The organism is Micromonospora sp. DT43, assembly GCF_049841645.1.
Classification (GTDB): domain Bacteria; phylum Actinomycetota; class Actinomycetes; order Mycobacteriales; family Micromonosporaceae; genus Micromonospora.
This window is the reverse complement of record NZ_JBNCKR010000005.1, coordinates 118,635-174,988: the sequence shown is the minus strand read 5'-3', so window position 1 is coordinate 174,988 and position 56,354 is coordinate 118,635. Positions and strand designations below refer to the sequence as shown.

Annotated in this window: 53 protein-coding genes and 1 riboswitch (1 of these 54 only partly in view); of the genes, 22 read left to right on the top strand and 31 right to left on the bottom strand. The window is 72.0% G+C overall.

Annotated elements, in window-relative coordinates; translation table 11 throughout:
- The 4 genes from paaD to paaA form a co-directional block, all read right to left on the bottom strand.
- A protein-coding gene (gene paaD / locus ACLQ26_RS14845; protein ID WP_425744952.1) for a 1,2-phenylacetyl-CoA epoxidase subunit PaaD crosses the window boundary here: on the bottom strand, positions 1-274 show its 5' portion. 203 nt of this gene lie to the left of the window's left edge; 274 of the gene's 477 nt are visible here — the first part of the coding sequence; it begins with the start codon at positions 272-274; its stop codon lies off the left edge, out of view.
- Positions 271-996, bottom strand: coding sequence for a 1,2-phenylacetyl-CoA epoxidase subunit PaaC (paaC, locus tag ACLQ26_RS14840; RefSeq protein ID WP_425744951.1), 726 nt, complete (start codon positions 994-996; stop codon positions 271-273). Before paaC ends, paaD begins: the two co-directional genes overlap by 4 nt.
- A gap of 76 nt (positions 997-1,072) precedes the next feature.
- Entirely contained in the window at positions 1,073-1,360 is a 288-nt protein-coding gene (paaB, locus tag ACLQ26_RS14835; protein ID WP_234584771.1) for a 1,2-phenylacetyl-CoA epoxidase subunit PaaB, read from the bottom strand.
- Positions 1,357-2,448: a 1,2-phenylacetyl-CoA epoxidase subunit PaaA gene (gene paaA, locus ACLQ26_RS14830; RefSeq protein ID WP_425744950.1), complete on the bottom strand. Its 1,092-nt coding sequence runs from the start codon at positions 2,446-2,448 to the stop codon at positions 1,357-1,359. Before paaA ends, paaB begins: the two co-directional genes overlap by 4 nt.
- Before the next feature lie 370 nt (positions 2,449-2,818).
- Between paaA and ACLQ26_RS14825 the strand changes: the two genes are divergently transcribed.
- Together ACLQ26_RS14825 and ACLQ26_RS14820 are read left to right on the top strand one after the other, a co-directional pair.
- Positions 2,819-3,814: a hypothetical protein gene (locus ACLQ26_RS14825; RefSeq protein ID WP_425744949.1), complete on the top strand. Its 996-nt coding sequence runs from the start codon at positions 2,819-2,821 to the stop codon at positions 3,812-3,814.
- Positions 3,814-4,776 (top strand): hypothetical protein, encoded by a 963-nt coding sequence (locus ACLQ26_RS14820; RefSeq protein ID WP_425744948.1) that lies wholly within the window; start codon positions 3,814-3,816, stop codon positions 4,774-4,776. Before ACLQ26_RS14825 ends, ACLQ26_RS14820 begins: the two co-directional genes overlap by 1 nt.
- A 180-nt stretch (positions 4,777-4,956) precedes the next feature.
- On the opposite strand, the gene ACLQ26_RS14815 is transcribed toward ACLQ26_RS14820, so the two are convergent.
- Genes ACLQ26_RS14815 through ACLQ26_RS14805 form a run of 3 tightly spaced genes read right to left on the bottom strand, consistent with a single transcriptional unit; the run spans position 4,957 to position 8,004 of the window.
- Entirely contained in the window at positions 4,957-5,808 is an 852-nt protein-coding gene (locus ACLQ26_RS14815; protein WP_425744947.1) for a menaquinone biosynthetic enzyme MqnA/MqnD family protein, read from the bottom strand.
- Positions 5,809-5,849: 41 nt separating this feature from the next.
- Entirely contained in the window at positions 5,850-7,382 is a 1,533-nt protein-coding gene (locus tag ACLQ26_RS14810; RefSeq protein WP_425744946.1) for an MFS transporter, read from the bottom strand.
- Positions 7,383-7,425: 43 nt separating this feature from the next.
- Positions 7,426-8,004 (bottom strand): ArsR/SmtB family transcription factor, encoded by a 579-nt coding sequence (locus tag ACLQ26_RS14805; protein ID WP_425744945.1) that lies wholly within the window; start codon positions 8,002-8,004, stop codon positions 7,426-7,428.
- Positions 8,005-8,206: 202 nt separating this feature from the next.
- Here ACLQ26_RS14805 and ACLQ26_RS14800 point away from each other — a divergent pair, with 202 nt between their 5' ends.
- From ACLQ26_RS14800 to ACLQ26_RS14770, 7 genes are all read left to right on the top strand, one after another.
- A complete protein-coding gene (locus ACLQ26_RS14800) occupies positions 8,207-9,457 on the top strand; it encodes a DUF222 domain-containing protein (RefSeq protein WP_425744944.1) in 1,251 nt (416 codons plus the stop codon).
- 781 nt (positions 9,458-10,238) lie between these two features.
- Positions 10,239-12,617 carry a HelD family protein gene (locus ACLQ26_RS14795; RefSeq protein WP_425744943.1) on the top strand — a complete coding sequence of 793 codons (2,379 nt, stop codon included), beginning with the start codon at positions 10,239-10,241 and terminating at the stop codon, positions 12,615-12,617.
- Between the two features lie 78 nt (positions 12,618-12,695).
- Positions 12,696-13,334, top strand: a complete 639-nt coding sequence (locus ACLQ26_RS14790) for a transporter (RefSeq protein ID WP_425744942.1) — start codon at positions 12,696-12,698, stop codon at positions 13,332-13,334.
- Positions 13,331-13,657 carry a winged helix-turn-helix domain-containing protein gene (locus ACLQ26_RS14785; RefSeq protein ID WP_425744941.1) on the top strand — a complete coding sequence of 109 codons (327 nt, stop codon included), beginning with the start codon at positions 13,331-13,333 and terminating at the stop codon, positions 13,655-13,657. The genes ACLQ26_RS14790 and ACLQ26_RS14785 overlap by 4 nt, the downstream gene beginning before the upstream one ends.
- Complete coding sequence (locus tag ACLQ26_RS14780; RefSeq protein WP_425744940.1) at positions 13,654-14,649, top strand: ABC transporter ATP-binding protein; 996 nt, start codon at positions 13,654-13,656, stop codon at positions 14,647-14,649. The genes ACLQ26_RS14785 and ACLQ26_RS14780 overlap by 4 nt, the downstream gene beginning before the upstream one ends.
- 11 nt (positions 14,650-14,660) lie before the next feature.
- Complete coding sequence (locus ACLQ26_RS14775; RefSeq protein WP_425744939.1) at positions 14,661-15,398, top strand: ABC transporter permease; 738 nt, start codon at positions 14,661-14,663, stop codon at positions 15,396-15,398.
- 93 nt (positions 15,399-15,491) lie between these two features.
- Positions 15,492-16,265 (top strand): VOC family protein, encoded by a 774-nt coding sequence (locus tag ACLQ26_RS14770; protein ID WP_425744938.1) that lies wholly within the window; start codon positions 15,492-15,494, stop codon positions 16,263-16,265.
- Here the strand turns inward: ACLQ26_RS14770 and ACLQ26_RS14765 are convergent.
- The 4 genes from ACLQ26_RS14765 to ACLQ26_RS14750 all read right to left on the bottom strand — a co-directional run bounded on the left by ACLQ26_RS14765 (position 16,237) and on the right by ACLQ26_RS14750 (position 21,479).
- The gene (locus tag ACLQ26_RS14765; RefSeq protein WP_425745182.1) at positions 16,237-17,028 is read right to left on the bottom strand and encodes an ABC transporter ATP-binding protein; all 792 of its coding nucleotides are present in this window, start codon (positions 17,026-17,028) and stop codon (positions 16,237-16,239) included. The two genes, ACLQ26_RS14770 and ACLQ26_RS14765, sit on opposite strands and share 29 nt — an antisense overlap.
- Positions 17,029-17,087: 59 nt before the next feature.
- Positions 17,088-18,179 carry a FecCD family ABC transporter permease gene (locus ACLQ26_RS14760; RefSeq protein WP_425745181.1) on the bottom strand — a complete coding sequence of 364 codons (1,092 nt, stop codon included), beginning with the start codon at positions 18,177-18,179 and terminating at the stop codon, positions 17,088-17,090.
- Between the two features lie 139 nt (positions 18,180-18,318).
- Complete coding sequence (locus tag ACLQ26_RS14755) at positions 18,319-19,248, bottom strand: ABC transporter substrate-binding protein (RefSeq protein ID WP_425744937.1); 930 nt, start codon at positions 19,246-19,248, stop codon at positions 18,319-18,321.
- 111 nt (positions 19,249-19,359) lie between these two features.
- Positions 19,360-19,424: riboswitch (cobalamin riboswitch) on the bottom strand.
- Positions 19,425-19,601: 177 nt separating this feature from the next.
- Positions 19,602-21,479, bottom strand: coding sequence for a M14 family zinc carboxypeptidase (locus ACLQ26_RS14750; protein WP_425744936.1), 1,878 nt, complete (start codon positions 21,477-21,479; stop codon positions 19,602-19,604).
- A gap of 211 nt (positions 21,480-21,690) precedes the next feature.
- Between ACLQ26_RS14750 and ACLQ26_RS14745 the strand changes: the two genes are divergently transcribed.
- Positions 21,691-23,028 (top strand): C39 family peptidase, encoded by a 1,338-nt coding sequence (locus ACLQ26_RS14745; RefSeq protein WP_425744935.1) that lies wholly within the window; start codon positions 21,691-21,693, stop codon positions 23,026-23,028.
- A gap of 86 nt (positions 23,029-23,114) precedes the next feature.
- On the opposite strand, the gene ACLQ26_RS14740 is transcribed toward ACLQ26_RS14745, so the two are convergent.
- The 3 genes from ACLQ26_RS14740 to mqnE form a co-directional block, all read right to left on the bottom strand.
- Positions 23,115-23,417, bottom strand: a complete 303-nt coding sequence (locus ACLQ26_RS14740; protein WP_425745180.1) for a DUF4229 domain-containing protein — start codon at positions 23,415-23,417, stop codon at positions 23,115-23,117.
- A 69-nt stretch (positions 23,418-23,486) separates the two neighbouring features.
- The gene (locus tag ACLQ26_RS14735) at positions 23,487-23,924 is read right to left on the bottom strand and encodes a hypothetical protein (protein ID WP_425744934.1); all 438 of its coding nucleotides are present in this window, start codon (positions 23,922-23,924) and stop codon (positions 23,487-23,489) included.
- A gap of 23 nt (positions 23,925-23,947) precedes the next feature.
- Complete coding sequence (gene mqnE / locus ACLQ26_RS14730; RefSeq protein WP_354853815.1) at positions 23,948-25,117, bottom strand: aminofutalosine synthase MqnE; 1,170 nt, start codon at positions 25,115-25,117, stop codon at positions 23,948-23,950.
- A 237-nt stretch (positions 25,118-25,354) separates the two neighbouring features.
- Between mqnE and ACLQ26_RS14725 the strand changes: the two genes are divergently transcribed.
- The 4 genes from ACLQ26_RS14725 to ACLQ26_RS14710 all read left to right on the top strand — a co-directional run bounded on the left by ACLQ26_RS14725 (position 25,355) and on the right by ACLQ26_RS14710 (position 31,610).
- Positions 25,355-26,902, top strand: coding sequence for a C40 family peptidase (locus ACLQ26_RS14725; RefSeq protein ID WP_425745179.1), 1,548 nt, complete (start codon positions 25,355-25,357; stop codon positions 26,900-26,902).
- Between the two features lie 112 nt (positions 26,903-27,014).
- Positions 27,015-28,739 (top strand): hypothetical protein, encoded by a 1,725-nt coding sequence (locus ACLQ26_RS14720; protein ID WP_425744933.1) that lies wholly within the window; start codon positions 27,015-27,017, stop codon positions 28,737-28,739.
- Positions 28,740-29,040: 301 nt separating this feature from the next.
- A complete protein-coding gene (locus tag ACLQ26_RS14715; protein ID WP_425745178.1) occupies positions 29,041-30,882 on the top strand; it encodes a DEAD/DEAH box helicase in 1,842 nt (613 codons plus the stop codon).
- 107 nt (positions 30,883-30,989) lie between these two features.
- Positions 30,990-31,610 carry a putative glycolipid-binding domain-containing protein gene (locus tag ACLQ26_RS14710; RefSeq protein ID WP_425745177.1) on the top strand — a complete coding sequence of 207 codons (621 nt, stop codon included), beginning with the start codon at positions 30,990-30,992 and terminating at the stop codon, positions 31,608-31,610.
- Positions 31,611-31,710: 100 nt separating this feature from the next.
- On the opposite strand, the gene ACLQ26_RS14705 is transcribed toward ACLQ26_RS14710, so the two are convergent.
- The 3 genes from ACLQ26_RS14705 to ACLQ26_RS14695 are packed head-to-tail and all read right to left on the bottom strand — an operon-like array spanning position 31,711 to position 34,168.
- Positions 31,711-32,802 (bottom strand): PLP-dependent cysteine synthase family protein, encoded by a 1,092-nt coding sequence (locus ACLQ26_RS14705; protein ID WP_425744932.1) that lies wholly within the window; start codon positions 32,800-32,802, stop codon positions 31,711-31,713.
- Positions 32,803-32,834: 32 nt separating this feature from the next.
- The gene (locus tag ACLQ26_RS14700; RefSeq protein WP_425744931.1) at positions 32,835-33,665 is read right to left on the bottom strand and encodes an SDR family NAD(P)-dependent oxidoreductase; all 831 of its coding nucleotides are present in this window, start codon (positions 33,663-33,665) and stop codon (positions 32,835-32,837) included.
- Between the two features lie 44 nt (positions 33,666-33,709).
- The gene (locus ACLQ26_RS14695) at positions 33,710-34,168 is read right to left on the bottom strand and encodes an Lrp/AsnC family transcriptional regulator (protein ID WP_425744930.1); all 459 of its coding nucleotides are present in this window, start codon (positions 34,166-34,168) and stop codon (positions 33,710-33,712) included.
- 269 nt (positions 34,169-34,437) lie between these two features.
- On the opposite strand from ACLQ26_RS14695, the gene ACLQ26_RS14690 reads away from it, so the two are divergent.
- A complete protein-coding gene (locus ACLQ26_RS14690) occupies positions 34,438-34,704 on the top strand; it encodes a BldC family transcriptional regulator (RefSeq protein ID WP_007454516.1) in 267 nt (88 codons plus the stop codon).
- A gap of 88 nt (positions 34,705-34,792) precedes the next feature.
- Here ACLQ26_RS14690 and ACLQ26_RS14685 read toward each other — a convergent pair whose 3' ends face one another.
- Positions 34,793-35,422, bottom strand: a complete 630-nt coding sequence (locus ACLQ26_RS14685) for a UbiX family flavin prenyltransferase (RefSeq protein WP_363681334.1) — start codon at positions 35,420-35,422, stop codon at positions 34,793-34,795.
- Positions 35,423-35,583: 161 nt separating this feature from the next.
- Here ACLQ26_RS14685 and ACLQ26_RS14680 point away from each other — a divergent pair, with 161 nt between their 5' ends.
- Positions 35,584-36,546 (top strand): terpene synthase family protein, encoded by a 963-nt coding sequence (locus tag ACLQ26_RS14680; protein WP_425744929.1) that lies wholly within the window; start codon positions 35,584-35,586, stop codon positions 36,544-36,546.
- 7 nt (positions 36,547-36,553) lie between these two features.
- Here ACLQ26_RS14680 and mqnP read toward each other — a convergent pair whose 3' ends face one another.
- Complete coding sequence (gene mqnP / locus ACLQ26_RS14675) at positions 36,554-37,465, bottom strand: menaquinone biosynthesis prenyltransferase MqnP (RefSeq protein ID WP_425744928.1); 912 nt, start codon at positions 37,463-37,465, stop codon at positions 36,554-36,556.
- Entirely contained in the window at positions 37,465-38,925 is a 1,461-nt protein-coding gene (locus ACLQ26_RS14670) for a menaquinone biosynthesis decarboxylase (RefSeq protein ID WP_425744927.1), read from the bottom strand. The genes mqnP and ACLQ26_RS14670 overlap by 1 nt, the downstream gene beginning before the upstream one ends.
- A 223-nt stretch (positions 38,926-39,148) precedes the next feature.
- On the opposite strand from ACLQ26_RS14670, the gene ACLQ26_RS14665 reads away from it, so the two are divergent.
- Positions 39,149-40,024, top strand: coding sequence for an alpha/beta fold hydrolase (locus ACLQ26_RS14665; RefSeq protein WP_425744926.1), 876 nt, complete (start codon positions 39,149-39,151; stop codon positions 40,022-40,024).
- A gap of 183 nt (positions 40,025-40,207) precedes the next feature.
- Here the strand turns inward: ACLQ26_RS14665 and ACLQ26_RS14660 are convergent, their stop codons facing one another.
- On the bottom strand, positions 40,208-40,762 hold the full coding sequence (locus ACLQ26_RS14660; protein ID WP_425744925.1) for a carboxymuconolactone decarboxylase family protein: 555 nt from the start codon (positions 40,760-40,762) through the stop codon (positions 40,208-40,210).
- Positions 40,763-40,859: 97 nt separating this feature from the next.
- On the opposite strand from ACLQ26_RS14660, the gene ACLQ26_RS14655 reads away from it, so the two are divergent.
- From ACLQ26_RS14655 to ACLQ26_RS14645, 3 genes are all read left to right on the top strand, one after another.
- Positions 40,860-41,336 carry a MarR family winged helix-turn-helix transcriptional regulator gene (locus ACLQ26_RS14655; RefSeq protein WP_425744924.1) on the top strand — a complete coding sequence of 159 codons (477 nt, stop codon included), beginning with the start codon at positions 40,860-40,862 and terminating at the stop codon, positions 41,334-41,336.
- A 524-nt stretch (positions 41,337-41,860) separates the two neighbouring features.
- Positions 41,861-42,109, top strand: coding sequence for a hypothetical protein (locus ACLQ26_RS14650; protein WP_425744923.1), 249 nt, complete (start codon positions 41,861-41,863; stop codon positions 42,107-42,109).
- Between the two features lie 104 nt (positions 42,110-42,213).
- Positions 42,214-43,572 carry a hypothetical protein gene (locus ACLQ26_RS14645; protein ID WP_425744922.1) on the top strand — a complete coding sequence of 453 codons (1,359 nt, stop codon included), beginning with the start codon at positions 42,214-42,216 and terminating at the stop codon, positions 43,570-43,572.
- A 69-nt stretch (positions 43,573-43,641) separates the two neighbouring features.
- Here ACLQ26_RS14645 and ccsB read toward each other — a convergent pair whose 3' ends face one another.
- Genes ccsB through hemL form a run of 6 tightly spaced genes read right to left on the bottom strand, consistent with a single transcriptional unit; the run spans position 43,642 to position 49,646 of the window.
- Complete coding sequence (gene ccsB, locus ACLQ26_RS14640; RefSeq protein ID WP_425744921.1) at positions 43,642-44,619, bottom strand: c-type cytochrome biogenesis protein CcsB; 978 nt, start codon at positions 44,617-44,619, stop codon at positions 43,642-43,644.
- Entirely contained in the window at positions 44,619-46,274 is a 1,656-nt protein-coding gene (gene resB, locus ACLQ26_RS14635) for a cytochrome c biogenesis protein ResB (RefSeq protein WP_425744920.1), read from the bottom strand. The genes ccsB and resB overlap by 1 nt, the downstream gene beginning before the upstream one ends.
- Entirely contained in the window at positions 46,274-47,089 is an 816-nt protein-coding gene (locus ACLQ26_RS14630) for a cytochrome c biogenesis CcdA family protein (RefSeq protein WP_425744919.1), read from the bottom strand. Before ACLQ26_RS14630 ends, resB begins: the two co-directional genes overlap by 1 nt.
- Positions 47,089-47,655, bottom strand: coding sequence for a TlpA family protein disulfide reductase (locus ACLQ26_RS14625; protein WP_425744918.1), 567 nt, complete (start codon positions 47,653-47,655; stop codon positions 47,089-47,091). Before ACLQ26_RS14625 ends, ACLQ26_RS14630 begins: the two co-directional genes overlap by 1 nt.
- Positions 47,655-48,302: a histidine phosphatase family protein gene (locus ACLQ26_RS14620; protein ID WP_363681309.1), complete on the bottom strand. Its 648-nt coding sequence runs from the start codon at positions 48,300-48,302 to the stop codon at positions 47,655-47,657. The genes ACLQ26_RS14625 and ACLQ26_RS14620 overlap by 1 nt, the downstream gene beginning before the upstream one ends.
- 6 nt (positions 48,303-48,308) lie before the next feature.
- Complete coding sequence (gene hemL / locus ACLQ26_RS14615) at positions 48,309-49,646, bottom strand: glutamate-1-semialdehyde 2,1-aminomutase (protein WP_425744917.1); 1,338 nt, start codon at positions 49,644-49,646, stop codon at positions 48,309-48,311.
- A gap of 164 nt (positions 49,647-49,810) precedes the next feature.
- Here hemL and ACLQ26_RS14610 point away from each other — a divergent pair, with 164 nt between their 5' ends.
- Positions 49,811-50,146, top strand: coding sequence for an STAS domain-containing protein (locus ACLQ26_RS14610; RefSeq protein WP_007454492.1), 336 nt, complete (start codon positions 49,811-49,813; stop codon positions 50,144-50,146).
- Positions 50,147-50,271: 125 nt separating this feature from the next.
- Here the strand turns inward: ACLQ26_RS14610 and ACLQ26_RS14605 are convergent, their stop codons facing one another.
- Together ACLQ26_RS14605 and ACLQ26_RS14600 are read right to left on the bottom strand one after the other, a co-directional pair.
- Positions 50,272-51,885 (bottom strand): ABC transporter permease, encoded by a 1,614-nt coding sequence (locus ACLQ26_RS14605; RefSeq protein ID WP_425744916.1) that lies wholly within the window; start codon positions 51,883-51,885, stop codon positions 50,272-50,274.
- Positions 51,882-52,778: an ATP-binding cassette domain-containing protein gene (locus ACLQ26_RS14600; protein ID WP_425744915.1), complete on the bottom strand. Its 897-nt coding sequence runs from the start codon at positions 52,776-52,778 to the stop codon at positions 51,882-51,884. Before ACLQ26_RS14600 ends, ACLQ26_RS14605 begins: the two co-directional genes overlap by 4 nt.
- Positions 52,779-52,870: 92 nt before the next feature.
- On the opposite strand from ACLQ26_RS14600, the gene ACLQ26_RS14595 reads away from it, so the two are divergent.
- Positions 52,871-53,368, top strand: a complete 498-nt coding sequence (locus ACLQ26_RS14595; RefSeq protein WP_425744914.1) for a GbsR/MarR family transcriptional regulator — start codon at positions 52,871-52,873, stop codon at positions 53,366-53,368.
- Positions 53,369-53,377: 9 nt separating this feature from the next.
- On the opposite strand, the gene ACLQ26_RS14590 is transcribed toward ACLQ26_RS14595, so the two are convergent.
- Positions 53,378-53,932: a response regulator gene (locus ACLQ26_RS14590; protein ID WP_354853752.1), complete on the bottom strand. Its 555-nt coding sequence runs from the start codon at positions 53,930-53,932 to the stop codon at positions 53,378-53,380.
- Positions 53,929-56,354: ATP-binding protein (locus ACLQ26_RS14585; RefSeq protein ID WP_425744913.1), on the bottom strand; the 2,426-nt coding region annotated here is incomplete at its 5' end. The genes ACLQ26_RS14585 and ACLQ26_RS14590, both read right to left, overlap by 4 nt.

Below are 56,354 nucleotides of genomic sequence, written 5' to 3'. Positions count from 1 at the left end.
GCCCGGTGTCGGAGATCCAGTCGGTGCTCCACGGTGGGCTGTAGACCGTCCGCACCTCGGCGTCCGGATAACCGGCCACGGCGAGCGCGCGCCGGACGTCGGCCCGGATCACGTCCATGGCGGGGCAGCCCGTGTACGTCGGCGTGATGGTCACGGTGACCCGCCCGCTGGCCCGGTCCTCCTCGACCGCGCGAAGGATCCCCAGCTCGTCGATGGTGATCACCCGGATCTCCGGGTCCACCACGCTCGCCGCCGCCGTTCGCGCGTCGGTCACCACTGGGCCCCGGGGTGGGCGCGGTGCAGCACCTGCATCTCGGCCAGCAGGTAGGACAGGTGCTCGGTGTGCACGCCGGCACGCCCGCCCGTCGGAGCCCAGCCGCGTTCCGGCCGGGTGAGCGTGGCCTCGGCCAGCACCGGGCCGACGGTCTCGTCGAAAGCCTGCCGCAGGCCCGCCGGGTCGAGCGGCGCCGCCGGGTCCGTGGCGAAGAACTCGTGGGTGTACGGCCAGACGTGGTCCACGGCGTCCTGCATCCGGCGGTGCGACTCCTCGGTGCCGTCGCCGAGCCGCTTGACCCACAGCGCGCCGTGGTCCAGGTGGTACGCCGACTCCTTGCGCGCCTTCGCGCCGATGGCGGCCAGCCGCTCGTCGGCGCACGACGCGAGCGCGGTGTAGAGCGGCAACTGGTACGCCGCCAGGAAGAACAACTTCGCCATGGTCACCGCGAAGTCGCCGTTGGGCAGCTCGACCAGCAGCACGTTGCGAAACTCGCGGTCGTCACGCAGGTACGCCAGCGCGTCCTCGTCCCGACCTGCCGCCTCCAGTTCACCCGCGTACGACAGCAGCAGGCGGGCCGCGCCGAGCTGGTCGAGGGCGATGTTGGCGAGCGCGATGTCCTCTTCCATCTCCGGCGCGCGGGTCGTCCACTCGGCCAGCCGCTGCGCCGCGATCAGCGCGTCGTCACCGAGGGCGAGGGCGAAGCCGAACGGCCCGTTCACGCCACCACCTCGCTTAGCTCGGCGGCAACGCGACGCGCCCCGTTGCTGGGCTGGCTGGTTCGCTCGCTCCGCTCGCTCACAGGTGCGCCACCCCGTCCGGCACCTCGTAGAAGGTGGGGTGGCGGTAGACCTTGTCGGCGGCCGGGTCGAAGAAGGAGTCCTTCTCGTCCGGGCTGGACGCGGTGATCGCGCCCGCCGGCACCACCCAGATCGACACGCCCTCCTGCCGGCGGGTGTAGAGGTCGCGGGCGTTGCGCAGGGCCAGTTCGGCGTCCGGGGCGTGCAGGCTGCCGACGTGGGTGTGCGACAACCCGCGCCGCGCCCGCACGAAGACCTCCCACAGAGGCGAGTGTTCGTTGCTCACGCGGCTACCTTCTCCCTCTTGTCCGCCCGCTTGGCGGCGTACGCCGCGGCGGCCTCGCGTACCCAGGCGCCGTCTGCGTGGGCGGCCCGCCGGTGCGCGATCCGCTCCCGGTTGCACGGCCCGTTGCCCTTGATGACCTGCATCAGCTCGTCGTAGTCCGGCTGGGTGTAGTCGTACGCCTGCCGTTCCTCGTTCCAGCGCAGGTCGTCATCGGGGATGCGCAGCCCGAGGACCTCCGCCTGCTGGACGCACATGTCGACGAAGCGTTGACGCAGGTCGTCGTTGGAGAATCGCTTGATCTTCCAGGCCATCGACTGGGCGGAGTGGGTGGAGTCGCCGTCCGGCGGGCCGAACATGGCAAGCGACGGGTACCACCAGCGGTCCACCGCGTCCTGCGCCATGGCCTGCTGCTCCGGGGTGCCGTGCGCCAGGGTGTGCAGGATCTCGTAGCCCTGGCGCTGGTGGAACGACTCCTCCTTGCAGACCCGGATCATCGCCCGCGCGTACGGGCCGTAGGAGCAGCGGCACAGCGGCACCTGGTTGACGATCGCCGCGCCGTCCACCAGCCAGCCGATCGCACCCACGTCGGCCCAGCTCAGGGTGGGGTAGTTGAAGATCGAGCTGTACTTCTGCCTGCCGTCGAGCAGCAGCTGGACCAGTTCGTCGCGGCTGATACCGAGGGTCTCGGCGGCGGCGTAGAGGTAGAGGCCGTGGCCCGCCTCGTCCTGGACCTTGGCGAGCAGGATCGCCTTGCGCTTGAGCGAGGGCGCCCGGCTGATCCAGTTGCCCTCCGGCTGCATGCCGATGATCTCGGAGTGGGCGTGCTGGGCGATCTGCCGGATCAACGTCCGGCGGTACGCCTCGGGCATCCAGTCGCGCGGCTCGATCTTCTGCTCCGCGTCGACCACCTCGGTGAAGTACGCCGCCAGGTCTTCGTCAGGTGCGGGGCCGCCGCGGCGCTCGCGGGCGGCGGCGGCACGCAGCTCCGCCTCGGCCGCCTCGACCTCGCCGAGCAGGCCGGCGCCGGGCGCGTCGTCCGGCGCGTGGTCCGGCGCGTCGCCAGGGGCGGAGAAGTCGTTGCCATACATGAGGACAAGTGTTACAGCTTGCGCCCCGATGCACTAGGGGGTGTAACAGGAAACCCGTGTCACGTTCCATCACCGGTGGGCATTTCCCGACCACGCAGCGCAACTCGATCGGCTATGACTTGGCTCACCGGCAAAAGATGAAACCTCCTAGAAGCCGCATACCGACCGGATTTTGTCCCCATATCGCACGTTGGGTGGTGTCGAACCCTGGCACCCGGCCCGCTCGGACGTAGACTTCTGCCGGTCACACGATCGGCTGCCCACCCGCCGTCTCCACAGAGGCCACCTCCCCCGGCCTCGGCGCACGCACCGGTCGCCCCGGACAACGAAGCCGGCCCCCCGGCCCTGACATCTGGAGCTCACCCAACTCATGCGACCTCGCGTGACCATGGTGCTCGCCGTCGTGGCGGTTCTCCTCGGTGGCGTCCTGCTGGTCCCCACCGCGTACGCCAAGCTCGCCGCCGACGACAGCAGCGGTGGCGGTGGCGGCGGTGCCGCCAGCAGCAGCGTCACCGCGCCCGCGCCCACCCCGCCGCCACCACCCACGCTGGCCGCCGGCCCGGTGTCGGTGGCCTTCAAGGGTCAGTTCTTCTCGTGGGCCCTGATGGACAGGCGGACCGGCAAGATCTCCGGGTCGGCGAACATGGCAGCGACCAGCTCCACCGAGTCGATGATCAAGGCGTGGATCGTCTCCGACTACCTGCGTCAGCTCAGGGACAGGGAGCCGCCCGCCGCGCTGAAGGAGGCTGCCCGGGTGGCCATCATCGACAGCAACGACACGGCGGCGAACAAGGTCTATGCCGCCGCGGGTGGGTCTTACAAGCGGGTGCGGAGCAGCATCCCCGACCCGGTGATCCAGCGGGCGATCAAGATCTGTGGCCTCACTGACACCAGGCGTGGCAACACCGAGCCGTACACAGGCTTCTGGAGCTTCACCCAGATGTCCCCTCGCGACGCCGTCCGACTCGGCGACTGCATCGCCGACGGCAAGGCCGCCGGGCCGAAGTGGACCAAGTGGGTACTGGACCAGATGAGCAGGGTTCGCGGCACCACCGCCAAGAAGGACCAGAAGCCCTCCTACGGCGGTGGGCACTGGGGGATCATCGACGGCCTGCCGAAGTCGATCACCGCTCAGGGGCCGGTCAGCATCAAGAACGGTTGGACGCCGATCGCCGGCGACGGAAACTGGCACGTCAACTGTCTCGCTGTCAACGGCAAGTGGAGTCTCGCGGTGATGCTGCGCTACCCGATCGCGAGCGGTCTGGACTACGGCGCGCAGGTCTGTGCCAGCGTGGCCACCCAACTGGTCACCCCGCAGCCGGGCGCCGCGCTCAAGGTGCCGCAGCAGCCGGTCGGGAAGCTCTGATGGCCGGCAACCGGCGGGCCAGCCGGCGCGGTGCGGGCGAGACCTCACCGCTGCGCCTGATCGCTGTCGCGGTCATCCTCATCGGGCTGGTGCTGGTGTCGCTGCGCCTCCTGCCCGGGTCGCCGTTCGAGTCGTCCGCGGCCGCCCAGTGGGGTGACTCCGAGGCGACGACCAGCGACCGGCAGACCGGCGTGGCCACCGACCGCAGCGCCCGGCAGCCGTCCCCGCCGTCGCCGAGCCCCAGCCCCTCGCTGGCGCCGCTGCCGTTCCAGGCCAAGGACCTCAAGCTCGACATCCAGGGTTGGTACTCCTGGAGCGTGCTCGACAGGCGGACCGGAAAGATCATCGGTTCGAAGAACATGGACGAGACCAGCACCACCGCCTCGATGATCAAGTCCTGGATCGTCGCCGACTACCTGCGCCGCTCCGCCGACGCCGGGCGGACACCGAGCGACGCGAAGCTCGCCGACGCCACCCGGATCATCCGGGACAGCGACAACACCCGGGCCGAACAGTTCTACAACGAGGTCGACCGGGAAGCCTCGATCAAGCGACTGATCTCCATGTGCAAGCTGACCGACAGCAGCGTCGCCCCCGACGGCGGGTGGAGCCGCACGGCGCTGTCCCCCCGCGACACCGCGCGGCTGGGCAACTGCATCGCCACCGGCACCGCCGCCGGCCCGAAGTGGACCAAGTGGCTGCTCAACGAGATGAAGCTGGTTCGCGGCGCCGGTGACTTCGGCATCCGCAAGGCGTTCCCGGCTGCGGAGCAGAAGAAGATCGCCATCAAGAACGGGTGGATCGACCGGACCAGGGAGCAGGAGATGCACATCAACTGCCTGGCCATCGGCGACACCTGGACGATGGGCGTGATGGTCAAGTACCCGATCGGCATGGGCTACGACTACGGCATGAAGAACTGCGAAAAGATCACCGAGGCACTGCTGCGCCCCGGCGCCTGATCGCCCTCGGCCGCTGATGCCGGGCGGGTCGGCTCGGCCGGGTGGGCTCTTCCCGGGCAGCTCTTCTCGGGCGGCCGGGCCCGGGCGGCTCGGCCCAGGCCCGGCGGCCGGGTCAGCCCAGCCGGCGGGTCAGCCCAGCCGGCGGCTCAGCCCAGCCGGCGGCTCAGCCCAGCCGGCGGGTCAGCCGGCGAAGAACTCCGGGCCACCGTCCGGCAGCGCCGGGACCTCGCCGAGCGCGGCGACCCGCCGGGCGAACTCGCGCAGCCCGGCGACCTGCCGCTCGCCGAGCGAGAAGTCCAGGGTCCGGAAGTACGTGGCCAGCGTCGCGGCGTCGAACGTTTCCCAACGCGCGGCCGCCTCGGCGACCTGGTCCAACTCCGAGAGGCAGAGGTCGCGCGAGCGGAGGAACGCCTCGTGCACCTCCTTGACCAGGCCAGGGTGTGCGGCGGCGAAGTCGCGGCGGACCGCCCAGACGGCGAAGACCATCGGCAGGCCGCTCCATTCCCGCCACGCCTGACCGAGGTCGGTAACTGTGAGCCCCCGCAGCGGCGCCTCGTGGTACGCCCGGAGCGCCACGTCCCCGATCAACACCCCCGCGTCGGCTTCGAGCAGCATCTGGGTCAGATCCGGAGGGCAGCGGAAGTAGTCGGGCCGCACGTCGTACCGCTCGGCGAGCAGCAACTGCGCCAGCATCACCCCGGTCCGCGAGGTCGAGCCGAGCGCCACCCGCGCGCCGTCCAGCTCGGCGAGCGGGCGGGTGGAGACCATGTTGACCGAGAGCACCGGCCCGTCGCTGCCCACCGCCAGGTCCGGCAGGAGAAGCAGTTCGTCGGTGTGCTTCAGGTACTCCATCAGCGTGATGGGACCGATGTCGAGGTCGCCGGCGACCAGCGCCGCGCTCAACCGATCCGGCGAGTCCTTGTGCAGGTCCACGTCGAGGAGGGTGCCCGAGCGCATCAGACCCCAGTAGATGGGCAGACAGTTCAGGAACTGGATGTGCCCGACCCGCGGGCGTGCGACGCGCTCAGCCATGACCCGACGGTATCCCCGGCCCCCGGCTCCGGCCCGGCGGGCTAGCCCGGAGTGGCCAACCCCGCATCCGACGCACCCGGTCGCCGGGCCTCGGGTCCCGTCGTTCCCTCGCGCTCGGGGCCGGTCGTCTTCGCGAGTACCGGTCCGGCCGCCGGCGCGCGGTCGCCCTGGTCCGCCTCGGTGGCCGTCGGCATGCGGTCACGCCGGCCCGCGTCGGTGGCCATCGGCGCGCGTACCGTCGCCCGGACGACGACCGGCACGAAGACCAGCACCACCAGGAGCCCGGCGGCCCCGGCGGCCGCGATCAGCGGCCGGGGCGCGACACCGGTGAGCAGTGCGCCGCCGATGAGGTACCCGCCCATCGAGCCGCCCTGCACGGCCGCGCCGTAACTGGCGTACGCGCGGGCGCGCATCGCCTCCGGCACCCGGCGCGCGGTGAGAAGGTTGGCGAAGACGTTGTCCGCGCCGTTGGCCGCGCCGCCGACCAGCCAGAGGGGCACCAGCAGCCCCGCCGCCGGCACCAGCGCGGCCAGCAGCACCATCAGGCTGCACCCGGCGAGTGCGATCAGCACCCCGCGGACCAGCGCGCCGTCGTCGTCGAGCCGGCGCGCCAGCCGCGCCGCCAGCCATCCACCGGGCAACATCCCAGCCATCCAGGCGGCACCGACGAGGCCATAGGTGGTTGCGGACCCGTTCAGCGTCTCCCGAATGAAGAAGACCTCGATCACGTTGATGCCGCCGATCGCCGCGATCACCACGGCGGTGCTGACCACCATGACAAGCATCAGCGGATCCCGGCGAAGCCGCCAGCTCTGGCCCGTACCCCCTGGGTTGACTCCGCTGCCCGAACCCTCCACGCGGCCCTGGCCTCCCGCCGGGCCCTGCTCCGCCTGGTCCGCCCGGTCCACACCGCCGGCCTGGCCCGCCCGGCCCGCACCGCCCGCCTCATCCACACGGCCCGCATGGTCCGCACGGCCGGTCTGGTCGGCGGCGGGCCGTCGGCCGCCGCGCCGGGTCCGCAGCAGCAGACCCGCGACCACGAGCGACAGGTAGGTCGCGGCGTCGACCAGCAGGGGTACGCGGGTGCCGAACTGCCCCACCAGCAGCCCGGCCAGCACCGGGCCGCCGAGCGCGCCGAGGGAGACAGCGGTCTGGCTGATCGCGCTGGCACGGGGCAGGTCGGCCGGGCGGACCATCTCCGGAAGCAGCGCCGCCAGGCAGGGCTGGGTGACCGCGAGGCCGCAGGCGAGCAGCGCGACGAGGACCACGACCAGGACCGGGTCGTCGGCGACGGCGAGCAGCAGGCAGATCACTGTCTGCGCCATCCCGATGGTCACCAGCAGGGTACGACTGTCCACCCGATCGGCGAGCCGTCCAGCGAGCGGGGCCAGCACCACCAGGGGCAGAGTGGCCGCGAGCAGCAGCCCCGAGACCGCCAGTCCTCCGGCACCGGAACCCTGCAGAGCCAGCGCGAGCGCGGTGGCGGCGAGAAAGTCGCCACAGATCGTGGTGCCACGGGCCGCGCTGGCGAGCCACACGTCCGGCCAGCGCGATGCCTCAGTTGTGAAGGACATACTTCGAAAATAATCCTTCACATCTGATCGACACAACCCCCGACTACGCCAGCGGCACCGCCCGGTACTGCACCGCCACGGCACGAGCGCCCGCCGGCGGGTCGGCTCGGCGTCGAGCTTGGTACGGCCTGAGCAGCGCCGTGACGGCCTCGTTGAGCCCCACGAGTTCCTCGGCCGTGAGCACGAGCATCGCCTCGTTGAACATCACCGCGTCGTACCACTCGGCGGGTTCATCCCCGGCGCGGCGTGACCAGTCCCGGGTCCGCTCCATGGCCAGCACGGCATGCGCCTCCACCACCGCCTGCTCCGCGGCCCGCGCATCACGCCCGGCCCCGTGACCCGCGTCGACCATCAGGCTTGAGCTCGTCGTGCGCCACACCCGCTCCCGGGCGTCCCCCCGGCTGGGCGCCTGCTCCACCAGGCCGAACTTCGCCAGCGCCCGCAGGTGGTAACTGGTCGCGCTCGGCGACAGCCCGACGATCTCCGCGCACTCCGTGGCGGTGCCGCCACCCTCGCGGCTATTCAGATACTCCATGATCGCGATCCGGGCCGGATGAGCCAACGCCCGCATGACCTGCGGGTCACTGACCATCCGACGCGGCTCGGGACGGGCCTCGGTCATAACCCCATGATCCCGGCCAGTCACCCGGCTCGCCATCAGCCCTCGAGGTAGGCCGGCCGCAGCACCGCGCGCCGCCCTCGACCCACTGGGAGGCCTGCGCCGCACTACAGCCGCTCGCCACCCCACCGGCTTGCACCGATCGCGGGCCACGCGGACGTGTTCCTCGATCTAAAGTGTCGTACACCTGTTCTATTGTCGTCTCATGTTGAGGGCTTTGGCGCAGGCGGCGAGCGCGGTTGACGACTGCGCCGAGGCCGCGCCGTGGGCCTTCCCGGACGGCGAGCTACTCGCGTCGCTCGACGCGGCGCACGTGGTGGCGCAGCGTCTGGCGGCCGTCCAGCTCGCTCTGGTGCGCGAGCTGGACGCGCGTGGTCTCGCCGTCGCCCAGGGAGCGTCGTCCACCGCCGTCTGGTTGCGGGAGCGGCTGCGGCTCTCCGGCCGGTCGGCGCGGCAGATGGTCCAGCTCGCCGCCACTATCGACGCCGCCCCGCCACCGGTGCGCGACGCCGTGCTCGACGGCAGCCTCACCGTGGAGCAGGGCCGGGTGGTGGCGGAGGCGGTCGCGGCCCTGCCGGTCGAGGCCGGGCCCGAGGTGGCAGAGAAGGCCACCGAGCTGCTGATCTCCTGGGCCGACCGCTTCGACCCGACCATCCTGAGCCGTCTCGGGGAGCGCGTCCTCACGCATGTCGCCCCCGACGTGGCCGACCAGGCAGAGCTGGCCGCCCTCGACCGGGCCACCGAGCGAGCCGAGGCTCGCCGGCACGTCACCCTCTCCGAGCCCAAGGACGGGCAGGTACGCCTCACCGGCAACCTCGACACCGAGACCGCGAGCCTGCTGCGCGAGGCCATCGATCCGCTCTGCGCCCCGGCCGGCGAGCACGACGACCGCAGTCCCGGGCAACGCAGGGTGGACGCACTCGGCGAGGTCTGCAGGCTGGCACTGCGCACCGGCCACCTACCCGACAACGGCGGAGACCGGCCGCAACTGGTGGTCACGATGTCGCTCGACGCGCTGGTCAACGGCTTGGGGATAGGCACCCTGGAGACCGGTGCGCCTCTCACACCCGGCGCGGTCCGGCGCCTGGCCTGCGACTCCGCCGTGCTGCCGGCCGTGTTGGGCGGCAACAGCCAGATCCTGGACGTCGGGCGTCAGCGCCGACTCTTCACCGGCCCCCTGCGGCGCGCGTTGGTGCTGCGCGACGGTGGGTGCGCCTTCCCCGGCTGCGACCGGCCATCGCGTTGGTGCGACGGTCACCACGTCCACCACTGGGCCGACGGCGGTGCCACGACGCTGGGTAATGCGGTCCTGCTCTGCGGCCACCATCACCGCCTCCTCCACCGGGGCGACTGGACGGTCCGCATCGCGCCGGACGGCCAGCCCGAATTCCTCCCGCCGGACTGGATTGACCCGCTCCGCGCCCCACGCCGCAACCTCTACCACAGGCGGTGCTGAGTTCCGCGAGGCTCACCATCGCGAACCGGCCGAGCCCAACGACCGGATCGCCACGCCAGCCCCGACGCACCGGCCGGCCCACCTGGCCTCGCCTTCCCACACCGTCCTGCGCTGCCTGCCCCGGCTGCGCTGCCTGCCTTGGCCGCCCCGGCTGCCCCGGCTGCTCGGCCGGCCCTGGCTGGGCTGCGCTGCCTGCCTACCCTGCCTGCCTGCTGGCTGCGCTGCCTGCCCTGGATGCTCGGCCCGGGCTGCCCCACTGGCCCGACCTTGCCCGACCCCGCCGGCCCGCCTGCCCTGGCTGCGCTGCCTGCCCTGGCTGCCTTGGCTGCTCGGCCCGGGTTGCCCCACCGGCCGGACCCTGCCCGACCCCGCCGGCCCCGGCTGCGCTGCCTGCCCTGGCTGCCCTACCTGCCCTGGCTACCCTGGCTGCCCTGGCTGGCCTAGCTGCCCCGCCTGTCCTGGCTGTCCTGGCTGCTCGGCCGGCCCTGCTGCACGACCCGGCCTTGCCCTACGCCGATCCGCCCCACCCAGCACCGGCTCCGAGCCCCCCGCCCGCGATGGACAGCGGCCCGCCCGGCGGTACGTCGTCCAACGCCACGCCAGCACTCACGGGTGATCTGGTCGGTAATTCGGTGGAAAGGGCCGCCGCGAGGGCGTAGCGTTGCAGCCCGCTTGACGGCCGAGGTGAGCTGCACCGGAACGGACGTCGCCGCGCCGGGCGGGCGGCCATCCGCCACCGGACACGCGAGCGCGCAGCAGATGTGAACGATGGGACGTCAGCATGCCCACACCTGACCTGGACGCTCATCTCGACACGGATCTGGTCGCCGAACGCGCCCACCTGGCCACCTCGCGCGCGGCGCTCCGCCGGATGCGGGAACGGGCCGAAGCCCTCTTCTCAACCGGTGACCAGGTTGCCGGCGACCCCTACGCGGCGGAAATGCTCGGCCGTACGCTTGCCCGCCGCGTGGCCGAACTGGCCGACGACCCCACCACGCCACTGTTCTTCGGCCGCCTCGACTTCGCGGGAACCTCCCACAACGAGGAAGCGGCCAGCGGGCTCACGACCAGCGCGCCCACGACCAGCAACGCCGGCACGGCCACCACCAGCAGCAGCGCCAGCGGCGACACCGAAGGCAGCGGCAGCAGCGCGGACACCCAAGGCAGCAGCGGCAGCAGCGGCAGCGGCAGCGGCAGCGGCAGCGGCAGCGGCAGCGGCAGCGGCAGCGGCAGCGGCAGCGGCAGCGGCGAGCATGACGGTCGGCGGTATCACGTGGGGCGGCGGCATGTCACCGACGAGCACGGCGAGCCGCTGGTGCTGGACTGGCGGGCGCCGGTTTCCCGGTCGTTCTACCGGGCCAGTGCGCGCGATCCGCAGGGCCTGGCGGTCCGGCGACGTTTCGGGTTCAGCAACGGGGTCTTGACCAGCTTCGAGGATGAACGGCTGGACCGGGGCGAGGAGCTGGGCACGACCAGTCGGATTCTCACCGCCGAGATCGAGCGACCGCGCGTCGGGCCGATGCGGGACATCGTCGCCACGATCCAGCCGGAGCAGGACGAGCTGGTACGGGCCGATCTGGCCGACTCGATCTGCGTGCAGGGGGCGCCGGGCACCGGAAAGACGGCGGTCGGCCTGCACCGGGCCGCGTACCTGCTCTATCTGCACCGGGAGCGGCTACGGCGGGCGGGTGTGCTGATCGTGGGCCCGAACCGGGCTTTTCTGTCGTACATCGCGGCGGTGCTGCCGGCGCTCGGCGAGGTCGAGGTCGAGCAGGCCACCGTCGAGGAGTTGATCTCGCGGGTGCCGGTGCGGGCGGTGGAGGCACCGGCCGTCGCCGCGCTCAAACACGACGTACGGATGGCGAGCGTGCTGCGGCGCGCGGTGCAGACACAGATCGGTACGCCTACCGAATCGATCACCGTGTCGGACGGTTCGTTCCGGTGGCGGATCGGGCTGGAGCCGCTGCACCGGATCGTCGAGGAGACCCGCCGGGAGGGGCTGCCGTACGGCACCGGCCGGGAGCGGGTCCGGGCACGCGTGGTGAGTCTGCTGCAACGGCAGGCCGAGGCACGGCGAGCGGAGTCGCCCAGCGACGCGTGGCTGCGCCGGATGAGCCGGTGCCGGCCCGTGGTGGACCTCCTCGACGCGGTCTGGCCGGCGCTCACCCCGGAAGGGCTTGTGCACAGCCTGCTCTCCGACCCGGCCCGACTCGCCGCCGCTGCGGACGGGTTGCTCAGCGACGCCGAGCAGGCGCTGCTGGTCTGGGCGAAACCGGCCCGTACTCCGAAGGCCGCCCGCTGGACCGCCGCCGACGCGGTGCTTGTCGACGAGGCCGCCGGCCTGCTGGAACGTCCCTCCGGCTTCGGGCACGTGGTGGTGGACGAGGCGCAGGACCTATCTCCCATGCAGTGTCGGGCCATCGCCCGCCGCAGTGAGCACGGTTCGGTCACGCTGCTCGGTGACCTCGCGCAGGGCACCGCGCCGTGGGCAGCGACCGACTGGCGGGAATCCCTGACCCATCTGGGCAAGCCGGACGCCGTGGTGGTTCCGCTGACGATCGGTTTCCGGGTACCCGCCGCGGTGGTCGCGTTCGCCAACCTGCTGCTGCCGGCGCTCGCGGTGGACGTACCGCCGGCCGAGTCGCTGCGTCACGACGGCGGCCTGGATGTGCGTACCGCGGCGGATCTGACCGTCGCGACGGTGGCCGAGGTGCGCGCGGCGCTCGCGCACGACGGTTCGGTCGGCGTGATCGCCGCGGACGACGCCGTCGACGGGCTGCGCGCAGCGCTGGCCGCCGCGGGCGTCGCCACCGCGACCGCCGACGACGTCGCCGCCGCGGAGCGGGTCACCGTGGTGCCGGCGACCCTGGTCAAGGGCCTGGAGTACGACCACGTGGTGGTGGTCGAGCCGGCCGCGATCGTCGCCGCCGAGCCGCGTGGGCTACACCGGCTGTACGTGGTGCTCACCCGCGCGGTGTCCCGCCTCTCGGTGCTGCACAGCGAACCGCTGCCCGCGCCGCTACTGACCGCGCCACTGCCTACCGCGCCGCCGCAGACCGCGCCACTGCCTAACGCACTGCCGCAGACCGAGCCTGCGCAGACTGAGCCAGCGCAGACGCCGCTGTCGCAGGCCGCACCCCTGGAGTCAGCGCCTTTCTGAGGCACTCGGCGCCGCTGTCGGGTACCCGCCATCCGAGCGGGACACACGACATCTACTTTGCGCCGTAAAGTTGTTTGCGTGGAACAGGACGATGATCGACCCCCCGCCAACGCCGCGACGGCGCTCCAGCTGATCCGTGACCAGCAGGCAGCCACCGCTTCGCGGTTGGAACCCGACGCGCGGCTGCTCTACTGGCCGTGGGGCGTGGCCTGGCTGGTCGGCTTCGGGCTGTTCTTCCTGCGCTTCTCCCCGGACGGTCGGGTGCTGGTGCGACTGCCCGACTGGCTGCCCCTGACCGTCCTCTTCGTCCTGCTGGCGGCCGCCTCGGTGGTCCAGGCGATCGCCGGTGCGCGGGCGTACGGCCAGGTGACCGGCGACTCGGCCCGGCGCGGCCGCTGGTACGGGTTCGCCTGGGCCCTGGGCTCGGTGAGCGTGTACGTGGGGGTCGGCCGGGTGTCGGATCACCTGCCGCACGATCTGGCGGCGCTGCTCTGGTCCGCCACCGCCGTCGGGTTGACCGGCGCGCTGCAGATGGCCGGCGGCGCGATCTGGCTGGACCGGAACCTGTTCCGGCTGGGCGTCTGGATCAGCGTGATCAACGTGGCGGGCGCGATCGCCGGTCCGGGTTGGCACGCGCTTGTCGTCGCGGTGGCCGGCAGTGGCGGGATCCTGGTCGCCGGAACGGTCTCCCGACTGCGACAGCGACACCGGCCGTGACCGACCTCGACCCGGTCATCCACGCCCAGGCGCGACTGCGGGTGGTCGCCGCGCTCTCCGCGCTCGCCGACGGGGACCGGATCACCTTCCCGCGACTCCAGGAACTGCTCGCGATGACCGCAGGCAACCTCTCGGTCCACCTTCGCAAGCTGGAGGACGCCGGGTACGTCGAGATCAGCAAGACCCATCGTGGACGCACCCCGACCACTCTGATCCGCCTGAGTCGGCGGGGTCGGCTGGCGTTCGAGGAGTACACCGAAGCCATCCGCGCCCTGCTCGATCCCGCCCAGCTCGACTCCACCCCGCCGAAGGAGCAGTCATGACCCTCGCCCGCGCCGACCAGGCCAGCCGCCGGTACGGCGACGTCCTCGCCCTCGACCGCGTCGACCTGGAAGTCCGGGCCGGCGAACTGGTCGGCCTACTCGGCCCCAACGGCGCCGGCAAGAGCACCCTGATAAAACTGCTTGTCGGCCTGCGTCGGCCCAGCTCGGGCCGGCTCGAACTGTTCGGTGGCGACCCCCGCGACCCGGCGTCCCGGCGGCAGATCGGTGTCACCCCCCAGGAGACCAGTCTGCCCCCGACGCTACGGGTCGGTGAGGTCGTCGACTTCGTCTCCGCCCACTATCCCGACCCGGTGCCCCGGGGCGAACTGCTCGACCGCTTCGGCCTGGGTGACCTCACCCGGCGACAGACCGGTGGGCTCTCCGGTGGCCAGCGTCGCCGGCTGGCCGTGGCGCTGGCCTTCGCCGGCCGGCCCCGGCTCGTGCTGCTCGACGAGCCGACGACCGGCCTGGACATCGCCGCTCGGCACACCCTGTGGGACGCCATTCGCTCGTTCCATGATGACGGCGGAACCGTCCTGCTGAGCAGCCACTACCTGGAGGAGGTGGAGGCGCTCGCCCACCGCGTGGTGGTGATCGGGCAGGGCCGCGTGCTCGCCGACGACACCGTCGAGGCCGTCCGCGGCATCGTCGGCGTACGACGGGTCAGCCTGGTCGCCGACGAGCTGCCCGAACTGCCCGGTGTCGTACGCGTCGACCGCGTCGACGGGCGCCTGCACCTGCTCACCACCGACGCCGACGAGCTGGTCCGTGCGCTTGTCAACTCCCGAGCCGCCTTCACCGACCTGGAGGTGCGGCCCACCTCGCTTGAGGAGGCGTTCCTCGCCATCACCAGCGGCGACCGGCCGAGCGCCGGAGAGCGGACCGGCGGCGTGGCCTCGGCAAGCGCACCGAGCCAGACCGGCGGCGGAGACCCGACCGCCGCCGACGACCAGTCCACCGCCGCTGCCGGCGGCCGACCCACCACCCTCTGAGGAGGCGTCCCGTGCAGCTCGCCCTGGTCCACGCCCGCTACCAGCTACTGGAGATCATCCGGATCCCGGTGGCCGTCGTGGGCAGCGCCTTCTTCCCCGCCGCCGCCATGATCTTCTTCGTGGTGCCGTTCATCGGCGACGATGCGGCAGGCGCCACCCTCGCCACCGCGTCGATGATCACCTTCTCGGTGATGAGCGCCAACATCTTCCAGTACGGCGCCGGTATCGCCGAGGACCGCGACCAGCCGTGGAGCCCGTACACCCGGACACTGCCGGCCGGTCCCGCGCCTCGCTTCGCGGGCCGGGTGCTGGCCGGCCTCGCGCTGACGTACCTCTCGCTGATCCCGGTCGTGGTGATCGGCGCGACGCTGACTCCGGCCCGGGTCACCCCGCTGGCGTTCCTGCTGACCGCCGTCACGGTGGCAGTCATCTCGGTGCCGTTCACGCTGATGGGGCTCGCCATCGGCTACTCGCTGCCAAGCAAGGCGGCGATCGTGGTGGCACAGATCGTCTTCCTGCCGCTCGCGTTCGGCGGCGGGCTGCTCGCCGCCCCGGGAGACGCGCCCGGGTTCATCGAGACGATCGCACCGTTCCTGCCCACCCGGGGCGCGGCCGAACTGATGTGGTCGGCGGTCGGCGACTACCGGGTCGACCCGCTGGCGCTGATCATGCTCGGCGTCTGGGTCGTGCTGCTCGCCTCACTCGCGGCCTGGGCGTACCGACGGGACGAGGGTCGCCGGTTCAGCTGACGATTCGTCCGTTTCCGCCCCGTACGACAGCGGGACGGTGCCAGGATTCCGGCAGGGGGGCCGCCCGAGGCCGCCGGCCGAGAGGGGTCTGACGTGAGCACCGTCCCGCCGGGTACGCCGTGCTGGGCCGACCTGGCCACCCCGGACCTGACCGCCGCGCGGCGCTTCTACCCCGAACTGTTCGGCTGGACCGGACGGGTGACACCGGAACCCGAGGCGGGCGGTTACACGGTCTTCCTGCTCGACGGCCGACCGGTGGCCGGTGTCGGCCCGCCGGCCATTCCCGACCAGGTGCCGATCTGGTCGACGTACGTCGCCACCGACGACGCGGAACTCGTCGCCGGCCGGGTCGAACGGGCCGGCGGGCAGGTGGTGGTGCCGCCGTTCGAGGTCTTCGACAGGGGTCGGATGGCGGTGTTCGCCGACCCGGCGGGCGCCACGTTCAGCGTCTGGCAGCCACTGGCGATGCCCGGCGCCGAGGCGTTCAACGTGCCCGGAGCCATGAGCTGGAACGAACTGGTCACCCCCGACCCGGAAGGGGCGAAGGTCTTCTACGAGCTGGTGTTCGGGTGGCAGCCGGACGAGCAGCCGGTCGGCGGCATGACGTACACCGGGTGGCGGCTCGGCGCGCGGATCGTCGCCGGGATGATGCCGCCGCTCGCCGACGACTTCCCCGCCGATCTCCCGGCGTACTGGACTGTGTACTTCGCGGTGACCGACGCCGACGCCGCCGCCGCTCGGGCCGCCGAACTGGGCGGGACCATCCTGGTGCCACCCCGCGACATCCCGACCGGCCGGTTCGCCGCCCTCCGCGACCCCCAGGGCGCCCTCTTCTCGGTCATCGACCTGGGCGACGACCGGAGTTAGGCCGGACGGGGACCACCAGGGGGCCGTTGGTGCCCGGGATCACCCGGACGCTGGCCCGGTAGTGGGTGGCGAGGAGGTGTTCGGTGAGCACCTCGTGCGGGGTTCCGGTCGCCACCACCCGACCGTCGGCCAGCAGCACCATCCGGTCCGCGTACTCGCCGGCCAGGGAGAGGTCGTGCATGGTGGCGAGCACCGTCAGGCCGTGGGCACGGCGCAACTGGTCGACCACCTCCAGGACCTCCTGCTGGTGGCCGATGTCCAACGCGCTTGTCGGCTCGTCGAGCAGCAGCAGCGTCGCGCCCTGGGCGAGCGCGCGGGCGAGGAAGACCCGCTGTCGTTCTCCCCCGGAGAGGGTCGCCAGTTCCCGGCGGTGGAAGCCGGCGAGGTCCAGGCGGTCCAGCACCTCGTGCACGGCTGCCACGTCCGCGGCTGACTCCCGACCCAGCGGCGGGATGTAGGGGGTACGGCCGAGCAGCACGTAGTCCAGCACCGTCATACCCGGTGGCACCACCGGGGACTGCGTCACGGTCGCCACCACCCGGGCGCGGTCGCGGCGGCGTAGCGCGGTGCTCGGCGTACCGAACAGGGTGATGGCCTGCGGCGCGGGCAGCAGGCCGCCGACGGCGCGCAACAGGGTGGATTTGCCGGCGCCGTTCGGGCCGATCACGGTGACCCACTCGCCGGCCACGACTGTGAGGTCGACGCCGGCGAGGACCGGCGTGCCGTCCAGGCTGACGTGCAACCCCCGCACCTCGACGGCCAGCGGGCCAGCGCCCACGGGAGGGGCGGCGTTGTCGGCCGGGCTGGTGGCGGACTCGGGGTTCACAGGAGCGCCCGTCGGGCGGTGCGCAGCACGAGGACGAAGAACGGGCCGCCGAGCAGGGCGGTGACCACGCCGATGGGCACCTCGGCCGGGGCGGCGGCGGTCCGGGCCACCACGTCGGTCAGGGCCAGGAACGCGGCCCCGAACAGCAGGGAGAGCGGCAGGATCACCCGGTAGCTGGACCCGGCGAGCAGCCGGACGGTGTGCGGCACGATGATGCCGACGAAGCCGATCAATCCCGTCGCGGAGACCGCCGCGGCGGTGCCCAGCGACGCGGCGGCGATCAGCAGGTAGCGGGAGCGCTGCGGGTGCAGGCCGAGACTCCTCGCCTCGTCGTCGCCGACCGTGAGGACGTCCAGCTCGCGGCGGTGCAGCAGCACCACCACAGTGGTCAGGGCGGCGTACGGCAGCACCAGCAGCACGTCGTGCCAGCCGGCGGTGGCCAGCCGGCCGAGCAGCCAGGAGTAGACCGGCTGGATGCTGTCGGAGTGCCGCTGGAGCAGGTACGTCTGCCCGGCGGAGAGGAACGCGGAGACCGCGACCCCGGCCAGGATCAGCATCGCCGGGGACCTGCTCCGCCCGCCGGCCGCGCCGAGCAGGTAGGTCATCGTCACGGCGAGCAGCGAGCCGGCGAACGCGGCCAGCGGAATGGTCAACGGAAGCCCGGAGATCGCGCCCTGCCGACCGACGCCGCCGAGAGCGATCACCGCGGTGACCGCGAGGCCCGCGCCGGCGGCCACGCCGAGCAGGTACGGGTCGGCCAGCGGATTGCGGAACACGCCCTGGTAGCAGCCGCCGGCCAGGGCGAGCAGACCGCCGACGAGCAGGCCCAGCACGACCCGGGGCAGCCGCAGTTCGGTGACGATGGCGATCTCGCGCTCGGTCAGCCCGCTGTCGAGGTGCACCCCGGGAATCAGGTTGAGCAGCTCGGCGGCGACGCTTCCCGGCGGCAGGCTGACCGGCCCGAGCGACACCCCGGCGAGGAGCGCGACGAGCACCGCGAGGACGCCAGCGACCAACCAGCGCTTGCGCACCCCGGCGGGCCGCGACCCGGCAGCGGGCAGACCCGCGTCCCGGGGGTCGGACGGCAGCCCGCCGGGCCGGTCAGGAGACGGCAATCCAGCGACGGACGGCAGCCCGCCGGACCGGGACGAGGATGGCGTCCCGGCCGGCGGGTTGGCGGGTGGCGGGGCTGCCATCGGCGGTGTCCCGGTCACCGACGGACGTCGGTCACGCGGGCACCTTGGCGACCGCGTCGATGATCACCCGGAGCAGGTCCACGACGCGGGGGCCCCAGCGGGAGGCGATGTCGTCGTCAAGCGTGACCACCTGGTTGTTCTTCACGGCGGTGAGGCCGGACCAGCCGCTGCGGGCCTTGACCGAGTCGGCGTTCTGCTGGCAGCACTTGGAGTCGGCCAGGAAGACGAAGTCCGGGTCGGCCTTGACGATGACCTCCTGGGACAGCTGCGGGTAGCCGCCGTTCTTGCCGTCGGCGTCGGCCGGGTCGGCGATGTTGGTCAGGCCGACCAGGCTGTAGATCGAGCCGATGAACGTCTTGCTTGTCGCGCTGTACAGCTCCGGGCCCAGCTCGTGGTAGTAGGTGAGCTTCTCGGTGCGCTGCGGCAGGTCCTTGACCAGCTTGGCGATGTCGTCCTTCATCCGGCTGGCGACGTCGGCGGCCTGGTCGGCGTGCCCGGTCAGGGTGCCCAGGTCGGTGATCTGCGCGTACGAGTCGTCAAGCGTGGTGGCCGCCGGGGTCAGGTACACCGGGATCTTCAGCTTGCCGAGCTGGTCGACGATCTTGTTGGTGTCGTTGGAGAGCACCACCAGGTCGGGGTTCTTGCCGGCGATCGCCTCGGCGTTGGGCTGGAAGCCCGACAGGTCGCTCTTGGGCGCGTCGGCCGGGTAGTTGGACTGGTCGTCCACCGCGCTCACCTGCGGGCCCGCACCGATAGCGAAGAGCATCTCGGTGGCGCTGGGCGAGAGCGACACGATCTTCTCGGGACGCTTGTCGAGGGTGAGCGCGCCGACCGTGACCGGGTAGCTGGCGGCCGCGGTGCCGGCGGCCGGCTTGTCGTCGGTCTTCTCGGCGCAGGCGCCGAGGGCGAGCGCGGCGACCGCGAGGGTCGCGGCGAGGAGCCGAGGGGTACGTCTGGACATGGGGGCCTCCTGTCGGTCGAGGAGTGTGGTGCTTCGCCGACAGGGCTTCCGTACGCCCGCCCACGAGGCGCCCTTCCTCGAGAGCGCGTGTCGCGACCCGTCCGCAGGCGACCTGGCTCGTCCCCGCCGTCGGGCGGGGCATCACAGTTGCGGGACAGCACCGGTTTCGCACCGGCTTCGCTGCGGAGTGGTCGATAAGACGGTAGCGCACCGCCGGGACGTGCCGGATCGATCAAGTGCTGATCGGAACCCGTCGATCGGTGCGGCGGTCGCAGGGGCGGCATATGTCCCGGATCCGGAGTATCGCGAACGGGTGGTGGGGCCCCGCAGGGGCGGAACGGGGCCCCACCCGATCAGGAGGCCGTGATGGTGACGTTGTCCACAGCCGCCTCCACCAGGCTGGCCCCGGACGCGTCCGCCGCCTCGACGAGGATCCGCACCGACTGGCCGGCGTACGGAGTGAGGTTGAGGTTCGCCACGGCCCAGCCGCCGTTACGGTTGGCGGCCGCGCCGGCCTGGGTGAGCAGGGCGGTGGTGCCTCCGTTGTGCACCACGCTCACCCGCAGGTAGTCGGCCGACGAGGCGTTCGAGCCGTGCGCCAGGTACCACGCCAGCGAGAGGGTGAGCGTGCCGGACGACGGCAGGGTCACCGCCGGGGACCGGGCGCTTGTCACGCCGCCGTCGACGTCGTAGTCACCCGCCGCCGAGCCGGCGAGCCGACCGGTGACCAGGTCGTTGGATCCGGCGTACGGGGTGAGCTGCTTGGCGCCGGAGGACGTGGTGGCCTGGGCGGCACCCCGTTCCCACGCCCCGAGGGTGGCGGTGTCGGTGCCGGCCGGGTTGGTGGTCCAGCCGGTGGCGGTCTCGAAGGTGTCCGACCAGACCGTGGTGCCGCCGCCACCGCCGCAGTACTGCGACTGCTTGCCGATGGCCCGGTACGGGCAGTCGGCGTACTCGCTGAGCAGCAGCACCGCCTCCCGGTTGCGGGTGGTCTGCGCGGTGATCACCTCGTCGGGTGGGTAGAAGCCGCCGCCACCGGACGAGCCGGGATACATCTCGAAGGTGTACGCCCAGATGTTGTGGGTCGCCCACATCCAGTCGAGGCTGTCCCCGTCGGTGATGTAGAGGTCGCTGGACTGCTCCGGGGTGTAGTTGTTGGTGGCCGCCATCTGCTGGCCGATGGTGGCGAAGGTGTTGTACTGGTCGGCGCTCATCCCGGTGGCGGTGTTCGCGGTGGTGTAGCCGTACGGCCAGAGCACCAGCTGCGAGTACGTGTGGAAGTCGATGTTCGCCTTGATCTGCTGGACGCCTCCGACCACTCGGCCGTTGACGAAGTTGCGCAGCGCCTGGGTCTCCGGAGCGGAGAACGCGGACGGGCCACGGTAGGTCTCCGACGAGGTCGACCCGGAGGAGCCGCCGCAGCAGCCCCAGTTGTAGCCCCAGTTGCGGTTGAGGTCGGTGCCGACGTTTGACGATCCGCTGTTGGGCTGGCGGTTCTTGCGCCAGGACCGGTACGAGCCGGTGGCGATGTCGTACTCGCTGCCGTCCGGGTTGACAGTCGGCACGATCCAGATCTCCCGGCCGTTGACGAGGTTGGTGATCCGGGAGTCGCTGCCGTAGCTGTCGGTGAAGAGGTTGAGCAGGTAGATCGCCATCTCGACGGTCAGGTGCTCGCGGGCGTGCTGTTGGGCGTTGAACAGGATCTCCGGTTCGCTCTCGTCGGTGCCGACGTTGTCGGAGATCTTCACGGCCATCAGGTCGCGGCCCTCGTACGACGTACCGATGCTGATCTTGCGGGCGATGGCCGGATGGTCGGCGACGACCTGGTTCACGACGGCGGTCAGTTCCGCGTAGTCGTGGTAATTGGAGTCGGCGGGCGGGAACGCGAGGGTGCCCACCTCGCCGGCGCCGCGTTCGGCGTTCGGCGGCGGGGCGAGCGGTTCCAGCCGGAAGCCGAGTTTGCCGATGGCGGCGGCCTCGGCGGCGGTGGCCGAGATGTGCAGCACGCCGTGCTCGGAGTAGTCGATGGCGGCCCCGGTGCGGGCCACCGCGTTGCGGTCGGCGAGGGTCCGCGGCCCGAGCACCCGGTAGCCGGCGGCGGCCGGCTCGGCGGTCCGGTCGGGTGCCGGTTGGGCGGCGACAGGTCCGGCGGCGACGGTGACGATTCCCAGCCCGGTGACGACGGCGAGCACCAGGACGCGACGGAGAGGGTGGGGTCTGCCCAGGGTCATGGACTACCTCCTCGGAGGGCGGGATGTCCCGCTCGGTGAAGCACACTTCACCATCAGTCACATGGTCATATCAATATTGATCGCTGCCTTCTGCATCCCAGGTTGACCATCGCTGCGGCAAAGATTTTCTGCTGCCGAACATCTGGCGAAACTTCCCTCCAAGCGGAAAACTGACCAGCGACGATCCCCCACTCGACACCGCGGAGCACCCATGGCCAGACCCCGCCTGCACGCGGCCGCCCTCGCCGGCGTCAGCGCGCTCACCCTGCTCGCCACCGCAGTTCCCGCGACGGCAGCCCGGCCGCCCTCCCCCGCCCACGACGAGCAGATCACCTTCCAGGACTGGTCCGGCCCCGCCGACTGGCACCGGGGCAGCCAGGACGGCACCCGCGTCGTGCCCGGCGCGCGAGCGGGCGTCACCCTGGCCCGCCCGGCCGGCACCATCGAGTACGCCGACCCGCACACCGGCACCACCCGCACCTGGGAGTACGGCACCTGGACCTCGCCGGTGACCCGGATCGGCTTCGACGCGACCGAACTCATCGCCTCCTGGAACGCCGAGACCCCCGCCGGCACCTGGATCCAGGTGGAGATGCAGGGCAGCTACACCAGCGGCGACCAGACCCCGTGGTACGTCATGGGCCGCTGGGCCTCCGGCGACACCGACATCAAGCGGACCAGCGTCGACAAGCAGGGCGACCCCTGGTCGACGATCTGGACCGACACGTTCAGCATCGACGACGCCGACGCCGGAGTGCTGCTGCGGTCGTACCAGCTGCGGCTGACCCTCTACCGGGCGCCGGGGCAGACCGCCGCGCCGGTCGTACGGATGCTCGGCGCGATGAGCTCCACCGTGCCGGACCGGTTCACCGTCCCGCCGAGCGCCGGGCACATCGCCTGGGGCGTCGAGCTGCCGGTGCCGCGCTACTCGCAGAACGTGCACGCCGGGCACTACCCCGAGTACGACGGCGGCGGCGAGGCGTGGTGTTCGCCCACCTCCACCGAGATGGTCGTCGAGTACTGGGGGCGCAAGCCGTCGGCGGCCGACACCTCCTGGGTCGACCCGACCTACCCCGATCCGACGGTGAACCACGCAGCCCGGATGGCCTACGACTACGCGTACGACGGCGCCGGCAACTGGCCGTTCAACACCGCGTACGCGGCCAGCTTCCCCGGGCTGGAGGGGCGGGTGACCCGACTGCACTCGCTGGACGAGCTCGAGCGCTTCATCGCCGCCGGCATCCCCGTGGTCACCAGCCAGTCCTTCCTCGCCAGCGAGCTGGACGGGGCGAACTACGGCACCTCCGGGCATCTGTTCGTGGTGGTCGGCTTCACCGCCGACGGCGACGTCATCGTCAACGACCCCGCGTCGTCGAGCAACGACGTCGTGCGCAACGTCTACAAGCGCGCGCAGTTCGAGCAGATCTGGCTGCGGACCAAGCGCACCAACGCCAGCGGCGGCGTCTCCGGCGGCTCGGGCGGCGTCGCGTACCTGATCAAGCCAACCTCAAGGCCCTGGCCCAAGGCCCCCAACTCCACCAACTGGTAACCCCCACCCCCACCCCCGCACCCCTGGCGCGGTGATCATGAAGTTATTGCCCGACTACCCGGCGTGTCGCGGCAATAACTTCATGATCACCGCTGTTGGTCGGGGTCCTGGGGGGTGGTGCGAGGGGTGGGGTCGGTGGGGGGTTGGTCTTCGCCGGCCAGGGCTGCGCGGAGGCGTTCCTTCTCCGTGCGGCGGCGGTCGGCCGCGTCGGCCATCTCAGCGGCCATCTCGTCGCGCAAGCCGCGCAACAGGAAGAAGGAGAGCGCGGCGGAGAAGACCAGCGCCAGCATCAACTTCAGAAACACGTTCATGTCGACCAGCCAGAGGCCCGCCAGCACGGCGACGAACAGCCCGACCCGGCCCAGCGTGTACTTGACCGCCGCGCTCACCTGCACCACTCCGCTCTCTGCTCGCCCACCGATGTCGGCGGGGTCCACCCGCCCGGCGGGCGGTCGGGGTCAGCCGGTCCGGCGGGCCAGCCAACGCACGCCGGGGAACCAGACCAGCGCGTACGCCACTGTGAACGCCGCCGCACCCAACGCGCCGGACAGCAGCGCCGGGAACCCGGCACCCAGCCCTGCGACCACCAGCCCCACGAGAACCGCGACGGCAAGCGCGACGAGCGCCGCCACCACCCGGGCCGCGCCGAAATCCCATGCCCGGAAGTCGTCCCAGAACAGCCAGGCCGGCAGGATCACCGCCAGCCAACCGTTGGTATGGCCGAAGTCACCGGCGCCGAACGAGGCGAACGCCCACTCGAACAACACGAGCGCCAGCGCCCCGATCACCAGGCCGGCCAGGCACACCCCGAGCAGGTCACCCAGGGTACGCACGCGCCCCTCGGCGTCCCGCCGGGGAAACCCGCCCTGCTGCTCGGCTCCGCGCTGCTCGGTCATCGACTGCGAGGGTACGTGGTGCCTCAGGCCCAGACCTGCTGCGGCTCGGCGCGGCGCTCGGCGAGCGACGGCGCCTTGTCGTACTCCCGGACCACGTTGTAGCGGGTGTCCCGCTCGACCGGCTGGAACCCGGCATCCCAGATCAGGTGCAGCAGGTCGTCGCGGTGCATGGTGTTCGGGGTGCCGTACGAGTCGGCGTCGTGGGTGATCTTGTATTCGACCACCGAGCCGTCCAGGTCGTCCACGCCGAAGTTCAGCGAGAGCTGGGCCACCGAGAGACCGTGCATCACCCAGAAGTTCTTCAGGTGCGGCACGTTGTCGAAGAGCAGCCGGGACACGGCGAACGTCTTCAGCGACTCGGCCGGCGAGGCCATCGTGGTGCGCGCCTGGATCCGGTTACGGATCTTGCCGTCCGCCGAGTCCACGAAGTCGTGCTGGTAGCGCAGCGGGATGAAGACCGCGAAGCCACCGGTCTCGTCCTGCAACTCACGCAACCGCAGCACGTGGTCGACGCGGTGCCGGGGCTCCTCGATGTGGCCGTACAGCATGGTCGCCGGGGTCTTCATGCCCTTTCGGTGCGCCAGGGCGTGGATGCGCGACCAGTCCTCCCAGTGGCAGGCGTGGTCGACGATGTGCTGCCGGACCTCCCAGTCGAAGATCTCCGCGCCACCGCCGGTAAGCGACTCCAGGCCGGCGTCCATCAGCTCGTCGAGGATCTCGTCGGCGCTCAGGCCGCTGATCTTCTCGAACCACTGGACCTCGGTCGCCGTGAAGCACTTGAGCTTGACGTTCGGCAGCGCCGCCTTCAGCTCGCGCAGCACCTTCGGGTAGTAGCGCCACGGCAGCGTCGGGTGCAGGCCGTTGACGATGTGCAGCTCGGTGAGCTGCTCGTCCTCCATCTCCTTGGCCTTGCGGACCGCCTCGTCGATCCGCATCGTGTACGCGTCCTTCTCGCCCGGCTTGCGCTGGAACGAGCAGTACGCACACGACGCCGAGCACACGTTCGTGAGGTTGAGGTGGCGGTTGACGTTGAACATCACGCGTTCACCGTTGAGCTCGGTGCGCTTGTGGTGCGCCAGCCGCCCCAACCAGGTCAGGTCGTCGCTGTCGTAGAGGGCGATGCCGTCCTCGCGGCTCAGCCGCTCACCGGCGTACACCTTCGCTTCGAGCTCACGCTTGAGTCCGGCGTCCATCGCACGTCCCTTCCACCTGCGGTCCCTCCCGAGGGTACGTCGACACCCGGGTGGCCCCGGCGGCACGGTCGGCGGCAGCGATCCAGTTCACCGGACTCTCAGCCTCCCGTAACCCGCGGATGCATCGACATCACTGCCGTCGTGCGGTAAGACAGGGTGGGGCGGAACTCACACACTGGTACCGTCCCGACGGCCGTGCCCACCGAGCGCGGCGCCGAGCACCGGACGGGGAGTGGAATGGTCGACAGCGGGCGCGGGCGACGGCAGCGACGACGGAGCCCGGTGATCTCGCCGGTGCTGCGACCGAAGCTCTGGGCCGCCCTGCTCGGCGCGATCGCCGCCGCCGTGCTGGCCACCCCCGCGTACGCCGAGCCCACCGTGCCCACGACGGTGCCGGACACCGGCACCCGCCCGCCGGCGATCGGCGCGCCGCAGGTGCCCGGCAGCCCGCCCGTCGTCGGCGTCCCCGCCCCGCCGGTGGCCAACATCGGCACCGGCCCGCTGGCCGCCCAGATCGCCGCCGCCGAGAGCCAGGTCGGCCTGCTCGGCGACCAACTGCTGCTCACTCGACAGAAACGCACCGACGCGCAGGCGCAGCTCGCCGCCGCCGGCAAGGTGCTGGCGACCACGCAGGACGCCCTGCTCCGCGCCCAGCAGGCAGCCGACGCGGCCGCCGCGGACGCGGTCAAGGCAGCCGCCGCCCTGCCGCCCGGCGACTTCGCCAACGACATCCAGGGCCTGAGCCGGCTCCAGCGGATCAACCGCGGCGAGAAGGTCGATGGCGCCACCACCGCCGTGGCCGGCGAGCTGTCCCGGGCCCGCGCCAACGAGCAGGCCGCCTACCAGGCGCACACCACGGCCAAGGCCGCCGTCGACGCCGCCGAGGCCGAGTTCGCCACCGGCGAGAAGGCGCTGCGCACCGCCGAGGCCAGCCTGCTCAAGCTGCGCAAGGACAACGCCGCTCAGCTGATCCAGATCGAACGCCAGCAGGAGGCCAGCGAGCAGCAGCTGGGCGCGGGCTACGTCGCCGGCCAGAGCAGCAACGGGATGTCCGCGCACCCGCGGGCGCTGGCCGCTGTCCGGTATGCGCTCGCCCAGCTCGGCGACCCCTACAGGTGGTCCGAGGAGGGGCCGGACGAGTTCGACTGCTCCGGTCTGATGTGGGCCGCGTACCGGTCTCCGGGCGCCGACTACTTCGACCTGCCCCGGGTCTCGCGCGACCAGTACGCCGCCACCCGGTCCCGCACCGTGCCGCAGAGCGCACTGCTCCCCGGCGACCTGCTCTTCTTCGCCTCCGGCAGCAGCTGGACCACTATCCACCACGTCGCCATGTACATCGGCAACGGCAAGATGGTGCAGGCGCCCACGACGGGCGACGTGGTCAAGATCTCGGTGGTCGGCTGGTCCCGGCTCTACGCCGCGACCCGGGTGATCGGAGCGGTGCCGACTCCGAACGTGCCCCTCCCGCCCGCGCCGCCCACCACCAAGCCGACGAAGCCGACGCCGCCCACCAAGCCGACGCCCAAGCCGACCGGATCGGCCACCCCCAAGCCCACCGGCACCCCGACCCCGAAGCCGACGGGCGGCAGCACGCCGACCCCGACGGGCAGCCCGACCAACACGCCGCCGACCCTGCCGACGCCGCCCACCACGCCACCGGCCAGCGCCTCGGCCTCGGCCTCGGCCTCCACGTCCACGTCCACGTCCGCGTCCACGTCCGCGTCCGCCAGCCGGAGTGGGGCCTCCAGCGACAGCCCGGCGACCAGCACGAGCACCGTCCGCTGAGCCGCCACCCGGGCTCCGGCTGTCCGCTCGGGGCGATCTGTGGCACGGTGACAACCAGGCACACCCGGTCCGATGTCACGGGCCGGGTGCGAGCGTGGCGCGGAGGGCGGAGATGGCCGAGCAGAGAGATCCGGCGGAGAGTGTCGACCCCGTCGTCGACCGGGCCGACCCGCCGAGGCTGACCACCGCCGAACCGGCGGCCGACGCCGATACCGGCGCTGCTGGCGCCGTGCGGCACAGCACCGCCACCGACGCCGGGGCCACCGACGCCGCGCCTCCCGAAGCCGCCGACGACTCGGCGCCGACGGAGGCCGGCCCGCGCGACGGGGAAGCCGCCGGTGCGCGCGACGGGCAGACCGCGACGGGGGCCACCGCTCTCGACGCGAAGGTCGCCGATGCGGACGACGCCGCCGACTCAGCCGCTGCGGATGACAATGACGTCGCGGACGGCGTTCGCGCCGACGCCGGCGAAAACGTCGTCGCGCTCGCCTCCGGGGCGGCCGTCGAGCAGCCGTCGGATGACGCCGCCCCCGGCTCGCCCGCCCCCGGCTCGCCCGCCCTCGGCTCGGCTGCCCCCCGCTCGGCTGCCCCCGGCTCGCCCGCCCCCGGCTCGGCTGGCGCGGCTCCGGTGCGGGCCCGCGCGAGCGTCGCGACCGCCGGAGCACTGCCCGGTGATCTCCCGGCGAGCGCTCCGGCCAGCGCGACCACCTATCGGGCGGCCGGCTCGGCCAGCCCAGCCGGCCTCCCGTTGCCCGGGCAGCGGGCCACCTCGACCGCCCCGGCGCGGGCCAGCGCCACCGTGCCGGGCAGCAGCCGGGTCACGGCAGGCAGCGAGGGTACGCCGGACTCCCGGGCGAGCACGTCCGCCGTCTACCGGTCGGGGCCGGTGAGTTCCGAGCCGCCGGAGCCGGCGCAACCCCCGGGACCGGCGCAGCCTCCCGCGCCGCCGACTCCGGAACCGACGCCTCCCGGGCCGGGTGAGCCGGAGCCGGCGCCGAGTCCGGGTCCGTACCCGCCCGGCCCGTCGCCCACGCCGGGCCCCTTCCCCACGCCGCAGCCCGACCCGGTACCGCCCGTGCCCGGGCCACCCGTGCCGCCGCCCTCGCCGCTGCCACCCGTGCCGGGCCCGCCGACACCGCCCGTCCCCGGGCCTCCGATGCCGCCGCCCGGCCCGCCGGTGCCCGCGCCACCGCCGCCGCCCGGTCCAATGCCGGCACCACCGTTTCCGCCGCCCCCGGCGACGATAGGCACGCAGGGCGTACGGGCCACCGCGTCCGTCTCCGCACCGCCGGCCGGCCCAGCCGGATGGTCGGCTGGCGGGTCGTCGGCCCCGAGCAGCACCCGGATCGAAGCGCCCGTCGCGGCCCCACCGGTGGTGCCCGCGCCCGCGCTACCGAGCTGGCCACCGTCCACCGCCGGCACGCCGTCCACCGCCGCTACGCCGACCAGCGCAGGCGCCCCGACGACAGGTGGTACGGGCTACCGGACGACCACGCCGCCGGGCGGCCCTGCTCGGCGGGACGCGCCGACCGCCCCCCACGCCGGGAGGCGCGACGGCGGCACCGAACTCGCGGGCACCGTCTACGGCAGTGGGGAGGGGCCGGGGTTCGCCACGATCGCCCTGCCGGCCAACGCGGCGGTGGAGAATTCCGGCTCGCTGACCGGGCACATCCTCGCCCAGGGCTGGTCGGACACGCCGGCCGAGCGGCCGCGAAACACCCGGGTGGTAATCGTTCTGATCGCCGCGTTGGGGCTGCTGGTGGCGATCAGCGTACTGGTCGTCCTGCTCGCGAACGATGCCATGGACGGCCTGGTGGGCGGCATGCTCAACGGCTGATCCGACGGCCGGGTGCCATCGCGGGTCCGTGAGTCCGCCCACTACCGTCGGTCAACCGGCTGGCGGCTTCGCCGAACCGCCGTACACTGGTCGAGATCACTGACCCGGTGCGCGTGGTGCGCGCCCATGGGCGATCTTGCGGGCGATCCGGCGGCACAGCCGCGGCAGGCCATCGCGAAGATGCGCCCCGCTCGAAAGGCATTTGTTGACCACCTCTGCTGACCCCAGCACCGTTCCGACCGTTTTCAACTCCGCTCCGGGGGCGAACGACGCCTCCCCGGAGACCCCCGCCGCCGCACCGGTGGTGACCGCCGCCAACCCGACGCTGGCCGAGACCGCTGATTCGGTCGACTTCGCGAGCCTCGGCCTGCCCGAGCCGCTGGTTCGGGCACTGGCGCAACAGGGCATCACCAGCCCGTTCGAGATCCAGCGGGCCACCGTTCCGGACGCGCTCGCCGGCCGGGACGTGCTGGGCCGCGGGCAGACCGGTTCGGGCAAGACGCTCGCCTTCGGTCTGCCGATGATCGCCCGGCTGGCCAACCGCAACCGGGCCCGGCCGATGCGTCCGCGCGCCCTGGTCCTGGTCCCCACCCGGGAGTTGGCCATGCAGGTCAACGACGCCCTGGTGCCGCTGGGCAAGTCCGTCGGTATCTTCCTGAAGACCGCCGTCGGCGGTGTTCCGTACGACCGCCAGATCGACGCGCTCCGGCGCGGCGTGGAGATCATCGTGGCGACCCCGGGCCGGCTCGGCGACCTGATCGAGCGGGGCATCTGCCAGCTCGACGACGTCGAGGTGACGGTGCTCGACGAGGCCGACCAGATGGCCGACATGGGCTTCCTGCCCGAGGTGACCGAGCTGCTGGCGAAGACGCCGGCCAACAGTCAGCGGCTGCTCTTCTCGGCCACCCTCGACGGTGACGTCGACGCGCTGGTCAAGCGTTTCATGAACGACCCGGTGACCCATTCCACCGCGCCGTCCACCGCGTCGGTGTCCACCATGGATCACCACATGCTCCTGATCCCGCCGCACGAGAAGTTCCCGGTGGCCGCCTCGATCGCGGCTCGTGACGGGCGGACGATGGTCTTCGCGCGTACCCAACTGGGCGTCGACCGGTTGGTCGAGCAGCTCGCGGCGGTCGGTGTGCGGGCCGGCGGCCTGCACGGCGGCAAGACCCAGCGGATGCGGACCAAGACCCTGGCCGAGTTCCGTGAGGGCCGGATGAACGTCCTGGTCGCCACGGACGTGGCGGCCCGGGGCATCCACGTCGACGGTGTCACCCTGGTGCTGCACGTCGACCCCCCGAAGGACCCGAAGGACTACCTGCACCGCGCAGGCCGCACCGCCCGGGCCGGCGAGTCCGGCGCGGTCGCCACGCTGGTGCTGCCCAAGCAGCGCCGTACGACCCTCGCGATGCTGGAGAAGGCGGGCGTGGCACCGGCTGAGACCCGGGTTCGGCTCGGCGACCCGGTGCTGGGCGAGCTGATCGGCGCCCGGGAGCCCAGCGGCGTCCCGGTGCGCGTCGAGGCGGAGCCGCGTGGCTACGGCGACCGCTCCGGCGGCTCGCGTCGCTTCGACGACCGTTCCGGCGGTCCGCGGCGCTTCGGTGACCGGCCGACCGGCGAGCGCCGCTACGGCGACCGACCGCAGGGCGAGCGGCGCTTCGGCGACCGTCCGACCGGCGACCGGCAGTACGGCGACCGGCCGACCGGCGAGCGCCGCTATGCCGATCGGGACAGCCGGGGTTACGGCGACCGCCCCAGTGGCGAGCGCCGCTTCGGCGACCGCCCGCAGTTCGGTGACCGGGCTGGCCGAGGCGATCGGCCGGCCGGCGAGCGGCGCTACGGCGACCGGCCCACCGGCGACCGGCAGTACGGCGACCGTGCGCAGGGCGAGCGGCGCTTCGGCGACCGGCCCACCGGCGACCGCCAGTACGGCGACCGGCCGCAGGGCGAGCGGCGCTTCGGTGACCGCCCGCAGGCTGACCGGGGTGACCGACCGGGCGGCGAGCGGCGTTTCGCCGATCGGGACTCCCGGGGTGGTTACCGCTCCGAGGGCCGCGGTCGGGACGAGCGGCCGCGTGACGACAGGCCGCGTGACGACAGGCGCGGTTTCGGCGGCCGGCCGCCGGCGCGTACCCACTGACGCACTGATCCACCCGAACGCCGTCGCGGAGCGCATGCTTCGCGGCGGCGTTCGCGCATGCCCTGCCGATGTCGGTCCGGTCGCGTAACGTCCGGCCCATGGCGACCATGCCGAAGTCGATCTTCTGGTCCCGGACGGACACCGCCGGCAGTGAGCAGGCCCTGCTCACCGACGGCGACGGGCTCGCCGCGCGCGGCACCCTGCTCGCCGTGGACCCGATTCCGTTCACCGCCCGCTACCAGCTGACCACCGCGCCCGACTGGAGCGCCGCCCGGGTCGAGGTCGAGGCCGAGGGGTCCGGCTGGATGCGCCGGGTGACCCTGGAGCGGGCCGCGTCCCGGTGGCGGGTGACGACCGCCGAGCAGGGCAACCTGGACGCGGCGCTGACCGGGGCCGGGCATCCCCGGGCCGGCCTGCCGGGCACCGACGACCCGGATCGGCTGGCCGAGGCGCTCGACGTCGACCTGAGTGGTTCGCCGCTGTTCAACTCCGGCCCGGTGCGCCGGCTCGGGCTCACCAGCGGGCCGGCCGACATGCCACGCCGGATCACCGTCGCGTGGGTGCTGCTGCCCGGCCTGGAGGTGGTGCCGGCCGAGCAGATCTACAGCGGGCTCGGGCCGGGTCGGGTGCGGTTCGCCAGCGGCACCTTCACCGCCGACATCGACCTGGACGCCGACGGCTATGTGGTGCGCTACCCCGGCCTGGCGGAGCGCATCGACCCACGCTGACCGAGCCGATCCGACACGCTGCCGGGCCGGCAGCCGAAGCCAGGCCCGCATCGCCGGCCAGAGCCCGCGCCCGGAGACAGGCCGGCGGGGAACGCGCTGCTCAGGCGGGCCAGGCGCCGGTGGCGAGGAAGCGCTCGATCGTGGCGGCATGGGGTGTCAGGTCGAGACCCTGTGCGGCCACCCAGTCGTCGGAGTAGTACGTGTCGGCGTACCGGTCACCGGCGTCGCAGATCAGACTGACCACCGAGCCGGTCCGGCCCTCGGCGAGCATGCCGGCGATCAGGCCGAACGCGCCCCACAGGTTGGTGCCGGTGGAGCCGCCCACGCGGCGGCCGAGCACCGCCGAGCCGGCGCGCATCGCGGCCAGCGAGGCGGCGTCCGGCACCTGGACCATTCGGTCCACGACCGAGGGCAGGAAGGACGCCTCCACGGCGGGCCGGCCGATCCCCTCGATGCGGGAGCCCTTGCCGGTGCGTACCGACCAGTCGGCGGCCAGCCAGGCCGGATAGAACGCGGAGTTGTCCGGGTCGACGACGCAGAGCTTGGTGGACAGGCGGCGGTAGCGGGCGTACCGGCCGATGGTGGCGCTGGTGCCCCCGGTGCCGGCGCCCACGACGACCCACGCCGGGATGGGGTGCCGTTCCAACTCCAACTGCGCGTAGATCGACTCGGCGATGTTGTTGTTGCCCCGCCAGTCGGTGGCCCGCTCGGCGTACGTGAACTGGTCCATGAAGTGACCGCCCGAGTCCTCGGCCAGCCAGCGGGCCTCGACCACGACGCTCGCCGGGTCGTCCACCAGGTGGCACCGGCCGCCCTGGAACTCGATCTGCGTGATCTTCTCGGGTGAGGTGGAGGCGGGCATCACGGCGATGAACGGCAGCCCGAGCATCCGGGCGAAGTACGCCTCGGAGACCGCCGTGGAGCCCGAGGACGCCTCGACGATCGTGGTCTGCGGCCCGATCCAGCCGTTGCAGAGGCCGTAGAGGAACAGCGAACGAGCCAGCCGGTGCTTCAGCGAGCCGGTCGGGTGTGACGACTCGTCCTTGAGGTACAGGTCGATTCCCCAGGCCCGGGGCAGGGGGAACGGCAGCAGGTGGGTGTCGGCCGAGCGGTTCGCGTCCGCCTCGACGGCGGCGATCGCCTCGGTCACCCAGCTGCGGCTGGTCTCGTCGCACCGGTCGAGATGAGTCACGCTCGGAAACCTAGCAAGCAGGTCAGCGGTGGTCAGCGCCGGTCCGGTGGGCTGCCCCGACGGCGTTGTCGGCGTTGCCCGGCCCGGCCGGCGGCCTGGACGAGAGGGATCAGTCCGACGGCGAGTCGGGGCAGGGCGTCCAGCAGTCGGACCTGGGCGCCCCGCCAGCGGGGCAGGCTGACCACCGGGCGTGGTCGGCGGGCCAACCGGGCCGCGCGGGCGGCCACCCGCTGCGGCGTCAGCATCGACCCGGTGAACGAGGCCAGCGCGCCCGGGTCGTCGAGCCGGTCGTGCAGCATCGGGGTCCAGATGCCGTCCGGGCAGAGGCAGGAGACGTGCACCCGCCGGTACCCGGCCATGCGCAGGTCGGAGAGGGTGCCGAGGCTGAACGCGAGCAGCGCGTGCTTGCTGGCGGCGTACACCGTCTCGCCGGGTGCGGCGACGAGCCCGGCCAGCGAGACGATGTTCAGGACGTGGCCGTGGCCCTGGCCGCGCATCACCGCCAGCGCCGCCAGCGTGCCGTTCATGGCGCCGAGCGCATTGACGTCGAGCACGCGGCGGCGGGTCGGCCCGTCGTGCTCCCAGGAGGGGCCGGTGATCAGGATGCCGGCGTTGTTGACCCAGAGGCCGAGGTCGCCGCGGCTCGCGGCGGTCGCCGCGATCTCGGCGCACGCGATCTCGTCGCGGACGTCCAGGGCGGCCGACCAGCCGCCGAACGGCACGGCGGCTGCCGCTGCCGCGTCCGGGTCGAGGTCGGTGAGCAGCACCGACCAGCCGTCGGCGTGCAGCGCGGCGGCGATGGCGCGGCCCAGGCCGCCGGCGGCCCCGGTCACCACGGCCGCGCCGCGTCCCGGCGAGGTCATCGGCGCACGCTACCGCCGCGCGGCAGACGACACCAGGGCCAGGGTCAGACGGGCTGCGGGCCGACCGGCTGGGGACGGTTCTCCCACTTGGTGGAGAGGGCGATGGCGGTACGCGTGGAGGCGACCCCGGGGGTCCGGTTCAGCCGCACGATGAGCTGCTCCAGCTCGGCGATCGTGCCGACCCTGGCCTTGAGGAGGAACGACTCGACGCCGGCCATGAAGTAGCAGGACTCGATCTCGGGCAGCACCCGCAGCGACTCCAGCATGTCGTCGGAGTCCGCGCCGGAGTCCTCGACGATGCCGATGAGCGCGGTGACGCCCAGACCGATCGCCTCGGGTTCCACGTCCGCGCGGTAGCCCCGGACCACGCCGCTGCTCTCCAGCTTGCCGACGCGTTCGTGCACGGCCGGGGCGGAGAGGCCCACCTGTCGGGCCAGCTCGGCGTACGAGAGGCGGGCGTTGCCCCGCAGCAGGTCGACGAGGCTCAGGTCGATGGCGTCCACGGAGAGTGACCTTAACGGGTTGGGCGTAACGCGATGCCTTCGGCATCCGTTGGTCAGAACAGTGAGTAACTGTTCATAAACTGACGGTCTAGGTAGGGGTTGCACCAGTACCATTTACTAACTTCCCAGTCAGTGCATTTTTCGCGTTTGGCGGACAGGCCAGGTCCCTGGTGCTGTAATTGCCATACGTCCCTCATGACGGCTCTGGGCTCGCACCAGCCGGGGGCAGTGTGTTCAGCCAGGGGCTTCGTCGACGCGAGGAGGGGGCTGTGGACACTGGAGATCGCCTGCTGACACCGGGTGAGGTCGCCGCGCTGTTTCGGGTGGACCCGAAAACTGTGACGAGATGGGCGGCGGCCGGCCGGATAGGAAGCATCCGGACTCCAGGCGGGCATCGCCGGTTTCGGGAATCCGAGGTGCGGGCCCTGCTTGAGGGGGAGGGCATGCTGGACGAGGTGGACGAGGTCGGGAAGCCACGCAATGTGGGACCGGCCGCCTCCACCGGGCCGGGTCCGGCCAACGCCGGCATGTACTGAACTGGTGCGGACAACGTCAGGCGGACCGGACACCAGTCCGGTCCGCGTCCCGCTGCGACGATCCACCGGACGGCACTGAGCCGAGAGCTCAGCTCCTGGCCGCGCCGAGCTGGCCGGACCACCGGCGGAACAGGGTGTGTGGCACGCCGAGCGCGTCCAGCACCTTGCCGGCAACGAAGTCGACAAGTTGCTGCGCGCTTGCCGCCGCGCCCGCGCCGTAGAAGCCGGGGCTGGCCGGCAGCACCACCGCCCCGGCATCGTGCAACGCGATGAGATGCTCCAGGTGGCTGCGGGTCACCGGGGTCTCGCGGGGCACCACCACCACCGGTCGGCGCTCCTTGAGGTTGACCTCGGCGGCGCGTTGCAGCAGGTCCTTGGAGAGCCCGATCGCGATGCCCGCGCAGGCCGCCGTGCTCGCGGGCACCACTGCCATTCCGCGTACCCGGTAGGAGCCGCTGCTGGGGCCGGCCGCCAGGTCGCCCGCCGGCCAGTGCCGTACGTCCGCGTCGGTCAGGTCCCGGTCGAGCCAGGCCGCGAGGTCCTCGGCCCAGTGCGCGTCGCGGAACGACAGTCCGGTCTCGTCGAGCACTGTGAGCCGTGCCGCCCGGGACACGATGAGGTCCACCGGCTCGCCCGCGTCGAGCAGCCCGCCGACCACTGCCGCCGCGTACGGCGTGCCGGAGGCTCCGGAGACTCCGATCACCCATGGTTCCCGCATCCCTCCAGCCTGCCTGGTCCGCGTCGTGCGCCGGTGGGCACCCCCGCGATCCGGTCGACGCCTGTAGTCCGAGATGTCCGGGCGGGTCCCTCCCTGTCCCGGCGACCTGACATGCTGCCGGTGGCGATTCGCACCGGGAGCAGATCGCACGGGAGGCAGCGGTGACGACCGGCGAGGTCCTCTGGGCACTGCGCGCCGAGTGCCCGATTCCTGCCCGACTCTCGCCGCACGCGGACGGGGTCCAGCAGTGGCTGCTCGGCCTGCTGCCCGAGCTGGGTCTGCCGCTCGACGACGCTGCGCTGCACCGGTTGGCCCGCGGGGGCTTCGCGCGGTACGCGGGGCGGCTCTACCCCGATGCCAGCGAAGCCGACCTGCGCGTGCTGACCGCCCTCTTCACCTGGTTCTTCCTGGTCGACGACGCCTGCGACGGCCCGCACCGGCTCGCCCCGGCGCAGATCCGGGCGCTGCGCGACGGGACGCTGGCTCTGCTGCACGACGGCCCCCGGCTGCGGCACGGCGGCCTGACCGGTCCGCTGCGGCGGCTGCTGGTGCTGGCCTGGCGGGAGCCGCGTCGCCGGATGCCGGCCCGATGGCGGCTGCGCTTCGCCGACGCGGTGGCCCGGCACCTCGACGGCACCTGGCGGGAGGCGGTCAACAAGGAGACCGTCCGCCCACCAAGCGTCGACGAGTACGTCGAGTTGCGGCGGGAAACGTCGGCGGCCGAGGTGTCGTACCCGCTTGTGGAGTTCGTCACCGGCCGGCAGCTACCCGACCCGGTCTACCACCATCCGCTGCTGCGGCAGATCGCGCGCACCGGCAACGACCTGCTCTCGTGGTACAACGACCTGGCCTCGCTGGACCGGGATCGGGCCACCTCGGGCGGGCACAACCTGGTCCTGGCCACGCAGGCCGAGTGGGGCGTGTCGGCGGCGGAGGCGGTCGACCGGGTGGCCAAGCGCTGGCGGGAGTCGATGCGACAGTTCGAGGCGCTCCGCGCCGCCGTGCCGTCGTTCGGGCCGGCGTTGGACGAGGCGGTCACCGACCATCTCGACGGGGTCGCGTACGCGGTACGCGGCACCATCGACTGGACGCTGGAGAGCGCCCGCTACCCGACGAACGCCTAGACGGGCCCTACGGGCGCAGGTCGAGGCGGATCACCAGGTCGAGCAGTGCGAACACGAACAGCGCGATGCCGACGAAACCGTTGGCGGTGAAGAACGCCCGGTTGACCTTGCTGAGGTCGGTCGGGCTGACCACCAGGTGCTGGTAGGCGAACGCGACAGCTGTCAACGCCAGCCCGATCCACCAGAGCCAGCCGAACCCGATCAGCGCGCCGAACCAGATGAACAGCCCGAACGTCACCACGTGCGCGACTGTGGAGGCGTGCAGGGCGAAGCGCCTGCCGTACCGGGCGGGGACGCTGTGCACGCCGATCTCCTGGTCGATCTCGGAGTCCTGGCAGGCGTAGATGAGGTCGAAGCCACCGATCCACAGGCCGACGGCCGCGCCGAGCAGCCAGGCCGGCCAGGAGCCGTCCAGGGTGCCGGTGACCGCCAGCCAGGCGCCGACCGGGCCGACCGCCTGGGCGATCGCGAGGATGGCGTGCGGCCAGTTGGTGAACCGCTTGCCGTACGGGTAGACGACGAGCGGCACCACGGCGAGCGGCGCCAGCACCAGGCAGAGCGGGTTGAGCAGGGCGGCGGCGACGAGGAAGACGACCAGGGCGACGGCCGCGCCGGTCCAGGCCGTCCGCACGCTCACCGCCCCGGTGACCAGTTCCCGGCCGGCGGTACGCGGGTTCCGGGCGTCGATGCGCCGGTCGAGGATCCGGTTGGCGGCCATCGCGAACGTCCGCGCCCCGACCATCGCCACGGTGATCAGCAGCAGGTCGAGCCACCGTACGTGCCCGCCGTTTACCTGCATGGCGGTCAGGGCCGACAGGTACGCGAACGGCAACGCGAACACGGAGTGCTCGATCGCGACGAGCTTGAGGAAGGACTTGACCCGGCCCGGCTTCTCCACCGGTGCGTCGATAACGGCCATCAGATCCCGTACTCCTTCCAGCGCTTGTCGACCAGGGCCGCGACCTCCGGTGCCATGGTCATCTCCTCCGGCCAACCGCGGGTGTAGCCCTCGGTGGGCAGCTTGCGGGTCGCGTCGACGCCGGCCTTGCCGCCCCAGAACTGCTGGTACGACGAGTGGTCCAGGTGGTCCACCGGACCCTCGGTGAGCAGCAGGTCGCGGGCGTAGTCGACGTTGCCGAAGGCACGGAAGGCGACCTCGTTGTAGTCGTGCACGTCGCAGTCCTCGTCGACGATCACGATCAACTTGGTGAGCGACATGAGGTGCGCGCCCCAGATCGCGTTCATGACCTTCTGCGCGTGCTTCGGGTAGCGCTTGCGGATCGACACGATCGCGCAGTTGTGGAACACCCCGGCGGCCGGCAGGTCGTAGTCGACGATGTCCGGGATCATCAGCTTGAGCAGCGGCTGGAAGATCCGCTCGGTGGCCTTGCCGAGGCCGTGGTCCTCCTGCGGCGGCTTCGAGGTGACGATCGAGTGGTAGACCGGCTTGCGCTGCATCGTCATCGCCTCGATGTGCAGCACCGGGAACGGCTCGACAGGGGTGTAGTAGCCGGTGTGGTCGCCGAACGGCCCCTCGGGCAGCCGCTCGCCGGGTTCCAGGTAACCCTCCAGCACGATCTGCGCGTGCGCAGGCACCTGCAACGGGACGGTGAGGCAGTCGACCATCTCCACCCGCTCGCCGCGCAGGAACCCGGCGAACAGGTACTCGTCGATGTCGCCGGGCAGTGGCGCGCTGGCCGCGTACGAGACGACCGGGTCGCAACCGATCGCGACCGCGACCGGGAGGCGTTGCCCGAGCCGCTCGGCGACCGCGTGGTGGGCTGTCGAGTCCTTGTGGATCTGCCAGTGCATGCCCAGGGTGTTGCGGCCGTGCTGCTGGAGCCGGTAGAGGCCCAGGTTGCGCTTGCCGGTCTCCGGGTGCTTGGTGTGGGTAAGCCCGTAGTTGTGGAAGATGCCCCCGTCGTCGGGCCAGACCTGCAACCCGGGCAGCCGGTTCAGGTCGACGTCGTCGCCGCGGTAGACGATCTCCTGGCAGGGCGCGGTCTTCACCTTGCGCGGCGGCACCGACTTGAGCTGCATGACCTTGCCGAGGCCCTCGCGAATGCCGGACCAGCCGACGGGCAGCTCCGGCTTGACCAGCGCGCCGATGCGGGCGCCGATCTCGTCCAGCGAGTCGACGCCGAGGGCCATCGCCATCCGCTTCTCGGTGCCGAACAGGTTGATCGCGACCGGCATCTCACCCCGGGTGGGGTGCTCGAAGAGCAGCGCCGGCCCGCCGGCGCGCACCGTACGGGTGACCACCTCGCTGATCTCCAGGGTGGGGTCGACGGGGACGTCGACCCGCCGCAGCTCCCCCGCGCGCTCAAGCGCCGCGAGAAAGTCCTTGAGATCGGTGTACGGGAAGCCACGAGCCGCCATGCCGCCCAGTCTCCCGCACCGGCTCCCGCACGGCCCAGGCCGGGTGCTGTGACACGCGCGATGACCGGGCCGGCGTCCTTGATCGACTCGGCTTCCCGGAAACCGCGGTGTCCCCGGCCGCAGGACACCGCGACTTCGAGGAAGGCGAGTGGATCAACCCACGTCTCCCGGGCGTGGCGAGCGGTTGAGCGGGTAGGCGGGCAGCCGGCGGACGGAGGCGGCAATGGGCGGGGAGCGGGTTCCGGCGGGGTTCACCGAACAACGGGCGCGGGTCGGCCAGATCACCCTGAACTACGTCCGGGGCGGCAGTGGCCCGCCACTGGTGCTGCTGCACGGCTACCCGCAGTGCTGGTACATGTGGCGGCACCTGCTGCCCGAACTGGGACGCTTCTTCGACGTGGTCGCACCGGACCTGCGCGGCTTCGGGAACAGCGACGCACCGGCCGGCGGGTACGACAAGAAGACTGTCGCCGCCGACCTGCACGGCCTGCTCGACCAACTCGGCCTGGTCGGTGACCTCCGGCTGGTCGGGCACGACCTGGGGACCATGGTGGCGTACGCGTACGCCGCCGCTCATCCGCAGCGGGTGAGTCGGCTGGTGCTCAGCGAGGCGCCGATCCCCGACGAGAGCATCTACACCTTCCCCGCGCTCACCCAGGCCGGGCCGGGGGTGTGGAACTTCGGCTTCTTCTCCCTCGGCAACGGGCTTCCGGAGGACCTGGTCAGTGGGCGGGAGTCGCTGTGGGTGGACCGGTTCACCGACGCGCTGATGGTGCGCAAGGGCAGCATCGCGGCGCCCGACATCGAGGAGTTCGCCAGCCACCTGCGCGACCCGGCGCACCTGCGGGCCAGCTTCGCCCACTTCCGGGCATTCGAGCAGGACGTCGCCGACAACGCCGAGCACCTGTCGACGAAGCTGACGATGCCGGTGCTGGCCGTCGGCGCGGCGGCCAGCCTCGGCGGGCAGGTCGCCGAACAGGTCCGCCGGTACGCCGACAGCGTCCGCGGTGAGGTGATCGAGGACTGCGGGCACTGGCTGTACGAGGAGCGCCCGGACGAAATGCTCGCCCTGCTGCGCGACTTCCTGCGGGCGACCTGACCCCGGCCGTTCGGGTCCTGTCGCGCCGTCCAGGCGCGGGCGGCGCTACCTGGTCCCGGGGCATCCCCGGTCGGGCGGCAGGCGTCCAGGCGTGGGCGGTGCCGCCTGATCGTGGACCACTCGGGCCAGGCGGCAGGCCGTCCCGGCGCCGGCCGGTGCCGCCTGCCCCTGGGCCATCCCCGATCAGGCGGCGGGCGTCCAGGCGTGGGCGGCCAGCGGCGGGTCGAGCGGGGCGCGGGTGAGCCGGTTGGTGAAGGTCGAGATGGTGTACGCCCCGACGCCGAGCACCACGTCCAGCGCGTGCCGGGGCTGGTAACCGGCGGCCAGGAAGTCGTCCAACTGGTCATCGGGCACCGCGCCCCGGTGCTCCATGACGGCCAGCGTGAACCGGCGCAGCGCCTCCAGCCGCAGCTCGGGCAGCTCGGTGGCGGAACGCAGCGCGGCGATCAACTCGGTGGACGCGCCGAGCTGGTGGAGCTTGCCGGTGTGCAGGGCCACGCAGAAGTGGCATTCGTGGGTGGTGGAGACGGCCAGGATGACCACCTCCCGCTCCAGGGGTGCGAGGTCGGTCTGCTCGAAGCCCGCGCTTGCGGTGAGGAAGCCGGTGAGCAGCTGCGGCGACTCGGCCATCAGCGCCACCCCGGTCGGCAGCCAGCCGAACCGTCCCTGCACCCCCTCCATGGTCCGACGGACGGCGGCGGGTGCGGTTTCGGCGGTGTGCTCGGTGAAGACGGACATGGTTACCTGCTTTCGGCAGCGTCGGTCGGGAGGGCCGGTGCCGCATCCCGTACGATAGTCAACGTGGTTGACGAAATAGTAAACGTGGTTGACGAACGTGGCAACCCCTGAGCCCGCCCGGCCCGGCTTCGTGCTGCCCCTGCTGCTGTTGGCCGGCTTCCGCACCCTGATCGACGACCTGCACGCCGAGTTGGCCCGCCAGGGGCATCCGGAGCTGCGGCCACTGCACGGCTTCGTGCTCCAGGCCGTCGGCGCCGACGGCACCACCGCGACCGAGCTGGGTCAACGGCTGGGCATCTCCAAGCAGGCCGCCGGCAAGACGGTGGACCGGCTGGTCGCCGTCGGCTACCTGGAACGGGTCGACGATCCCTCCGACGCCCGTCGCCGGCTGGTCCGGGTGACCCCGCGCGGTGCCGACGGGCTACGTCGCTCGGCCGAGGTCTTCGACCGGCTGCGCGCCCAGTGGGCCGACACCCTCGGCCCGGAACGGGTCGACGCCCTGGAGGACGACCTGCGCACCATGGCCGCCGCCAACTGGTTCCGCCTCGACGTACCGGGCTGGTTCGGCGGCTGACCGCGACTGCCGCACCGACCGCCGCGCCGGCACCTGCCCGGACCGACCGCCGCGCCAGCGCCTGCCCGGCCCGACCGCCGCGCCAGCGCCTGCCCAGCCCGACCGCCGCACCGCGACCACCCAGCCCGACCGCACCGCGACCACCCGCCGCCGCACCGCGACCACCCAGCCCGACCGCACCGCGACCACCCGGCCCGACCGCCGCGCCGGCCTCACCCGGTCCGACCCCTCAATTCGGAGGCCGCCAAGACAAGATCCACTCGGGTTCGGTGAAGTCGGTGCCTCCGGTCAGCAGGACACCGCGACTTCACGGAAACCGAGTGGATCAAACGCTGACCGGGCGCGGACACCACGACTTCCTGGAAGTCGAGTGGATCAACGGGTGCCGGGCGCGAGACACCGTGCCATTGCCGCGCGCGTCGCAGCCGACGCCGACGTGCCGGCCGACCATGTCCGGGTCAAGCCCCGTGGACACATCTCACCCATCCTGGCGGATCGGCGGGATGCGGGGGCAGGGTGGATCCATGTCGGACGCGTACGTCGTCGGCGACCCGGACGGGTTGTCGCCCCTGCTGGTCGCGCTGCGCGACGCCATCGCCCGGGAGCTGCACGCGCAGGTGGCGCTGCGCGGGGAACGGATCGAGCTGGCCGACCTGCCGGAGGTGTCGTACCAGGTCACCATCCAGGTCGAGCGGGCGCTGCGCGCGCGGCGACCCCGGCGTCAGTCCCCAGTAGAGCGGCTCTTCGACGAAGATCGCGGCCCCATCGACTGATCGAAAACTGTCACAGGTGATCTCTAGGATCAGGGGTGCCGGTCGGGTCGTGGGCGAGCAGCCCCGGCTTCTTCCGACCGGTTCACCCCTCACCAAGGAGATCGATGAGATCTGTGCACGTTAGGCGTGGCCGGTTCCTGCGCGGCCTGGCCGCGCTGGTCGTGGCCGCTGCGGGGGTCGGCGTGGCGGCATCGCCCGCCGCGGCGGAAGCCGACCCCGGCTGGGTCAGCGGCTGGCTCGGCGACGTCACGGTCGGCGGCCCCGGCGCTCCCGGTCGGACGGTGCCGCTCGACCTCCGCAGCACCGGGGCCACCCAGCCCCGGGTGACGATCGACCTGGCCGGACTGGCCGGCGTCGCGACGGCAAGCTTCCCCGCGTGGTGTGTCACCGAGGGCACCTCGGTCACCTGCCCGATGCCACCGACCGCCGTCGACGAGGACGCCACGCTCGCGGGCGCCGTGCCTGTGGTGTTCCGGGCCGCTCCCGGTGCCGCAGACGGCGCCAGCGGCACCCTCGACTACACCGCGCTCGGCGAGCAGACCGAGGCGTACGCCCAGCAGGCGACGATCACCGTCCGGTCCGGTCCCGACCTGCTCGACATGGTCGACGAGTACGTCAGCGGTGTCGAGGTGGGCGACACGCGCCCCGTTCCGGTGGCCGTGGTCAACGCCGGTGACCAGCCGGCCGTCGACCTGCGGCTCACCATGCGCTTCGCGGTGGGCCTGATTCCCGGGAGCTACCGCAACTGCCGGTACGGCACCGACCAGGTGCTCGCCACAGTGGTCGTCTGCACCGTGCGGGGCACGTTCGCACCGGGTCAGCGGCACGAGCTGCGTGGCGGGTTCGACACCACTGTCGGCCCGGCCACGCTCGGCGACAAGCGGATCACCCAGCTCGTGGAGCCGTTGGCGACCGCCGGGCCCCTCCCGAGCGGTGTGCGGCTCAAGCACCGCGAGGCCGACCAGGCGCTGCGGCTGCGGCCGGTCGGAAAGCCGCTCGGCGTGATCCCGGTCGAGGTGGCCGGCGCTGGCGGGCAGACCTACCTGCGCGAGGTCCGGGGCGCCTTCGACGTCGTCGCCCAGGGGGCCGCGGTCACCGGTGCCGTCGGCGACACCGTCCGGGTCACCGTGGGTATCCGTAACGAGGGGCCGGGTGTGCCGGACGGCACGAACTCCGGCGACACGGTCGGCGCGTTCTACTTCACCCCGCCCACCGGGGTCACCGTGCTGGCCAAGCCGCTGGGCTGCGCGCCGACGGGCGGTGAGGAGGGGGAGCCCACCACGCGCACCTGGTACTGCCACGGCCCGAGGGCCGTGTTCCCCGCCGGGACCAGCAACGCGGTCACCTTCGATCTGCGGATCGACAGCCTCGCCGGAGCAGCCGGAGAGGTCCAGCCGAGCGGCCGCTACCCCCGGGTGGACGACAACCCGGGCAACGACATCGCCCCGGTCACGGTGAGCTGACCGAGCCGCCACAACGAACCGGGCCGGCCACGGAAAAACTCCGTGGCCGGCCCGTTTTCGTTGGTCGGGTCAGCTCAGCCCGCCGTACGAGTGCAGGCCGGTGAAGAAGATGTTCACGCCGAACAGGTTCATCAGCATGGTGAGGAAGCCGAGCACCGCGATCCAGGTGGCCACGTTGCGCTTGACGCTGGGCGTGGCACGGGCGTGCAGGTAACCGGCGTAGACCACCCAGGAGATGAACGCCCAGGTCTCCTTCGGGTCCCAGCCCCACGGCCGACCCCAGGCCGCCTCGGCCCAGATCGCGCCGGCGATGACCGCGAACGTGAAGACCGGGAAGGCGAACGCGTGCAGCGCGAAGGTCAACCGCTCGAGGCCGACCGCGCCGGGCAGCCGCTTCGCCAGGGTGTACGGGAAGCTCCGCTTGCCCTGCTCGTACCCGTTGCGCATCAGAAAGCCGACCGCCGGCACCGCGCCGAGCAGGAAGATGCCGGACGCGAAGACGATCGTCGAGACGTGGATGACGAACCAGTACGAGTTCAGGGCCGGCACCAGCGGCACGATCGGCACGTACAGGACCAGCTCGGCGGTGGCCACCAGCAGCACCATCACCAGGGTCAGGAACAGCCCGAGCTTGCGCAGCGTAGGCCGCTTCCAGAGCACCACGAGCCAGGCCGCGACCCCGATGAACGTCACCGTGAGCACGAACTCGTACATGTTGCCCCAGGGCATCCGGTCGGCGGCCAGACCGCGCGTGACAAGCGCCGCGAGGTGCAGCACGGCGGCCAACGCGGTGGCTCCCACCGCGGCCAGGCCGGCGATCCGGGCCCGACGCGCGGAAGCGTCGGCCGACGGTGGGACCGGCGCGGGCGGCTCCGCGATGACGCCGCCGCCACCCCCGACCCCCGCCCCCACCAGCTCGCGGGCGGGAGACGCCACGGCGACCCGGGTACGCGCGTTGCCCAGCGCGTACTCGACGGCGTGGCTGATCATCGCGATCAGGTACGTCAGGATCGCGAAGGTCACCAGATTGTCGGAGAGCGCGGACATCACTCGGTCCCTTCTCGCACACCGGCCCGGTCGCTGGAGTCAGCGTCGGTGCCGGCCCGCTCGGCAGCCCGGTCGGCACCGCCCACGGCGGTGACGAGCTGGGCGAACTCGTCGGCGAACCCTGGATAGTCGGTGCGCGGCAACCCACCGGCCTCCATCAAGCTACTACCGCCCGTCGGAGATCCGTTCCCGGGGTCGGTCGACGCCACCCGGAAGAACACCCGGCGACGCCTACCGAACAGCGAGCCCATCAGCCCGACCAGCAGGGTGCCGCAGCTCAGCAACAGCGGCAGCGAGCCGGGGTCGTGCCGGATGGAGAGCGTGACGTACCGCTCGGTGCCCAGGAACTGGACACTGCTGCCGTCGTCAAGCGTCCAGGTCTCGCCCTTGCGGAGCAGCTTGCTGCCGATCTCCTTGACCTTGCCGTTGCGTACCTGCCGCTGGTCGAGCTGGTAGACCGAGCCGGGGATGCCGGCGTCCAGGCCGAGGTTGCCCCGGTAGGCGACCAGGTTCAGCACCGGGTTGCGCTCGGTCGGGTACTCCGAGCGGACGAACGGACCCTGCTGCGGGGCCGTGGGCAGGTAAATGCCGCTGAACGCCACCTGCTGGTCCGGTGCCCGCCTGCCGGTGGCCGGGTCGACGTTGGCGTCCGGGAACTGGGCGACTCCCTCGCCGGTCAGACCCCTGTCACCGGTGGCCAGGAACGGCTCGTCACTGACCTGGCTGTTGCCGAACCGGTCGGTGTAGCGGATCACCGGGGCGTACCCGTGGCCGAGCAGGTGGACACTCGCGTCGGCGAGGCGCAGCGGCGAGTTCACCGAGAAGTCCGCGCTGCGGGTCGGCTCGTCCGGGCCGTCGACTGTCACCCGGGCCTTGAAGGACTCCGGCTGGCCGGAGGGCAGGAACCGGGCCTGGAAGTCGTCCAGCCGCAGGCAGAAGCGGGGCAGGTCGGCGCTGTCGACGCGGGGGCCGAGCTTGGCCTCGGCGTACTGCTGGCGGGTGTTGCAGAACGCGTTGTCCGCGCCGGCCACGAGCAGCCGGTTGCCGCTCCAGCCGTACCACGAGCCGAGCGCGACACCGATCAGCACCGCGATCAGCGAGGTGTGGAACAGCAGGTTGCCGGTCTCCTTGAGGTAGCCCTTCTCGGCGGAGACCTCGTCGCCGCGGACCTCGACCCGCCAGCGGCGCTTGCGCAGCACCTCGGCGACGGCGGCCGCGCCACCGGCCGGGGCGGGCAGTACGGCGTGCTGCGGCAGTCGCGCCAGCTGCTTCGGCGCGACTGGTGGCCGGGAGCGCAGCGCCCGGAAGTGGTCGCGCAGCCGGGGGGTGATGCAGCCGATCAGCGACGTGAACAGCAGCAGGTAGATCGCGGAGAACCAGACCGAGCCGAAGACCTCGAACGCGCCGATCCGGTCCAGTCGGGGTGCCCAGTCGGGGTGGTCGGTGAAGTACTGGTTGACCTTCTCCGGGCTGATCCCGCGCTGCGGCAGCACCGAACCGGGGATCGCGGCGATGGCCAGCAGGAAGAGCAGGATCAGCGCCGTACGCATGCTGGTGAGCTGCCGCCACGAGTTGCGCAGCAGGGCCAGCAGCCGGTTGGGCCGGCGCCGGGGCGCCGGGGCCACGGTCTCCGGTCGGTCGTCGACGACAGTCATCAGATGCTCACCTCGCCCACCCCGACGGTGGTCTGCAACCAGATCACGAAGCTCTGCCATCCGCCGGTGACGAGCGCCAGGCCGATCAGGATGAGCAGGGCGCCGCCGACCCGGGTGACCCAGCGGCTGTTGCGCCGGATGGCGCGGAAGACCCCGAGCAGGCGCTCGAAGCCCAGCCCGAAGACGACGAACGGTATCCCCAGACCGAGGCAGTACGCCACGGCCAGCACCACGGCGCGGTCGCTCTGGCCGCTGGTGGCGGCCATGCCCATCACCGCGCCGAGCGTCGGACCGGTGCACGGCACCCAACTGAGCGCGAAGACCGCGCCGAACACGGGTGCGCCGAGCAGGCCGGCCGACGGGAGCCGGGAGATGCGGAACTCGCGTTGCAGCGCCGGGATCAGCCCGAGGTAGCCCAGGCCGAGCACGATGATCAGCGCGCCGATGCCGATCTGCAGTTCGCGTTTGTAGTCGAAGAAGATCCGACCGATCCCGGCGAACAGGATCGCGGTGGCGACGAAGACAACTGTGAAGCCGGCGATGAAGAGCAGGGTCCCGGCGAGCACGCGGCCCTTGACCGCTACCGACGCCGTCCGCTCCTTGACCGCGACGCCGCCGGTGGCCGGTGCGGGATCGACAGCCGGCCGGCGGCCCTCCAGGTCGGCGCCGGCCAGACCTGTGACGTACGAGAGGTAGCCGGGAACGAGGGGTAGCACGCACGGGGAGAGGAAGCTGACCAGCCCGGCGAGCGCCGCCGCGCCGATGGCGAGCACCAGCGGCCCACTCAGGGCCAGCTCCTGGAATGTCTCACCCATCAGTTCGACGCCGGCTTCTCGGCCGCGATCCGTTCGACGATCGGCTTGAGCTCGTCCTGCGTCACGGCGCGGCGGATCACCACGGCGATCCGGCCGTCACGGTCGAGGACCACTGTCGCCGGTGTGGTGTTGGGCGGGATGTCGAAGTTCAGCGCCTGGCGGCTGGACGGGTCGAAGATGCTCGGGTAGGTGGCCCGCCCCTGCTCGAAGGCGATCGCCTTGTCCCTGCTGTCCTGCACGTTGACCCCCAGGAAGGCCACCCCGGACGCCTTGGTGGCCTGGTAGGTGGCCTCCAGGTCGTCGGCCTCCGCACGGCAGGGCGCGCACCAGGAACCCCAGAAGTTGACGACGACTACCTGGCCGCGTGCCTCGGAGACGTCGTACCGGCCGCCGGTGAGCAGGTCGCCGCTCATCTTCGGGGTCTTCGACCGCTGGTCCGGCGCGCAGGTGACCGTGAGGCCGTCGCTTGTGCAGCTCTTCTCCTCGCCGCCCCCGGAGGAGCAACCGGCCAGCGCCACCGCGGCGACGGTGGCGAGCAGACCCGCGGTCCACCTCCGGGAGGTCATCAGGCCCCCTTGGCCGTCCGGGCTGTCGCGGAGAGGGCGATGAGGTGCGCGGCCGGCTCGCTGTAGCCGATGCCCGCCACCTTCGCGCCGTCGAAGTGGAACGAGGTGAGGCTCGCCAGCCCGCACTGCCGCTTGCGCGGGTCGTGCCAGAGCCGCTTGCGCTCCACGTAGCGACGCAGCGTCCAGATCGGGAGCTGGTGCGACACCAGCACCGCCTCGCGCCCCTCGGCGGCGACCCGGGCGGCGTGCACGGCGGCGAACATCCGTTCGGCGATCACCCGGTACGCCTCACCCCAGGACGGCGTCACCGGGTCGCGCAGCACCCACCAGTTGCGCGGGTCGCGGAACGACCCGTCACCCGGGGACACCTTCTTGCCCTCGAACCAGTTGGCGCTCTCGATCAGCCGCTCGTCCACCCCGACCGGCAGCCCGAACTGGGCGGCGATCGGCTCGGCGGTCTGCTGGGCGCGCTCCAGCGGGCTGGCCACGACGTGCACGATCTCCCGCTCGGCGAGACCCTCCGCGGCGGCCTTGGCCATCTGCACACCCAGCTCGGACAGGCGGAAACCGGGCAGCCGCCCGTACAGGATCTGGTCGGGGTTGTGCACCTCGCCGTGCCGGAGCACGTGGACCACCGTCTTGCTCACAGTTTGTTACCCCCCGTGACCCGCCGCTGCCGCCGCGTTCGCCGCCGTGGGCAGCGCCGCGGCGATGTGCTCCAGAGCGGCGTCGTCGAGCGCCGCCGACACGAACCACGACTCGAACGCGCTCGGCGGCAGGTAGACGCCGGCGGCGAGCATCGCGTGGAAGAACGCCTTGAACGCCGGCACCTGCTGGGTGCGCGCGCTGTCGTAGTCCACGACGTCGGCGTCGGTGAAGAAGATCGAGAACATGCTGCCCGCGTACGACAGTCGGTGCGGGACACCGGCGGTGGCCAGCGCGTCGGACGCGAGCTTGCCCACGACGGCGGCCGTGTCGTCGAGCTTGCGGTACAGCGCGTCGTCGGCGAGCCGCAGGGTCGCCAGACCGGCGGCGCACGCGAGGGGGTTACCGGAGAGCGTGCCGGCCTGGTAGACCGGGCCGGCCGGGGCCAGTCGGGCCATGATGTCCGCGCGCCCGCCGAAGGCCGCGGCGGGCAGGCCACCACCCATGACCTTGCCGTACGTCCACAGGTCGGCGTCGGAGGCGTCGAGGCCGTGCCACCCGGCGCGGGAGACCCGGAACCCGGTCATCACCTCGTCCACCACGAGCAGGGCGCCGTGCGCGTGCGCGATCCGGGCGAGTTGCTGGTTGAAACCGTCGCGGGGCGCCACCACGCCCATGTTGCCGGCGGCGGCCTCGGTGATCACCGCGGCGATGTGCGGGCCCTCGGCGGCGAACGCCTCCTCGACGGCCCGGATGTCGTTGTACGGAAGGACTATCGTCTCGCTGGCCGCCGCGCCAGTCACGCCGGGCGAGTCGGGCAGGCCCAGGGTGGCGACGCCGGACCCGGCGGAGGCGAGCAGCGCGTCGACGTGGCCGTGGTAGCAGCCGGCGAACTTGACGATCTTGGAGCGGCCGGTGAAGCCGCGGGCCAGCCGGATCGCCGACATGGTGGCCTCGGTGCCGGAGTTGACCAGGCGTACCTGCTCCATCGGGGTCCGGTCGACCAGCTCGGCGGCCAGCTCCACCTCGCCCGGGGTGGGCGTGCCGAAGCTGGTGCCCAGGGCCGCGGCGGCCTGGACGGCCTCCACCACCTCGGGGTGGGCGTGCCCGAGGATCAGCGGCCCCCACGAGCAGACCAGGTCGACGTAGCGGCGACCGTCGGCGTCGTACAGCCACGGACCCTCGCCACGGACCATGAATCGCGGGGTGCCGCCGACCGCCTGGAAGGCGCGCACGGGGGAGTTCACCCCGCCCGGCACGATGGCGCGGGCGCGGTCGAACAGGGCCTCGGAAGCCGGCGCGTCGGCCGGGTAGCGGCCTCTTCCGGCGGAAACGATGTCGGTCACGATGCGGCCATTGTGTCAGCGCCGGACGGTCAACCGGCAGCCACCCCGGGCCGGGGTTACCAGGCTCACCCACTGCCGGTGCCCGTCACCAGCCCGAACACCGGTCGGGCGGCGGCTCGCGGCCTCAACAGGCCGGGTCGGCGGGATCGCGCTAGGCTGACCGGGTGGATCGTGCCGAACTGTCCATCACGCTACACCGGACGGGCGACGAAGCAGTGCTGCGCCTGGCTGGTGAGATCGACATGCTCACGGCCGCCCAGCTCAGCACCGTGGTCAACGAGGTGCTGGCCGATCCGCCTCCGCGGATCGTGCTCGACCTCGGCGGCGTGACCTTCTGCGACTCGCAGGGCCTGGGGACGCTCGTGGTGCTCAGTCGCAAGGCCAGTCATGCGCAGAGCCTGCTGATGCTCACCCACGTGGGCGACTTCCTGATCCGCGTCCTGGACATCACCGGCCTCCGCAGCGCCCTGATGATCCGCAACGACCAACCAACGGGCTAACCCCCTCCCCTCCCCCCTTCTCTGGGGGTTGATCATGAGGTTGACGGGTCCATTGGGCACCAGATCGCCCGTCAACCTCATGATCACCAGCGAGAGCGGGGGGCCGGAGCGGGGGTCGGGGGCTCTTACTGGGTGGGGATGTCGCGGGTTTGGAAGGTTTTTAGGGCTAGCGCTAGCAGGGCCGCTGCGATCACCGTCAGGGCTGCCAGCGGGGTTGCTGTCCAGTTGTTGCCGAGGACCTGTGGGGTGTGCGTGAACGGGGACAGGTCCAGCGCCCACTGGCTCAGCTTCAGCACCGCGCCGAGCTGACCGAGCAGCAGGCAGCCCGCGAGCACCGCCCAGGCCGCCGAGGAGAACCGGGGCAGCCAGCCCACCAGCAGCGCCGCGAGCCCGGCGAGCACCCACGCCGCCGGCACCTGGGCCAGCCCGGCGCCGAGCAGTCGGGGCAGCTTCCCGCCGACGTCGCCAACGCTGAGGCCGTACGCCAGCCCGGTCGTCAGGCCGGCCACGGCCAGCACCACCACCGGGCCGAGCAGCGCGAAGAGCAGGTGCGCCGCCAGCCATCGGGTCCTGCTCACCGCCGTGGCGAGCAGGGGTTCGGCCCGACCGGCGGTCTCCTCCGCCCGCGCCCGCAGCGCGGCCTGGATGCCGTACCCGGCGGCGGCCAACGCGGTCAGGCTCAACGTGCCACCGAGGTACGCCTCGGCGAGCGCCGACGTGCCACCCAGCCGGGCCATGATCTCGGCGATCTGCTCGTTGCCCTGCACCGCTTCGCCGGCCGCGTCCGCCGCGCCGCCCAGCACCAGACCGAGCAGCCCGAAGCCGACGGTCCAGCCGAGCAGTTGGCCCCGGTGCAGCCGCCAGGCCAGGCCGAACGGACCGGCCAGCCCCGGACCTGCGGTGGCCGGGCCGAGCCGCGGCGGCAGCACCCCCGCGCCGAGGTCCCGGCGCACCGAGACGGGGTACGCGACGAGCACGACCACCACGCTGAACAGCACCGGCAGCAGCAGCACCCACCAGCGCTCACCGGCGAAGGACCGCCCTCGGGGCGCCCAGCCCAGCGGCGAGAGCCAGCTCAGCCACTCGGCGCTCCCACCGGTGCCGCCGGACCCCCCGGCGTCGCCCGCCAGCCGCAGCACGAAGGCCAGCCCGAGCACGCCCAGGCCGATCCCGCGCGCCCCGCCGGCGCTCTCGGTGAGCTGCGCGGCGAGCCCGCCGACCGTGGCGAACGCGATGCCTGTGAGCGCCAACCCCGCCCCGAAGAGCAGCGAGCCCGCGCCGGGCAGACCTGCGGCGACCAGGCCGCCGGCGGTGAGCAGACCGAGGAGCACATTCGCGGCGTACGTCACAAATAGCGCCGCGGTCAGACCGGCGTACCGGCCGAGGACCGTCGCGCCGAGCAGCTCCCGCCGGCCGGCCTCCTCCTCGGTGCGGGTGTGCCGCACCACGGTCAGCACGCTGACCAGCGCGGCGATCAACACCAGCAGACCAGCTCGCTGGACGGTGAGCGCGCCGACACTGTCGCCGAACACCGGCCCGAGCAGCGCGACGATCGACGGGTTGCTCGCCGTGCTGGCCAGGTACGCGGCTCGCTCCGCGACAGTCGGGTACAGCCCGGCGTACGTGCCGGCGTAGCTGGCCGGCAGCACGGCCAGCAGGAGGACCCAGATCGGCAGCACGACCCGGTCCCGCCGCAGGATCAGCCGCACCAGGTGCCGGGTGCCGGTGAACGCGGTCATGACCCCACCTGCTCGGCCTGGTAGTGCCGCAGGAACAGTTCCTCCAGCGTCGGCGGTTGGCTGACCAGGCTCCGTACGCCGATCTCGGTGAGCCGACGCAGCGCGACGTCCAGCGCGACGTCCTCCACGTCGAAGCGCACGCGCTGCCCGTCCACCCGCAGGTCGTGTACGCCGGTGAGCTGACCGAGCCCGTCCACCGGGCCGGTCAGCTCGGCGTCGATCGAGGTGCGGCGCAGGTGCCGCAGTTCGCTCAGGGTGCCGGTCTCCACGTCCCGCCCGTTGCGGATGATCGTCACCCGGTCGCAGAGCGCCTCCACCTCGGCCAGGATGTGGCTGGAGAGCAGCACGGTGCGGCCGTCGGCCTTGGCCCGGCGCACCCAGTGCTGGAAGACCTCCTCCATCAGCGGGTCCAGGCCGGAGGTCGGCTCGTCCAGGATGAGCAGCTCGACGTCCGACGCGAGGGCGGCCACGAGGCCGACCTTCTGGCGGTTGCCCTTGGAGTACGCCCGGCCCTTCTTGCGGGGGTCCAGCTCGAAGGAGTCGAGCAGTTCGGCTCGGCGGGCCGGGTCGAGGCCGCCGCGCATCCGGCCGAGCAGGTCGATGACCTCTCCGCCGGAGAGGTTGGGCCAGAGCGTCACGTCGCCCGGCACGTACGCCAGCCGGCGGTGCAGGGCCACCGCGTCGCGCCACGGGTCGCCGCCGAGCAGGCGGACGTCCCCCGCGTCCGTCCGCAGCAAGCCCAGCAGCGCCCGGATCGTCGTCGACTTGCCGGCGCCGTTCGGGCCGAGGAAGCCGTGCACCTCGCCGGCGCGGACGGTCAGGCCCAGACCGTCCAGCGCCCGGGTCCGGCCGAAGGTCTTGACCAGGCCGGACACCGCAATCGGAGTTTCCATATATCGGAAGCTACACTCGTTTCACAAAGTTGTGAAGACAGTGAGATCTGGGCAGCATCGAGGCTCACACCAACACGCAGGAGGGGACCACCATGGCAACCGGCGACGGCCACGACCCGGTGCACCTCTTCGTCGAGCGGATGGCCCTGACCTTTGCCGAGGTCGGTTTCCCGCGAATGGCAGCCCGGGTGCTCTTCACAGTGATGAGCGCGGACGACCCCCTCACCGCCGCCGAGATCGGCGAGCAGCTCGGGGTCAGCGCGGCGGCGGTAAGCGGCGCGGTCCGCTACCTCACTCAGTTCGGCATGCTGATCCGCGAGCCCGTCCCCCGGTCCCGCCGCGATCGCTACCGGATGCCGGACGACCCCTGGTACGAGGCGACCATCACCAAGACCGCGATCTACAAGACGTTCATCGACGCGGCCGAGGGCGGTGTGGTCGCCCTCAAGGGCCCGGAGACGCCGGCCGGCGAGCGGGTGGCCGAGATGCGCGACTTCTTCATCTTCGTCCAGGAGGAGATCGACTCACTGGGTGAGCGCTGGCGGATCCGCCGGGCCCAGACCGGCCACCTGCGCCCCGGCGAGGCCTGACCGGCCCGGTCAGGCGGAGCTGCCCCAGCGCGCCTGCTCGAGCAGCTCCACCGCACGGCCCCGCGACTCCTGGTCGTCGGAGCGGAGCAGGGTGGTCGCCTCGTCGACCGCGTCGGTGAGCCGCCGCCACTGCGTGTCGCGCTCGCGAACCAGGTCCGACTGGGCGGCCAACTGCCGGGTCTTCACCCACAGCTCGACGAAGACCGACACCTTGGCCCGCAGCACCCACGGATCGAACGGCTTGGTCAGGTAGTCCACAGCGCCCACCTGGTAGCCCCGGAGAGCGAGCTGGGCGTCCCGGTCGGCGGCGGTGAGGAAGATGATCGGCACGTGCCGGGTCCGCTCCCGGCGCTTGATGTGGCTGGCCGTCTCGAAGCCGTCCATGTCCGGCATCTGCGCGTCCAGCAGGATCACCGCGAAGTCGTCCACCAGCAGCTGCTTGAGCGCCGCCTCGCCGCTCTCCACAGCCACCGACTGAACCGGCAGGCCCTGGAGGATCGCCTCCAGGGCCATCAGATTCTCCCGGCGGTCGTCCACGAGCAGCGCCTTGGCCATCTGGGTCACGAAGTCTCCTCGGTCCGGCTGCCGCTGATCCAGGACGACATCAGCTCGATCAGGTCGTCCAGGTCGACCGGCTTGGTGATGTAGTCGCTTCCCCCGGCCGCGAGCGCGGACTCGCGGTCACCAGGCATCGCCTTCGCGGTAAGGAAGACGACCGGAAGGTCGGCGAACCGGTGGTTACGGCGGATCTGGCGGGTCGTCTCGTAGCCGTCCTGGTCCGGCATCATGGCGTCCATCAGCACGATGTCCACCTCCGGGTGCTCGGCCAACAGGCGGACGCCGTCCGCCCCGTTGTCCGAGTACAGCACGGTCATGCCGTGCAGCTCCAACGCGCTGGTCAGAGCGAAGACGTTACGGACGTCGTCGTCCACGATCAGCACTGTGGCGCCGTCCAACTGGCGGGTGGCCGGCGCCTCCGGCCGCGCCGGCAGCAGCTCCAGCGGCGGCATCAGCAGCGACGACGGCAGGCCGGCACGCTGCGGTGACGGCGACTGGGGCGCGACGACCGCGTCCGGCGCCAGCACCTGCGGTACGAACAACGTGAACGTCGAACCCTGCCCCGGCGCCGACGACACAGTGATGGTGCCCCCGATCAGGCGGGCCAGGTCACGGCTGATCGACAGCCCCAGGCCGGTGCCGCCGTAGCGGCGGCTTGTCGTGCCGTCCGCCTGCTGGAACGCCTCGAAGATGATCGACAGCTTGTCGTCGGAGATGCCGATTCCGGTGTCGATCACCGTGAAGGCGATCACCTGCTGGGCGTTGGTGAGCGCCGGCACGTCGAACACCGCGTTCTCCGCCGCCGGGGCGATCCGCAACGTCACCGCGCCGTTGTCGGTGAACTTCACCGCGTTGGACAGCAGGTTGCGCAGGATCTGCTGCAACCGCTGCGCGTCGGTGACCAACGCCGGTGGCAGATCCTTGCTCACGCGTACCTGGAAGTCGAGGTTCTTCTCCTCGGCCTGCGGGGCGAAAGCCTGCTCGACGTAGCCACGGATCTCGGTGAAGCGGATCTCGGTGGGCTCGACGTCCATCCGGCCGGCCTCGATCTTGGACAGGTCCAGGATGTCGTCGATGAGCGAGAGCAGGTCCGAGCCGGCGCTGTGGATGGTCCGCGCGAACTCGATCTGCTTCGGGTTGAGGTTCTGCTCCGAGTTCTCCGCCAGCAGCCGGGCCAGCAACAGCAGCGAGTTCAACGGCGTACGCAGCTCGTGGCTCATGTTGGCCAGGAACTCCGACTTGTACGCCGAGGCCCGCGTGAGCTGCTGCGCCTTCTCCTCCAGGCCGAGCCGGGCCAGCTCGATCTCCCGGTTCTTGGTCTCGATGTTGCCCTTCTGCTCGGAGAGCAGGGTGGCCTTCTCCTCCAGCTCGGCGTTGGTGCGCTGCAACTCCGCCGACTGCTCCTGCAACTCGTGCGCGAGTCGCTGCGACTGGGCCAGCAGCTCCTCCGTACGCCTGTTGGCCTGGATGGTGTTGACAGCGATGCCGATGGTGAGCACCAGCCGCTCCAGGAACGACAGGTGCAGCTCGGAGAAGGCGGCCACGCTTGCGAACTCGATCACGCCGAGCAGCTCCCCCTCGAACAGCACGGGGAGCACCACCAGGTCGGACGGTGGCGTCTCGGCAAGGCCGGAGCGCAGCGTGAGTCGGCTGTTCGGAGAGGCGCTGACCCGGATCGTCCGGCGCGAGAGGGCGGTCTGGCCGACCAGCCCCTCACCCGGCCCGAAGGTGACGTCGTGCCCACGTGCCACGTACCCGTAAGACGAGGTCAACCGCAGCCGCATGCTGCCGTCGGTGTCGTCGGCCAGGAAGAAGGCTCCGAGCTGGGCGTCGACGAGCGGGGTCACCTCCGTCATGATCATGCGGCAGACCTCGCCCAGGTCCCGCTGGCCCTGCAACAGGCCACCGATGCGGGCCAGGTTGGAGTCCAGCCAGCCCTGCTCGGCGTTCTTCTTCGTCGTCTCCCGGAGGGTGACGATCATCTGGTTGATGTTGTCCTTCAGCTCGGCGACCTCGCCCTGCGCCTTGACCGCGATCCGCTGGGTCAGGTCACCCCGGGTCACCGACGTGGACACCTGGGCGATGGCCCGCAACTGCGTGGTCAGCGTCGAGGCGAGCTGGTTGACGTTCTCGGTGAGGTCCCGCCAGGTGCCGGAGACGCCCTTGACCTGCGCCTGACCGCCCAGCTTGCCCTCGATGCCGACCTCGCGGGCCACCCGCGTCACCTCGTCGGCGAACGACGACAGCTGGTCGACCATCGTGTTGACAGTCGACTTCAACTCCAGGATCTCGCCCTGCGCGTCGACGGTGATCTTCTGGCTCAGGTCGCCCTTCGCCACGGCTGTGGTCACCGAGGCGATGTTGCGGACCTGGCTGGTCAGGTTGGACGCCATCGAGTTCACGTTGTCGGTCAGGTCCCGCCACGTAC

Coding starts and splice junctions, on each gene's coding strand:
- ACLQ26_RS14600 (WP_425744915.1), bottom strand. CDS start 52,778: ATGGAAACTCCGATTGCGGTGTCCGGCCTGGTCAAGACCTTCGGCCGG.
- ACLQ26_RS14625 (WP_425744918.1), bottom strand. CDS start 47,655: ATGACCTCCCGGAGGTGGACCGCGGGTCTGCTCGCCACCGTCGCCGCG.
- ACLQ26_RS14700 (WP_425744931.1), bottom strand. CDS start 33,665: ATGACCTCGCCGGGACGCGGCGCGGCCGTGGTGACCGGGGCCGCCGGC.
- ACLQ26_RS14810 (WP_425744946.1), bottom strand. CDS start 7,382: ATGTCCTTCACAACTGAGGCATCGCGCTGGCCGGACGTGTGGCTCGCC.
- ACLQ26_RS14720 (WP_425744933.1), top strand. CDS start 27,015: ATGGCCGAGCAGAGAGATCCGGCGGAGAGTGTCGACCCCGTCGTCGAC.
- ACLQ26_RS14815 (WP_425744947.1), bottom strand. CDS start 5,808: ATGGCTGAGCGCGTCGCACGCCCGCGGGTCGGGCACATCCAGTTCCTG.
- paaA (WP_425744950.1), bottom strand. CDS start 2,448: ATGTATGGCAACGACTTCTCCGCCCCTGGCGACGCGCCGGACCACGCG.
- ACLQ26_RS14755 (WP_425744937.1), bottom strand. CDS start 19,248: ATGTCCAGACGTACCCCTCGGCTCCTCGCCGCGACCCTCGCGGTCGCC.
- ACLQ26_RS14725 (WP_425745179.1), top strand. CDS start 25,355: ATGGTCGACAGCGGGCGCGGGCGACGGCAGCGACGACGGAGCCCGGTG.
- ACLQ26_RS14710 (WP_425745177.1), top strand. CDS start 30,990: ATGCCGAAGTCGATCTTCTGGTCCCGGACGGACACCGCCGGCAGTGAG.
- ACLQ26_RS14665 (WP_425744926.1), top strand. CDS start 39,149: ATGGGCGGGGAGCGGGTTCCGGCGGGGTTCACCGAACAACGGGCGCGG.
- ACLQ26_RS14645 (WP_425744922.1), top strand. CDS start 42,214: ATGAGATCTGTGCACGTTAGGCGTGGCCGGTTCCTGCGCGGCCTGGCC.
- mqnP (WP_425744928.1), bottom strand. CDS start 37,465: ATGGCCGTTATCGACGCACCGGTGGAGAAGCCGGGCCGGGTCAAGTCC.
- ACLQ26_RS14745 (WP_425744935.1), top strand. CDS start 21,691: ATGGCCAGACCCCGCCTGCACGCGGCCGCCCTCGCCGGCGTCAGCGCG.
- ACLQ26_RS14735 (WP_425744934.1), bottom strand. CDS start 23,924: ATGACCGAGCAGCGCGGAGCCGAGCAGCAGGGCGGGTTTCCCCGGCGG.
- ccsB (WP_425744921.1), bottom strand. CDS start 44,619: ATGTCCGCGCTCTCCGACAATCTGGTGACCTTCGCGATCCTGACGTAC.
- ACLQ26_RS14780 (WP_425744940.1), top strand. CDS start 13,654: ATGACCCTCGCCCGCGCCGACCAGGCCAGCCGCCGGTACGGCGACGTC.
- ACLQ26_RS14805 (WP_425744945.1), bottom strand. CDS start 8,004: ATGACCGAGGCCCGTCCCGAGCCGCGTCGGATGGTCAGTGACCCGCAG.
- ACLQ26_RS14660 (WP_425744925.1), bottom strand. CDS start 40,762: ATGTCCGTCTTCACCGAGCACACCGCCGAAACCGCACCCGCCGCCGTC.
- ACLQ26_RS14650 (WP_425744923.1), top strand. CDS start 41,861: ATGTCGGACGCGTACGTCGTCGGCGACCCGGACGGGTTGTCGCCCCTG.
- ACLQ26_RS14800 (WP_425744944.1), top strand. CDS start 8,207: ATGTTGAGGGCTTTGGCGCAGGCGGCGAGCGCGGTTGACGACTGCGCC.
- ACLQ26_RS14685 (WP_363681334.1), bottom strand. CDS start 35,422: ATGCGGGAACCATGGGTGATCGGAGTCTCCGGAGCCTCCGGCACGCCG.
- ACLQ26_RS14820 (WP_425744948.1), top strand. CDS start 3,814: ATGGCCGGCAACCGGCGGGCCAGCCGGCGCGGTGCGGGCGAGACCTCA.
- ACLQ26_RS14795 (WP_425744943.1), top strand. CDS start 10,239: ATGCCCACACCTGACCTGGACGCTCATCTCGACACGGATCTGGTCGCC.
- resB (WP_425744920.1), bottom strand. CDS start 46,274: ATGACTGTCGTCGACGACCGACCGGAGACCGTGGCCCCGGCGCCCCGG.
- ACLQ26_RS14670 (WP_425744927.1), bottom strand. CDS start 38,925: ATGGCGGCTCGTGGCTTCCCGTACACCGATCTCAAGGACTTTCTCGCG.
- mqnE (WP_354853815.1), bottom strand. CDS start 25,117: ATGGACGCCGGACTCAAGCGTGAGCTCGAAGCGAAGGTGTACGCCGGT.
- ACLQ26_RS14825 (WP_425744949.1), top strand. CDS start 2,819: ATGCGACCTCGCGTGACCATGGTGCTCGCCGTCGTGGCGGTTCTCCTC.
- ACLQ26_RS14605 (WP_425744916.1), bottom strand. CDS start 51,885: ATGACCGCGTTCACCGGCACCCGGCACCTGGTGCGGCTGATCCTGCGG.
- ACLQ26_RS14750 (WP_425744936.1), bottom strand. CDS start 21,479: ATGACCCTGGGCAGACCCCACCCTCTCCGTCGCGTCCTGGTGCTCGCC.
- ACLQ26_RS14630 (WP_425744919.1), bottom strand. CDS start 47,089: ATGGGTGAGACATTCCAGGAGCTGGCCCTGAGTGGGCCGCTGGTGCTC.
- ACLQ26_RS14595 (WP_425744914.1), top strand. CDS start 52,871: ATGGCAACCGGCGACGGCCACGACCCGGTGCACCTCTTCGTCGAGCGG.